This is a genomic window from Desulfofundulus sp. JL263-se, from assembly GCF_056316025.1.
Map to the genome: position 1 here is coordinate 344,408 of NZ_CM149993.1, position 57,671 is coordinate 402,078.

Genomic DNA, 57,671 nt, shown 5'->3' on the forward strand with positions numbered 1-57,671 from the left:
TAAGGAAATTGTCAAGCTGCTTAACAAATATGAAGAAAAGCAGGATGCGTAAAGGTATCCTGACGGTAACGGGGGAGAAATCCGGGAAATCAGGGCCCCGGGCCTGGGCGCTTACGGTCAGGTAAAAATGAATTCCAGTGAAATGGAAAAATTGTTCGAAGCCATGGGTATGGAAAATGCCGGTATAATGGCGGTGCAGGGGGAAAAGATAAACCAGGACCTCCTGCAAAAGGCCTATGAAGTGGGCAAAAAGATGGTGGGGTAAAGCAAAGCAGGGGTTATGCCGTTGGACGGGCTGGGGAATGTTGCTTAAAATCCGTTAGCCTCTCTGGGAAGAAGTTTGGGGAAATTTTTTCACGGAAGTATCTTTAATTAAGTAGGACTTAACTTGGAAAATTTCCCCCAAACCGGAACTTCTCCCGGGAGGCTTTTTTGCTGCAAAAGTTTCCTGTTTAATTTTTGTCCCCAAGAAGGTTTTTTGTTTTTTCCAGGAACTAAAAGGCGAGGGGCCTTTTCCGCCCTGCCAGGAGGAATCAACCCCGTTTAAACGTTAAAAGGTCCTAAATATACCAGTAAAATCTAATGAGGTTCTCCAAAAAATAATCGCAGGTGGTTTTTAGTTAATTTTACGGGTTGTTAGAGAAGGGAGTTCATTTCATGTTAAAGCAGCACAAACAAAGACTTTTCTTTACAGGTCTTCTTTTATGCTTGGCATTAGCAGTGATTTATAACCTGTTTATTGAAGAAAAAAAGTCCGTACCGGCATTAAATGACATGCAGGGGAAAACAATAGTTATTGACCCCGGTCACGGCGGTAGTGATGCAGGCTGCACGGATAAAGATAAAATTTGGGAAAAGGATATCACCTTGTCGGTGGCCCTTCAGCTGGCCCAATTGCTGGAGGCGGAGGGTGCTGTTATCAAACTTACCAGAAGCGGGGATTACCGGCCCGGGTGGAAATGGCTTTCCTTAATGGCAAAAAATAACCTGGACGACCTGGATGAAAGAGTTGCTGTTGCCTTAAAAAACGATGCAGACATATTCGTAAGCCTGCATGTTAACTCCTCCCCCAAAAGAAGCAGGGCCGGGGCGGTGGTATTTTTCAATAGGGATAATGATTCGGCACAGTGCCTGGCACAGAGCATCCAGCGGGAATTAAGGCGTATTCCCGATATGGTTAAGAGGACAAGCCACGCCAGGGACTATTACATATTAAACCGCTTAAAAATACCTGCTGTGGTAGTGGAGTTGGGCTATATTTCCAATGAAAAGGACCGGCAGCACCTGATTGACCCCGTGTATCAAAAAAAATTGGCCCGTTCGATCTGTACAGGTATAATTAGTTATTGCTGCAGTTCTCGTAAAATGGATTTATCTGCTGATGCGGAGATACCTGCCCGCAACAGTTCGGTGCAATTCAATAATTCTAAATTACCCGACTTATACTTTATACCCAAAATTAAAACAAGACTCTTTATGGCTTCTGAAGAAATGGCTTTGCTTGATATGGCGAATAATTCGGTGGAAAACTTGGGCCGGTCGGCACTGGAACAGCTGATGGATGGTCCCCGGCAGGCCAAAGAGCTTATCCCGTGCATACCGGACGGTATTAATCTTCGAAATTTTAAAATATCGGGTTCCTTGGCCGTGGTTGACCTCGAGGTTATAAATAATAACTTGTGTATTGGTAGTGAGGAAGAATGGATTGCACTCAGTTCCATTGCCTGTACCCTTTTTGAATTACCTCCAATACAGCAGGTGCAAATAACGGTCAATGGGAAGCATAGAAAAACCCTGGCCGGACACATGGATATAAGTAAGCCGAAATCCCGTAATGAATTGCCATTAATTAAAGTTGAAGGAGGGATAATGGAAGGTAAAAAAGCCAAGGTGGCTATCGTCATTGACGATTTCGGCCAGAGCAATCCCGAAGGAATAAAGGAAATGCTCTCCATTGACAGGCCCCTTACCTTTGCAGTAATGCCCAACCTGGAAAATTCCCGTCGGCAGGCTGTGCAGGCAGCAAAGCGGGGATACGAGGTCATCGTGCACTTACCCATGCAGCCGGTCACGGGTAAATCCAGCTGGCTGGGGCCCGGAGCCATAACTTCTGATATGAGTGCTGAAGAAATACGCAGACAGGTGCGCCGAAACTTCGCCCAGGTGCCGTACGCCACCGGATTCAATAATCACATGGGTTCGCTGATCACTTCCCGGGAAGAGTTTATTCGCCCGGTGTTGGAAGTGGCCAGGGAAAAGGGATTTTACGTGCTGGACAGTAAAACCTCCGGTAAATCAAAAATTATTCCCCTGGCTCAGAGCATGGGCATAGCTTATACCCAAAGAGATGTGTTTTTGGATGATATAAAAAGTACAGATCATATTAAAAAGCAGTTGGATCTTTTGACGAATAAGGCTCTGGCCGACGGTAGTGCCGTAGGGATCGGCCATGTAGGTATGGGTGGAGAAAAAATGGCCCGGGCCCTTAAGGAAATGATGCCCGTAATGGAAGCTAAAGGAGTGGAATTTGTATACCTTTCTGAGCTGGTGCATTGACGGCCGTAGCAAATAGCTGGAGGGTAATTATGAAAAATATATTCATTATAATTTTTGCACTCTTTATTGTTCTGGAACAACCTGATGCAATGGCCGTGCCGGGCCCGTCAATAGGCCCATCAATAAAAGAAAAGCCTCTCTTGTCCAAAACCATTGCCATTGATCCTGGGCACGGGGGTTATGATCCCGGGGCAGTTTGGGGAGATATCTATGAAAAGGATATTAATTTGAAAATATCAAAAAGGTTAAAGAAACTTTTCGAAAAATCCGGTGCAAAAGTAATATTGACCCGTGGTGGTGATTATAATTACGCGCTTGTCGGAATGCGCGGGCGCGAGGCCAAGCTCTATGATCTGAATAAAAGGATTGAACTTATTGAATCTCACAAAGCCGACATAGTAATAACCATTCATGTCAATAGCTTGCAAAACAGGTCGTATGAGGGAGCTGAAGCCTTTTACCACCCCAAATCCCCGAAGGGTAAGGCACTGGCTTTGGCTATTCAACGAGAACTTAGAACCATACCGGGGATGCGGAAGAGGATTGCCAAAATTAGTAACTGCTATATGCTGAGTAAAACAAAGGCCCCTGCGGTACTGGTGGAAGTTGGTTTTTTAAGCAATCCCCATGAAAGAGAACTTCTGCAAGACCCTGAATATTTGGATACGCTGGCCCAAAAGATTACTGCAGGGGTAATAAAGTATTATATATCTCCGGATAATAATGTGAGCCGGGGGTTTTTAAAGGAAACAGCTGCATGTATTGATTTCATGCTGAGGATAACAAAACACGTATTTTACACAGAACGTTCTAATTTGGGGGAAATTTTCCCATGAAAACATTATCCTTTAATAAGTAGAACTTGGGTAGGGAAAATTCCCCCAAAAAGCACCGGCATTTGTTTAGAAGCAGCTCCCGCCGATAAATTCCCGGATAATGGAGTTGGCGGGGATGTCGTGGGTGTCTATGGGGAGGAAGTAGCTCAGGAATTTTCTCAGGCGCCGGGCCTCCGAGTGTTCGGGGCAGTCCCGGCTTATTTCAGCCAGCAGCGGCTCGGCAAATTTTTTGAGTGCCGCCAGCTCGTATACCAGGGCTGAATTAAACATTATGTCGGCCTCTTCCTGGAAGGGGAAGATGTACTTTTCTTCTCCCCTGCGCACCGACGGCCAGCGGGCAATGGTTTCCCGGGCCGAGTAGCCCCGGAAATTATTGTCCCTCACAATGCGCCGCAGGATGCGCAGGTCGGTGGTGGGTATCCGGTTATGCTTATCCAGGTTGAGCTGGGTGAGGGCGCTGACGTAAATCTTGAACTTGCGCCCTTTGGGCACGGAACGGGTAAGCACGTCATTGAGCCCGTGTATCCCTTCCACGATAATAAGGTCGGAGGGGGAGAGTTTTAGGGTATGGCCGCGGTATTCCCGCCTGCCGGTGGTAAAATTATAGGTGGGCAGCTCTACTTCTTCCCCCTGTATTAGCCTTATAAGGTGTTCGTTGAACAGGGCATGGTCCACTGCATCCAAACACTCAAAATCATAATTGCCGTTTTCGTCCAGGGGAGTTTTTTCCCGGTCAACGAAATAATCATCCAGGGAAATGGCCACCGGGCGGATGCCGTTTACCCGGAGCTGAATGGAAAGTCTTTGGGCAAAGGTGGTTTTCCCTGAAGATGAGGGTCCGGCAATTAGTACAATGCGGATGCGGTCAATATTTTCGGCAATCAGGTCAGCTATCTGGCTTATTTTTTTTTCGTGAAAGGCCTCGGCCACCCTGATGAGGTCACCGGCGTTACCCCTGGCAATCTGGTCATTTAAAGATACCACGTCCCGTACTCCCAGTATCTGGCCCCACTTTTTGGCTTCGAAATAAATATTGGCAAGCTTGCCCTGTTCCACGTACTCCGGTATGACGGTGGGGTTTTCCTTTCTGGGCAGCTCCAGAATAAATCCCGGCAGGTAGTACCGGAGGCGGAAGGTTTTCAAGTAGCCCGTGGAGGGGACCATGGTGCCGTAGAAATAGTCATGGAACCAGCCGCAGGTGTAGATGTCCATGGTGGCCGACTGCCGGTATTTCAAGAGGCCTGTTTTATCCGTTTCACCTATTTCCTCGAACAATTGCTTTACTTCCTCTTTTTTGAGGCGCCGCCGGATAATGGGCTCGTCAGCCTCTACTATTTCGTGCATTCTTTTTTCAATGTCCTGAATGTCGCTGTCTTTCAGAGGCCGCTGGTAATCTATTTCGCCGTAAATACCGTTGCCCAGGGTATGTTGTACGGTTACCGAGCTGCCGGGCAGTATTTCCCTGGTGGCCCTTACCAGGACCATAACCAGGCTGCGCTGGTATACCCGCATTCCGTCATCGGTACTTAAATCCACGAATTCCAGGCTGCAGTCCTGTTCCAGGGGGGTTCGCAAATCTTTTACCGCGTTGTTAATTTTTGCGGCTACTACCGGCCACTTAACTTCAATTTCCCCGGTCAGCTCGATTGCCTTCGTCCCCCGGGGAACCTCTTTTAAAAGGCCGGCGGGTAATATGGTTACCTTTACTGTATTGTTGTTAGTCAATGGCTACACCCCCAAAAGTTTCATAAAGACATAAATATACGTTATATTTCTAAAAAGGGCGGGGGTGTTCCTTCCGGGGTAGAAAGTGTTAAAATTACCGGGGGAAATAATTATATTTTGGACGGGATTAACAGGATTTGACAGGATAAATATTAAATTCTTTTTAATTATTAATAAATATGGCTAACCGTCTCACGAAAATGATTTTCGATGATTTTACAATTGTTAAATGTTTAATCCTGTATTATCTCATTAATCCTGTCTGATATTTTATTTGTTGCAAGAAATGGCAATCATTAGGTTAGGGAGTGATAGCATGGAACTAAAAGACGTAATTGCCGCTCGGAGGAGCATTCGTAAGTTCAAGCCTGACCCGGTACCCGAAGAATACATAAATGAACTGCTGGAAGCGGCCAGGCTGGCCCCTTCCGGATCAAATCTCCAGCCATGGCGCTTTGTGGTGGTTACCAGCGAGGAGATGCGGAAGAAGGTGGAAGAAGCCACGCTGAGATTCGTGGGGCAGGCCCCCCTGATCATGGTATGCTGCGTGGACTCCACAGCTATGAAACAGAGGAGGCGCCGGGTGGCCGAGCTCAGCGAGGCGGGAGCCTTCGCCGGCACCGACCTGGAGAACATGTCCCCCGAGGAATATAAAAAATTCAAGAGGTCAATGGATACCGAGGCTGCCGTGCAGGCCTACCTGAGCTTAAACGTGGCCATTGCCGTCGAGCACCTGGTTTTACGGGCCACCGACTTGGGGCTGGGAAGCTGCTGGATAATGATGTTCGACCGTGAAAAGGTAAAGGAAGTTTTGGAGCTTCCCGGTGAGATAATTCCGCTGGTGCTGGTGCCCGTCGGCTACCCGGACCAAAACCCGGGCCCGCGGCCCCGCCTGTCCCTGGAGGAAATTGTGGTTAAGAGGGTTTGATTGAAATAAAGTTGCGCGCGAAAAAATGCCACCGGTTACCGGTGGCATTTTTCTTCAAATGCACAAAAATAAAACACCTTCCGGGGCGTTTTAATTAAAAAATCGCTTAATACGTTGGTATTAATTACAACTTTCATTTTTGGGGGAAATTTTCCAAGTTAAGTGTGGCTTGGCAAAGATAATTTTTCCGTGGAAAAATTCCCCCAAAACCTTACATCAGTTCCTGTCAAGGGTGGTTACCTGAACGAGGTTCCAAAATTAAACCGGCAGCCCTTTGGGCATCTATCACGCCCGCTCCCTGAATGTTGGGTTCCAGGTGGAGTGTTCTTGCCGTTTCCATCAGCATGGCTTTAATTTGATCCGGTGTTAAGGAACCGTCAAGCTGTAATATCTGAGCCACTACTCCGGAACATACCGGGGTGGCCATGGATGTTCCGGAAAGGGAAGTGTACCAGTTATCAACCCTTGACTGCCTGTTCTTTTTGTCCAGCAGTGAGCCGGGGGAGCGCAGGGATATTATATCGGCCCCGGGCGCCAGGATATCAGGTTTGGTCAAATTATCAACGGTGGGGCCCCGGCTGGAAAAACCGGCCACCTGGTCGTCTTCCGGGCTTATTGTGTTTATATCATCCAGTGCCCCCACCGTTATTACCAGCGGGTCTATGCCCGGCGAGTTAATGGTTTGGGGCTGCGGCCCGTCATTGCCTGCTGCCGCGCAAACCACAATTCCCGCCTGCCAGGCTTTTTCCACAGCCTGGCATACAGGGTCGTTGTTATAGGATTCTGTGGCCGCGCTGCCCAGGGACATATTAAGGACCCTGATGCCTAAATCGTCTTTGTTATTTATGCACCACTGTATTCCCTCAATTACCGTTGAAAGGGATCCTATGCCTATTTTGTCCAGGACTTTTACCCCCACTAACTCGGCTTCGGAGGCGGGACCCCGGTAGCGAAAATTGGACTGGCTGCCGTTGGACGCAATATCCCCGGCTACATGGGTGCCGTGCCCGTTATCATCGTAAGGGCCTGTTCTCTGGTTGATGAAGTCTTTGAAATGTAATATTCTGCCCGACAGGTCCGGGTGATCATAAATACCCGTATCCAGTACCGCCACTACAATTCCCCTGCCGGTGATATCACTCTCCCAGAGCGGGGCCGCCTGTACTGCGGGAGAAGCTACATCCAGCACGGCCCTGACTTCACGGTCATACCAGATTTTTTTTACATGGGTGTTTTGAGCCAGCAGTTTTAAATTTTTTGCATTTACCTTTGTGGAGAAGGAGTTAATCAGCGGCAGTTCCCTTTGTACCCGGCATCCCGCCAGGGACGCAATTTCTCTTACTGAAAGGCCGCTGTACGGGGTTTCATGTATTTGGACGATAACAGGTATCCTGCGCAAGCGCTGCTTTATGAATTTAAAGGGTTTTTGTGCAAAGCAGGGGACATACTTGAGCGGGCGGTACCATTCCAGAGCGGCCTTTATCAGTAGCGGGCAAAGTTTGCTCCCGGAGGAGCGGATCCAGCTGACTTCTTGAAGTAGCATTAAGACCCTCCTATTGGGGTTTTAAATTTACCCCTCTAAAATTTAATTAAGTGGATTTAGTACATGGTATTCCACTTTAAGCCAGTTGTGTGACTGTATAATTAAAAGATCAAAATGCCCACCTGCGGGGTGGGCATTATCTAACAAGAGCGGTAAGAAATTACTTAGACAGAACACGGTTTTTGACATTGTATGGATCCCGTTACATTTATTTCTGCGGATGTCGGAACAGGTGCAGCTCCCAGGAATACTTGCGTGTCGGTGTTGAGGAAGTTTACTTCCCGTAATGTATTGGTAACTGCTACCGGCTGCTGAATGGCTGTAGATACCACCGTAAATTTAATGTTCTTTTGGGCACTGCCGCCCAATGGTACGGTCAAAGAGGGACATTGTACATTTATTATGCTGTCTGTAATATTTGTGTTTAAAGGTACGGGCGAACCGTCGGGGAATGTTGCCGTGCAGCCGTCAAAGTCCTGGAACTGCATGATAACACCCGGGGGGATGTTGATTTGATCAACGATGCCTACTCTGGTTTCCGGAGAGGCGCCTACATTGGTGATTGTTATTCTAAACGTTCCTTTATTGATATCTGTGACAGTACAACATTTACAGGTACTTAATTGTACAGCGTCCACGTTTAGGACGCACGTACTTGAGGCTTCAGATTCGGGAGCTATCGCAGAGGTATTACTGGTAATTAGATAAGTATTGGGGGCGGCAATTGAAGTAATCGGTATCTGGTAAGTTATATGCACGGTACTGCCGGGAGTGATTGGCCCGATATTGCCCGAGATTAAAATTATACCCGGGGTTGAGGTATCCACTGTAAGAGTTGGCGGGTCAACTGTAATGGAACCTATGGTTAAATTGGTGCCGTCGTAGATTATCCTTTCACTGTAAGTTACATTTTCGAGCGTAGCATTGCCAATGTTGGTAACATCGATACTATATTGCAAAGTTACCTGATTATCGCTAATTGTTTCAGTACAATCTTTAAACAGTGCTAGTTTTCCGACAGCCGGGCAGGCAGGGACTATATAACACTCCGGCTCGCACTCAAATGTGAGAACCTCAGAACCTGCTTTTACTTTGATCGGCTGTGCTGCCACCGGGAAGTTGCCCCTAATTTCTACGCGGTATATAACACTGGTTCCTGCATCAAACCTGTCGTTTGTTTCCACCTTTAAAAATTGAAATCCTTCGGGTGCCGTACCGAAATTGGGATCGGTTTTGGCAAGTGTAAAAGGAACAGGGATAAAGCTGCCGCAGCCATCTATTTGCTCTTCTACAATCATAATATCTGGTTGAATAGTTTCACATACGAGAATGGCGATGCTGCTAATTGCCCTGGTATCTTTTGCGCAGTCTGTTAAAAACTTATATGTCCAGTAGGATTTACTGGTAAGTTCGCAGAAGCACGGGTTGGGAACCACATTTCCATTTGGTAAAACCTGGCACGCCGGCTGGATAACGGTAATCCCGTTTAGAGGAGGGCAGCAGCAGAGGTTTTCGTGCGGCACGCAGGAGCACGGCTGCGAACATAAGCCTACCAGTTGTTCTTTTTCTTCTTTTTGTTCTGCCATTCTTATCTCCCCTTTTTTTTTTGGGGGAAATTTTCCAAGATAAGTCCTCCTTGTTAAAGATAATGTTTCGTGGAAAAGTTCCCCCAAATTTTTTCAGATTTACATTTAAATGCTCTTTTGGAAAATGTTATGATATTTTGGTGGAAAATGTTACACCTATTTTGGGGTAAAATTAAGGGATAGAGCACGTCAGGCTAACACCCGCCTGTTTGGGGGAATTTTCCCAAGATTACAGTGAAAAAATTCCCCCAAATTTTGTAACGGATTAGATGCTGCGGGAATACCATAAGATGTGTTAAAACATGAACGTTTGGTAAATTATGCTATGCGAGAACGGGAGTGAATAATTTTTGTCTCCCCTGGGTTTTGCCATAGTTGGCTGCGGTGATGTTTCGAAAAAGCATGTGCAGGCCATTAGTCAAGTTCCCGGCTGTGAACTGGTTGCTGCCTGTGACAAGGATGAAGAAGCCCTGGAACGGTTTCTAAAGAAAAATCCGGTAAAGGGTTATTTGGAATATTGCCGGTTATTATCCAATCCTGAGGTGGATGTGGTTGATATTTGCACTCCCAGCGCGCTGCATTGTTCCCAGGTTGTAATGGCGGCTTTGGCTGAAAAGCACGTACTGGTGGAAAAACCGGCTGCTTTGAGTTTAAGGGAGATTGACCTGGAGATTGCGGCAGCCGGGGCAACCGGTGTAACCCTGGGGGTGGTTCACCAGAATAGATTTAACAAACCGGTTGAAAAACTTTACCGTGCAGTTAAGGAAGGACACTTTGGGAGGCTGACCCATGCCAGCGCAACCATACGGCGTAACAGAAGTGCCGATTATTACAATAAAAAGCCCTGGCGCAAGTCAAGGAATGCGGGGGGCGGGGTACTGGCCAACCAGGCCATTCATAATATAGATCTGCTTCAATGGATTATGGGCCCGGCAGAAGAAGTGTTTGCTTATACCGGAACCTATTTTAACTCCATGGACGGGGAAGAAATAGGTACGGCGGTTATCAGGTTTGCCAGCGGGGCTTTGGGGATGGTTGAGGCAGCCAGCACTGTTTTCCCTAAAAATCTGGGAGACACCCTGAGTGTTTTTGGGGAAAAAGGGACGGTTGTTTTGGGTGGTTCAAATGTAAATGAAGTGGTTAAGTGGGAATTTAAGGATAATTCGGAAATAAGTGCTTTGCCCCCTAACGGTAGCGGAACTCATATGGATGTAATAACTGATGTGGTTGAAGCTATAAATAAAGGGAAAAAACCCAGGGTAAGCGGGGAAGAGGCAAGGAAAAGCTTGGAATTGTTGCTGGCCATATATAAATCGTCTGATACGGGAAGGCCCGTTAAACTGCCCTTAAGGAGTTAATATAATCCCCCGGATGTTATCCGGGGGAATTGTTATTGACCTGGAATTTCCCCAAAATTTCCTTCAGGGCATCTACAACGTAATCAATTTCCTCATCGGACAAATTGTTGTGAAAGGGCAGGGCCAGGGTGGTGGCTGCCACTGCCTCCGCAACCGGGAAGTCCCCGGGCTTATACCCGAATTCCCTGCGGTAAAAGGGCTGCAGGTGTATGGGCTTAAAATAGTCGCGGCAGCTTATTCCCCTATCGGTAAGTTCCTTCATTACAAAACCCCGGTCAATTCCCGGGTCCAGCCGGATAACGTAGACAAACCAGCTCATCTGAATGTTGGGGGCCACATAAGGTAGGGTAATACCGTCAATTTTCTGCAGTTTTTCCGTGTATCTTTGGGCCACTTTTTCCCGCTTGCCCAGTATTTCCGGCAGCCTGGCCAGCTGGGCGCAGCCCAGGGCTGCGCTCATTTCGTCCATCCGGTAGTTATAGCCCAGGCGGCAGTGCTCGTGCCAGCCGGCTCCTTCGCCCCGGCCCTGGTTGCGCATGCTGCGGCAAAGACCGGCTATATCTTTACGGTTGGTAAGGATAACCCCGCCCTCGCCGGTGGTAATTTGTTTATTGGGATAGAAGGCGAACACCGCCGCATCACTTTGGCTGCCCACCGGTATGCCGTTATACCTCGCGCCCAGGGCCTCGCAGGCGTCCTCGATAACGGACAGGCCGTATTGTGACGCAATTGACAGTATGGTACCCATATCCGCCGGGTGCCCGAAAACATGTACCGGCAGAATGCACCGGGTTTTAGAATTAATTTTTTGTTCTATCAGCCGGCAGTCAATATTTAATGTCCGGGGTTCGATGTCCACAAAAACCGGGCGTACCCCTTCGAAAAGCAGGCAGTTGGCCGAAGCCACAAAGCTGAAGGGTGTGGTAATTACTTCATCACCCGGGCCTAGTTTCAGGCTCCGTACCACCAGGTGAAGACCTGAAGTGCCGCTGTTCACGGCCACGGCATATTTTACCCCGGTATATTCCGCCATTTTCCTTTCAAAATCTACCACGGCGGGCCCCATGCTGAGCCGGTGACTTTTAAGCACGGCCAGCACCGCTTCCCTTTCCCGCTCACCTATGTCCGGCAGTGACAGGGGTATTTCCCTTTTCATTATTACCTACCTCCGGCAAGAAGCACGCTGCGGGCCTGCTGCCCCGTATTAAATAACATATCCACCACCGACAGGCCGGGTACAAAATCCCCCCACTGCTGTGTATAGGGGGAATCAACATATTTAACCGTTTCTACTTTGATGCCTGCCTGAACGAATTTTTGTTCATCCATGTAACGCTTTGTTCCTTCTCCCTGCCCGGTAAGATAAACCGTACCGCCCAGGGATTTGACCAGGGTAATAATATAGTCCCCGGTCTCTTCCTTATCAAGGGCCAGTTCAGAGGCCCTGATAAATTTGGTTTTTGCTCCCAGGATGGCGGCCAGGTAGGTTATTAATCTGATATTGAAATCGGCAATATAAGGACCTGCATTCCTATAAATGTCTTCTATGCCCGCAAATATACCGGCAAAGAAAGGTGCCTTACCGTAGGAAGTCACCAAGGTGCCCAGGTGTTTTTTAATCCAGCTGCTTCCGGCTATTTGCACGTCTTTAATGGGAAGCAGCTTTCCTTTTCCCGTTACTGGAACAGTCAGCCACCTTACACCTGCGGGGGTTTTAATCCTTACCCTGCTGCAGTAGCTTTTTCCCCTGGGGAACTGTACTGTATCAAAAAAAATAAATATATCCGACCGGAGCAGCTTATAAAAATATCCCGCCCAGGGCATAAAGTTGGGCTGGTGTATGGCCACCTTCATTTCCATCAGGCCTTTCTTTTTATAACGTCATAATATGCCGGCTGCGGAGGGTAAGTGATTGATTATTAACATTTTGCCCCCCAGGGTGTATCCCGGGGGGCTACTCTTGGTGGGAATGCATACCGGGTGCACTGGTAACCAATTTCCCCTTGCCTGAATAATATATTGAAGCTCTAATAATTTATGGCAGAAATGGGGTTTAGAGGAGAATTGAAGCATTTTTGTAAGCGTATTCTTTTAGGGCTTTTAGATTTCTGTTTGCTTAATTGCTCGATTTTATCGGCTTTAATTTTACTTTCCGGGACAAATATTCCCGCTGCTTTTTGGGATATGTATACCAGGTATACAGCCTTTTACAGCGGTATTTCCATTGCCTGTTTTTATTTGTTCGGTCTTTATAAGCAAGCCAAGTTCCACTTGTTAAAAGATAATGTTTCCGTGGGCATACCGGAATTAAAAGTTATTTTAAAAGCCGTCACTATATCCGCACTGTTATGTGGGGTTTTGTTCTACCGGGTACTTTCGTGGAACGGTGTAGTTTTAACCTGGATACTGGCGGTAATGATGATAGCCGGCTCCAGGTTTTTCTTAAGAGTTATTCGTGAGAGGAATGATATAGGCGGCAGCAAGCGGGTATTGCTGGTGGGGGCCGGCGGGGCGGGGGCCCTGGTGGCCCGCGCCCTCCAGGAAAATAAGAGCAACCTTTGCCCGGTGGGTTTTATTGACGATGATAAGCAGAAGTTGGGAATGAAATTGTGCGGGCTTACCGTACTGGGAACCCGAAAGGATATCCCGGAAGTGGTACACCGGAAGAAGGTAAAGGAAATCATCATCACCATGCCCTCAGCGCCGGCTTCGGTAATAAAAGAAATAGTTGATATCAGCAAACAAACTCCCGCCCGCCTTAAAATTATTCCCAGCGTGCTGGATTACATCGGCGCTTCCAGGGGCAGGGAGCGCCTGCGGGATATCGATGTGGAGGACCTTTTGGGCAGGGAGCCGGTCCGGGTAAACTTGAAGCAAATAGCAGGATACCTGGAAAATAAGGTGGTGCTGGTTACCGGGGCGGGCGGTTCCATTGGCTCCGAACTGTGCAGGCAAATTGCCGGCTTTAATCCTAAATTACTTATTTTGCTCGGTCGTGGCGAAAACAGCATTTTTGAAATAAAGCAGCACCTGGAATATGATTTTCCCCCGGTGAAAACCGAGGCGAGGATTGTTGATGTTAAGGACAGGTACAAAATTGAGAAAGTATTTGCACTTTACCGGCCGCAAGTGGTTTTTCATGCTGCCGCCCACAAGCACGTTTCTTTTATGGAAAATGAACCTGATGAGGCTTTTAAAAATAACGTATTGGGGACCCTTAATGTGGCCCTGGCGGCCTGTAAATGTAATTCAGAAATATTTATTTTAATTTCCACCGACAAGGCTGTAAATCCCACCAGTGTCATGGGGGCCACCAAAAAGGTGGCCGAACAAATAATCCAGAGTTTGAACCAAAAATATTCCACCAGGCTGGCGGCGGTTCGCTTCGGAAACGTCCTGGGAAGCAGGGGAAGTGTTGTTCCCCTCTTCAAAAAACAGATAGCCAGGGGCGGGCCGGTAACAGTGACTCACCCTGCTATGGTCAGGTATTTTATGACTGTACAGGAAGCGGTGCAGCTGGTCATTCAGGCCGGGGCCCTGGCCCGGGGTGGCGAGGTATTTTTTCTGGATATGGGCAAACCGGTTAAGATTGTTGACCTGGCCCGGGAGTTGATAGCCCTTTCCGGGTATATACCGGAACAAGAAATACCAATAAAGTTTACCGGTATTCGTCCCGGGGAAAAGTTAGTTGAAGAACTTTGGGCTGCAGGCGGGGAGGAAGTCAGGGAAACCGCGCACCCGCGCATATATGAGGTCACCAGCAAACAAGAGGTTTTTGATATTGACAAGTTGATTAATGCCAGGGAAACTTTATGCGGGGAAATAGATGAGCGGGAAGCCAGGGGTTTGCTTTGGACTATGGTATGGGGCCGTGATGCACGTCCCCGGGAAAGGGGAGGGGAATTAAATGAACGGCATTGCCGGGAAGCAAAGAAATAAAACTTTGGAGGCCTTGAAAGAAAAAATAAAAAATAAAAAGGCCGGGGTAGGAATTATCGGGTTGGGTTACGTTGGATTACCCCTGGCTCTGGCAAAGTGCAAGGCCGGCTTCAAAGTTTTGGGCATTGACATAAATGCAGATAAAGTAAAGATGCTTAACGGGGGCAGGTCTTACTTAAGGGATATAAGCGATGAGCAATTGGGTCCCGTGATTGACAGCGGCAAATTTAAGGCTACCACAAGTTTCGAAGAATTGGTAACGGTAGATGTTATTGTTGTATGTGTTCCCACACCCCTTACCGCAGTGCGGGAACCGGATTTGAGTTATATTGATTCAGCGTTAAGCGAAATAGCGGTCCGCTTGCAAAGGGAACAATTGGTGATCTTGGAAAGTACTACCTATCCGGGTACGACGGAAGAAATTGTCCTTCCGGCGCTGCAAAAATCGGGCCTGAAGGTTGGAAAAGATTTTTTCCTGGCCTATTCACCTGAAAGGGTTGATCCGGGCAATAAAATATATAACACCGGAAATACCCCGAAAATTGTCGGCGGAGTGACCAGGGATTGTTGCGAGCTCGCGCGCCTGTTTTACGAGCAGACCGTTTGTAAAGTTGTGCCCGTATCATCTCCGGCAGTAGCGGAAATGACCAAGTTGTTCGAAAATACTTACCGGGCCGTAAATATAGGATTTGTAAACGAGTTAATGTTACTTTGTGACAAAATGAATATAGATATTTGGGAAGTTATTGATGCAGCCGGCACGAAACCCTTCGGGATCGAAATATTTTACCCCGGACCGGGTTTCGGCGGGCACTGTATACCCGTTGACCCCTTTTACCTGGCCTACAGGGCCAGGAAATACGGTTTTCATATAAATTTTGTTGAATTGGCCGGCCAAATGAATATTCAGGCATCAAATTATGTGATTAACAAGATTCAAAAGGTATTAAATATTTACAAAAAGTGCCTCAACGGCTCAAGGATTTTAATTATCGGTGTGGCTTATAAAAAAGACGTTGAGGATATAAGGGAGTCACCGGCATTGAGGGTAATTTCAGGATTATTGGAGGAAAAGGCAAACGTCAGCTATTATGATCCCTATGTGCCTGAAATAAATTTAACCTATCCAAAGAAACTTTTACGTAGTATTACGTTAAGTGCCGGTGAAATAACAAAGGCCGATTGTGTGGTCATTCTGACTGACCATTCTGCAGTGGATTATGAATTTATAGTGGCAAACGCCCGGGTGGTGGTGGATACCAGAAATGCCACAAAGGACGTGAAATTTGGCAGGGAAAAAATTTTTAAGATTTGAAAACTTGTTCTTAGCAGGCAAGTTTAAAAAAAAAGCCTGCCGGGAAAGGTGGTTAAAACCTTTCTACGGCAGGCTTTTATTGTAAACGCCGGGATTTGCCTGGCGAAAATTTTAACTTTGTAGTTAAATTTAGTATATAATTATTTTTGAAAGTATTTTTATCTGGTGGGGTTATTGTGAAAGATTTAAAGAGACAATTTGACCATGAGAGATTAACTAATATTTTCAAACAATATCCTGAAGTTATTGCTGTTTATTTGTTTGGTTCCTATCTAAATACAAAGGTAACACAACCTGAAGACGTTGACTTGGCGGTGCTTTTAAAGAAAATACCCGCAAGTATTGTTCAATATTTTATCAACCTTTATCCCAAACTGTCTGAGGTATTTGCACCGTTGGAAGTTGACTTGTTATTTTTGCATTCTCTAAAAGTACCAATATGCTTTGAAGTAATCAGTAACGGGAAAGTTATTTACAGTGCGGACGATTATTTGCGTACTGAGTTTGAAGATAACGTAACAAAGAAATACCTCGATTTTAAATACCATCTGGAAGCCGCCCGGCGGGAATTTTACGAAGAATTAATGGAGGGAAACCTGTTTGTTTAATCACCAATTGATAGCTGAAAGGCTGGACATAATTCGTGCTTCCGTCATTAGACTAAGAAAACTAGCGCAAATGTCCCTGGAAGAATTTCAAAACAGTGAAGACGCCCAGGATATTGCTGAAAACAGGTTGCGTAAAGCTTTGGAATCTTTGTTTGACATAGGGCGACATATAGTGGTCAAATCGGGTGCAGGCATTCCCCAGGACTATCGATCTGTTATTGTTATGTTAAAGGAACAACAAATCTTGCCGGCGGATTTTTCCGATCAAATTATCGGTATGGCGGGGTATCGGAATCGTTTGATACACGATTATAATAAAGTAACTGTACGGGAACTCTATGAAATTTTGCACACGAGATTAGGGGATTTAGAGTTATTTTGTCAATATATTGGCAAATACCTGGCAAACAAATGTTAAGCTAACAAATCTTTGAAAAAGAAGCGGCCGGGTAGAATCCGGCCGCTTCTTTAGAAATAAAAGTATTCAGGGCTGTCAGAACAATATACCGGGCGGTATTTCGCCTCGTGTATCACAGCGGAAACCACCGGGGTGTTTTTTTTGCCACTTCCAGGCTGTGTAGATGATAGTTTTCAAATCGCTGTACTTGGGCCGCCAGCCCAGTTCCCGCCTGGCTTTTTCCGCTGAGGCCACCAGAACGGCCGGGTCCCCGGGCCGCCGCTCTCCCTCTACCACCGGAATGGGCTTGCCCACCACCTCTTCAGCTGTCTTAATAACCTCCCGAACCGAGAAGCCGCTGCCGTTGCCCAGGTTATATACGGCGGAATCACTGCCGCCGGCCAGCTTTTCCAGGGCCAGCACGTGGGCATCGGCCAGATCGGTTACATGGATATAGTCACGGATACAGGTACCGTCAGGGGTGGGATAATCAGTGCCGAAAATTTTAATTTCCGGCACCAGCCCCAAAGCAGCTTTTAAAACCAGGGGAATCAAATGGGTTTCCGGACTGTGGTCTTCACCAATATCACCCGCGGGATCCGCCCCGGCGGCATTGAAGTAGCGCAGGGAAATGTATTTCAAGCCGTAAGCCTGCCCAAACCAGCGCAGCATTTCCTCCACCGCCAGCTTGGTGGACCCGTAGGGATTGGTGGGAATAGTTGGGTGTTCTTCCGGGATGGGCACTTTCACCGGCTCGCCGTAAACAGCGGCGGTGGAAGAGAAAATAAAATACTTCACCCCGGTATTTGACATTACTTCCAGCAAGTTCAGGGTGCCGGCAACATTGTTGCGGTAATAAATATCAGGCCGGGCCATGGACTCTCCCACCAGGCTGTGGGCGGCAAAGTGCATTACCGCATCTATTTTGTTTTCGCGGAATACCCTTTCCAGGGCCGGCTTATCGGTAATGTCGGCCTGTGTAAAGGGAGTTTTTCCAATTGCCGGCAGGTGCCCCTTGATAAGGTTGTCCAGTACTATTACCTCGTAGCCGGCCTTTGTTAACTGCCTGACAGTATGGCTGCCTATATACCCGGCCCCGCCGCAAACCAGGATTTTCAATTAAAAACCCTCCAATTTTGGGGGAAATTTTCCAAAATAAGTCCTTCTTTTTTAAAATAAAAATTGTTCTGCTGCTGCCAATACTTCTTCCACGCTTATGGTTTCCATGCACCCCCCGCCTTTGCACCCGTATTCAAAACCCAGGCTGAGGCAGGGGTGACAGGGTACCTTTGGTATTAACGCAACAGCCTTATTACTCAATGGCCCCCAGCGCCCGGGTGAAGTGGGGCCGTGCAGGGCAACAATGTTTGCGCCCACTGCCGCACCGAGGTGCATGGTTCCTGTATTAACGGAAACCAAAACACGACTTTCTTTAATTAACTCAGCCACTTCCATCAGGGTAAGCTTTCCCGCCAGGGACGTACACATTTTTGTTTTTAGGCCGCCGTTAATTTGCTCTTCCAGTGCGGCTGCTCTTGCCGCATCTTTTTTTCCGCCGGTTATAATTACATTATAATTTCTTTTTATAAGTTCTCTCCCCAACTTTACCCAGTTACTGGCCGGCCATTCTTTTAAAGTGTTTTTTGCACCCCCGGGGTAGGGATGAAAAACAACGGCATTTTCAAAAAGTATGCCGCCGGCTGCGCTATCAACATTTATTTCGGGCAGTAAACCCGCCGGTTGTATACATATGGCCCGTAAAATCTTCCTGTAATTTTCGATTTCATGCCCTTTATCTTCATGCTCAACAAAAAGATCGTAAACATAATGCCTGTGCATACCCTTGCGCTTAAAGCCCACTTTAAATTTCGCCCGGGCAAAATAAGAAATGATGCTGTTAATCCTTGCCCAGGGGGCAAAGTCAAGCAGAAAATCAAAAGGTCCCAGGGAGATTACTTTTATTAATGAGTTAATTAATTTTAATATATCAAATATATAAATTTTGTCAAAACAATTAAGATAACCGGCTATTTCGTAATTGTTCTTGGAGCATAATAGCGTTAAATGACTGCCGGGCCAGGCGCGCTTTATCTCCCTTGCCGCGGCGGAAAGAACTATGGTATCACCTATGCCGGCAGTTTTCAAAAGCAAAAAACTCTTTTGATGTTTTTCCAGCAGTTCTTTGTCAAATTTTCGTTTCTTTTTTAATATACCCAAAGTAAATACCAGTGGAATACCCGCATACTTGTCCGCAAATTTTAAAAAACTATTTGCACGTTCCTGCACTGTTAATCACCGTTAATTTGCAATATGTTTTTTACAAAGGCCAAAAGATTCCCGCCGCTGAAAAGATAGCCCTTTATTCCCGCCCCCGCTGCCGCCTGGAGGTCACTTTCCTTATCACCAATTAAAAAACTTTTCCTTTTGTCAGCGAGCCATTCCCTGCTCGCCTTGAGTAAAAGGCCCGGTGCAGGCTTACGGCACGTGCATATCTTTTTATATATGCCGGTTCCTTCCCGGGGGTGGTGCGGGCAGTAGTAAAAGGCATCGATTCTTGCCCCGCGGCAGGAAAGTTCCGCATTTATCCAGCGGTGCAAATCATTTACCTGCTTTTCGGTATAATATCCCCGGGCAACGCCGCTCTGGTTGGTTACCACAAAAACGAGATAGCCCGAATCATTGAGAAATTTTATCGCTTCTTTTGCTCCGGGCATCCAAACAAAGTCTTCGGCGCGGTGCACGTAGCCGGAGTCCACGTTAAGCACGCCGTCGCGGTCGAGAAAGACAGCAGGCCTTAAAGTCATCAATGTTTTGAGCCACCTTTATCTGCCGTTTTATGTTTTTCAATTACTCTTTTGATAAGTTCGCTGGTAGAGTACCCTTTTTCACAGGGGATGATTTTCACCACACCGGCATATTCTCTCCCCACAACGTCATTTTCCCTGTAATCGCCGCCCTTTACCAGAATGTGGGGCTTTATGGCGCGGATAAGTTCCAGTGGTGTATCTTCGTTAAACAATACTACCAGGTCTACGAATTCCAGCGCCGCCAGGAGCTTCGCCCGGTCTCTTTCAGGCACTATCGGGCGGGGCGGGCCCTTTATCCTGCGCACGGAGGCGTCGGTGTTCAGGCCCACGATAAGGCGGTCACCGAGCCGGCGCGCTTTTTCCAGGCAGACAACGTGGCCGGCGTGCAGGATGTCAAAGCACCCGTTTGTGAAAACCAGTTTTTGCCCTTGCTTCCGCCACTTCTCAGCCATTTTTACGGCATCTTCCGTGCTGCAAAGTTTTCTTTCCGGCCCGCTGCCGTTCATTATTTGGTGAACTGCTGTCCAAAGCTCGTTCCTGCTTACAGCATAAGTGCCCACTTTGCCGACCACAAGCCCGGCAGCGGCGTTGGCTAATTGCGCTGCATCCACGGGGCCCAGCCCGCCGGCCAGGGCAGCGGCCAGCACCGCCGTAACAGTGTCCCCGGCGCCGGTTACATCAAATACTTCCCTGGCCCGGGCGGGAATATGTACAGTGTGTATAGAATTAATTAAACTCATGCCCTTTTCCGAGCGGGTAACCAAAAGGTTATCCACGCCGAACTTTTGCCTTGCTTCGCGCCCGTACTTTTCCACTGCGGCATCTTCATTGGCTACCCCGGCAGACAGCGCTTCGCTTAATTCCTGCAAATTGGGAGTAATGAATGTAGCCCCGGAATATTTATCCCACTCCAGCCCTTTGGGGTCAATCACCACCGGGATATCCCTTTGCCTGCACTCTGAAACTACAAAGGAACAAAGGCCGGGTATACAAACGCCCTTGGCATAATCGGATATTATTACCCCCTCGGCGCCGCTGTTCAGCTGATCCAGTGTCCACAATTTCAAATATTTCAAAGTATGATTATTTACCGGGCCTGCTTTTTCAAAGTCCAGGCGCAGCATTTGCTGGTGGGCCCCGATTATTCTTAACTTGGTAATGGTGGGCCGGCTGTCCGTTACCACACCGCTGTAATCGATACCCTTTGCCGCCAGGAGCCGGCACAACCTTTTTCCGTTTTCATCGCTGCCGCATATACCTCCCAGGGCTGCAGCATAACCCAGGCAGGCCAGGTTATGGGCCACGTTGGCGGCACCGCCCAAAGAATCTTTTAGCGCCTGCACCCTTACCACGGGCACGGGGGCCTCCGGTGATATGCGCCTTACTTCGCCGAAATAGTACCTGTCCAGCATTACGTCGCCAAGTACGAGAATCTTTTTATTAATAGAATCTGCGCGCAATAGTGCCAGTACTTTTTCAGGCTCCTTAAACAACATCCGCCACCTCTTTTGGGGGAATTTTTCCACGGAAAAATTATTCTTTTAATAAATAGAACTTAGCTTGGAAAATTTCCCCCAAATTTTGGGGGAATTTTCCCACGGAAAAATTATCTTTGTTAAGCCACGCTTAGCTTGGAAAATTTCCCCCAAATTCAATTAACTGGCATAAAATGTGTCCGATTAATATATGCGCCTCCTGGATGCGGGCCGTGTCATCGGAGGGTACTTTTATGCAAAGGTGACATACTTCATTGAGCCTGCCCCCGGTCCTGCCGGTTAAGCCCACCGTAACGGCGCCTTTTTTCCGGGCCCATTCCACTGCCTTGACAACGTTGGGGCTGTTCCCGGAGGTGGATATACCCACCACCACGTCATCTTTACTTACCAGCGCCTGTACCTGGCGGAAAAAAATTTCCTCAAAGCCGTAGTCATTCCCCACTGCCGTGAGTATGGACGTATCGGTGGTCAAAGCTACCGCCGGCAGCCCGCGCCGCTCCTTTTTAAACCTTCCCACCAGCTCCGCGGCCAGGTGCTGGCTGTCGGCCGCGCTGCCGCCGTTGCCCATAAAAAAAATTTTTCTTCCTTTACTTAAAGCTTCTTTGCATATTTCCCCCAAATGTTCAATTTCAGGGACCAAGTTTTCCTTTACCCTTTGAATAACCAGTAAATGCTCGGTAATGCATTTTAGCGCCACCATTGTTGGCCCTCCAGTCTGAAAAAAGACAACCTTTGAAGGATGTCTTTCACTGCCTGTATTTTTTAAGGCAAAAATTTTAAAATCTCGTCGTAAACCCGGTCAACGCTGAAATTAAGCATGCACAAGTTGTTTTTACAAGTTAAGCGGCCGCAGCCGCCGGGAGGAGAACAATGTACTTTATTTCTGAGTAATTTAATTTGGTCCGGCTTAATTTGCAGCGGGCCCCACTGGCTTATTTCCGTGGCACCGCTCCATAACACAATTCCCCTTGTTCCAACCAGGCCGGCCACGTGGGCGAAAGCCGACTCCAGGCCCAAAAATAACGTGGCATTCTTGACAATTTCTATTGCATCCAATAAATTGGCTTTTCCGGCTGTTACCTTTACCCGGGGTAAGCTTTCAAAGCCAGCGGGGCCCGTTTCATCAAAATCTTTTTCCGTGCCCATTACTACCACCGGAATTTCTTTGGATATTTTTTTAACAAGCTCATGGAAGTACTTTACAGGCCACTTTCTTGCCGGCGCTCCCGTGCCGACGTGCACTGCCAGGTAGGGTGGCTCATACATAAAGTCATTCTTTTTTGCAGGGATTAAATCAGGCTCCCATTCATCCATAATATCTTTATTTAAGCCGCAAAATTTTAAAAATGCAGCACCGGTTTCTGTTATATGTTTTCCAAAGGGATATGGAAGGCGATAATCTAACAAAAACCCTCCTCCGCCGGCGTCAAAGCCAACGAAACAGGTCAACTTTGAAAAAAACTTGAAGAAGAATATATTACGGAAGTCCCCCCTGAGGTCGAAGCCCAAATCGCTGTCTATCTTGCATAATGATTTAATAAACTTTATATAATTTGTTTTTCCCGTCCTATCAAAAAATGGCGCGTCTGCAACATAAACTTCATCTATAAATGAACATGATTTTGCAATTAAAGAATTAACTGAATTAACAGCCACGTTTATTTTCCAGCCCGTATGTTTCGAAAGAACGTGAAGAAACGGCAGCGTTAGGATAAAGTCGCCTATATGCGCCAGTTGTATTACGCAAACCGAATGTATCTTTTTAAAATTAATTTCAGCTTCTTTCGCAAATATAAAACCTATATTATCCACCAATCTTATAATTCTTTCTTTATTTTTTTGCCTGCTGCTGAACCGGTATTTTCTCATCTTAAAACACCTAATTTATCCATTTTCCAGCCTGGGTCCGGTTCGTTTTAGTTAAACGAGTAACAAGGCTCCAATAAAGAATAAGTATGCCGGGAAAAGGCGAGTGCTTGTGAAATAATCAATTCGCATAAACTCTAACAAGCCAATAAACCATACTGAATATAAGGCCGTGGCAAATTTATTTTGAGAGGCCAAGCGATAAAGTATACCAGAGAAAAAACCGAAGAACAGGGCTACAATAAATGCTCCGGGCAATCCAAAATCAATTATCCAATTTCCGATTGCAGTCGCTGTATTAAATTCTGGATTCATTCCATACTGGAATAAAACCTGTGGAGCATGAATTGGGTCAAAACCCGTTAAATTTGTATACATATCTCGTAGACCCGGAAAGCGCCAGATGCACTGAAAGGTATAATACAATGGAGTAGCAAAAGCGAAATTGTCAGCAAAGAAAAAAGCATTGTTTATACTTGTCATATAATACCCTAGAAATCTAATTACCCCCACTTTAATTAAGTCCCCTATGGAAGCCCATTCCTTATACAAGAAAGATCGGCGTAATTCATTAAGAACGAAAAAGCTGGTTACTAAAACAGTAAAAATCAAGATATAGCTGAGCGCTCTGGTCCATTTAATTCTCTTTGAGCTAAGAATAAGAAAAGTTAAAGGAATTACCAGTTCTAAAAGAGCCAGTCTTTCAGAGAACAGAAAAACGCGTAAGGTAGCCAAAAATAAAATAATTCCGATGAGTATACGATCGGCTCGTGCCGGCCGGCTGCAGCAAATCGCGAGGGGAATAGCTGTTACCGCTACCTGAGTCAGGGTAGTAATTCCTGGAACGGTTTCTAAAATAACCCTTTTTACATACCACGGGTTAACAAGATAAATAGAAAGAAGGTTTGCTATCCCTCCTGCCCGTTGTATCCCTAATCCAAACCATATCAAATGAGCGATTATAGAAACTGTCATTCCAATACGAATATACCATCTTGGAACAAAAACCGTACCGGCTATCTGCTGTGATTTTGCCCTGGGCAATAGATGGGAACCTATCCACCCCCCTATACAGAAAAGGAGCAAAATACTACAAAAATAGGTTGTTTGCCAGGGATCGGACAGCATCTTTGGTTCGCTGTACCAGGTTTTAAACAAGGCCGGTGGTATAATCAAATAGATTAAGAAAATAGGAAAATAAATCCAGATCACAAGGGTATAAGGAGATGTCAATAAATAAAATATATTTCCAGGTTGCGGCAATAATTTTCTCATTTATAGCTCCCCCACCTGGTGGGATGCCCCCTCGATTCCGGACAAATAGTCTCAGGCTAAATAGCCGGAAACTCGCCCTTTCAAAGTTTCCCAATAATATCTGGCTCTATTGATATTCCCCTTGGCCAAGGCCAGTAATACGCCTCCCAGGGGGCGGAGCCAATAATAAGTAATAAACCAAGGGGGATAATTATGCTTTCGTAATACCCGTCCCATTCCCTGCCCATATCTCCGGGCACGCTCTAAAGCCTTGGCGTTATACTGTTGAATAGGTTGAGGGTGATAAATTAAAAATTCCGGCTTGTAATAAAAACGAAAGCCGGCTTGAAGAGCGCGTAAAATAAAATCATCGCCTTCATGCGCCCCCCAGGGGGTACCTGCCCCGGGACCAAGCTTTTCATCGAATCCTCCAATGCGTTCAGCAACCGTTTTACGCACAAATATGGAAAATTCAACACTTCTCGTCAACTCATTAAACCTGTTAATCTGCCCTTCATGTTTATCCCAACGCCCCAGTGAAGGACGTCCATCAGCATCGATTGAACGTCCTGTGACACCATCCCACTCCGGATGTTTGCTAAAAAAATCCGCTACTCGCTCTAATAAGTTTGCCGGATACCAGCAGTCATCGTCTGGAAAGGTTACAATATCTCCACTTGCATGTTGCAGACCTGTATTGCGTGCACGAGATACTCCTTTTTTGTTAATACGGAGGTGGAAAACCGGAAAATGCTCGCGATGGGCTTGTAAAATGGTTACCAAGCGGTCATCCGGGTTTTGATCTACCACAATAAGCTCAAAATTGCGATATGTTTGAGCGTTAAGGTTTTTAAGAAATTGCTTGGGTTCTTCTGTTCGGCCTATAGTTGCCAGCACTAACGAGAATTGCATATATTCCACCTTCCGTCTTAACTCTGAGCAATTATTGCGCGGGTGCAATATAAATTACCTACATCTATCCCCATTTGATCCAGGTTTTCTTTTACGTCAGAGTCCACTTCCACAAGGCATCGATTCTTTTCATCGATGAGCGTAACTTTAAATCCCAACTGTTTCAGTAACTTAACCAGGTCATTGGGATCGCCCTTACTATCACGAAAGGTATGCGAGTTGAGTTCACAAAAAATTACTATATTCGGGTTTGCTCGGCGAATCGTTTCTTGCATGCCTTTTAATGCCAAAATTTCCGCTCCTTCTATGTCTATCTTAATTACATCCACGGCAATTGTGGGTTCGAGATAATCATCCAGGGCGATTATTTCCACAGTGGTTTCTTGGCAGTTTTTCAAGCGATGCTCAGAGCTGAATAAACTGCTTTCGGCAGCATCCCTGGCCAAAAAAAAACTGGATGTTTGTCCGGATTGTGCAGAAACTGCTTTGGGTACGACAGTGACACGGTCAAGAAAACCATTTGTTTTTATGTTGCGAATTAAGTACGGGTAGTTACGAGGATCAGGTTCAAATGCTTGAACTTTTCCGTAAGATCCCACCTGTCGCGCCGCTATAAGAGTATAAATTCCTATATGTGCCCCAATGTCTAAAACGATCATTCCAGGCCTGATCGATTTCTTGAATAACTCCATTGTAAAAGGCTCATATTCGCCGTTGCATAATGGAGAGATAGGGTACAGATGATGTTTCAGCGAATAATTTATCCTTAAGCCATCGAATTCTATCCAGGATTCGTCAGGAAAGACAGGCAGGCAAAAGTGCTTCAAAATCCATTTCCCCAATCTATTTACCGGGTGTAATCCTAGTTTCCTTATCACGTGTCCGGCACGAAATACAAAATACATCCAATTCATTGCTTGAACCTCCAAATCAATCTATACCTATAACCTCAAGGTATTGGTTAACTATCCGTTCAAGCCGAAAAGCTTCTGCTCTCGCCTTCAACTTTTCACGTTCCGGCTCAGAAGAGAGTGTGTGAATGATTGCCTGCGCAAGGGCTTCCGCATCCCCTACGGGCACAAGTTTGCCGAGCCGCCCGTCTTCTAAAATTTCTCTTGGGCCACTGGGGCAGTCTGTTGAAACCACAGGTGTACCCAGGGCCATTGCCTCAATCATGGCATTGGGCAGGGCCTGCCATCTGGACGAAAGGGCAAAAACCGCGGCGAGTTTCATATAAGCATATGGATTGTCTACAAAACCAGGTAGTTCTGCTTCGCCCTCCAGGCCCAGCTCTTGTATTAGAGCCTCCAACTTGGGGTGTTCATCTCCTTCACCCAGGATCATCAGCCGCGCTGGGAGTTTTTGCCGAACCAGGGCAAAGGCCCGTATCAGGGTAGGGAAGTCCTGCGCCTTATTAAGCCGTCCCGCTACCCCTAATACAACGGGGGGACTTCCGGGATTAAACCAGGGGTGCTCCACCGGGACCCTTGCTTTCTCAAAGAGCTCCCGGGTAATTACAGGATCATGTATCACTTTAATCTTTTCAGGAGGAAATCTTATAAGCTCACTGAGGTCTTTAGCATTCCCCTGTGAGACTGCTATTAAAACGTTCGCCAAAGGGAAAAAGCGGCGAACCAGGTAGGGCATCAACCGTTCCCTCAAATAAGGGGAATTAGCAATGGCTAACCCCACATTAGTATGTATACTTAAGACTATGCGGGTTGATACCCGTGAAAGTATTTTAGCCCAAACCGGTATAACATTTAATTGGTTTAAGGCAGCAATTAATACTCTTGGTTTTTCTTGCCGCAAGTAGCTTATCAGCGGCAAAAGACTTTTTACTGCTCTGGAGACTTTAAGATCCACGAGTCGAACCCCGGGCGGGACCTGAGCGGGTGAAGTTCCCATGTTATTAATACAAACCAGGTCCACATTGAGGCCCCGCTTTGCAAATTCTTCAGCCAGTCTTATTCTCCCACGCTCAGTTCCTCCACCGCTGAGTGACTTAATCAAAATAGTTATATCCTTCTTATATATCATTTTTTTGTAGTTTCCATCCTTTCTTCATTTTGGTGCTCTTATTGCGGCGCCCGCCATTAACCCCTTCCGTATGGAATCTGCTATACCCTGAGACTTCCAGCCGGAAGCCCATGTGGCATAGCGGCCGACTTGATATATATCATGTAACTCTAAAGCTTTTAACGCCTTTTCTACCCACTTTGAGTAAGGCCAGGACCAGGTGTAGGCAATGTCAATCCAAGTCGGATCAACCGCTTCGGCCTCTTTAATCCATTCCCATTCTTGGAGTTCTTTAATAACCTTGTGACAAAGATCTCGGACGTTATCGTTACTTGGTTGTTGCCCTCCCGGATATGCTTTTTCTACATATATACTTACTCGCTTTTTATCCGTCCGGGAAGAAGCCGGCAAAAATGAAGTATCAACGTTGCTGTAAAAACCAACTCTATGAAAACCAGCTTTTGACTGTGGGATATATACCCAGTGCTCTTCTGGAGTCCGGTGTCCCTTGATAGCTCCAATGTTTATAACAAGTACCGAAACATAGGGATCAGCCTCCACACCCACATCTATACCTGTTATTTCTATCATTCGATTAAGGGGTAACGTAGACAGTATAGACTGATAAGGTAACATTTTTCCGTCTTCAAAATAGAGCACTTTCTCTTTGGGGTCGATGTTTATGACCCGTTTCCCGTAGCGGACATCACATCGTGAACTTATTTGCAGGGCCAGGTTATTGAGCCCTTGCTCCGGATAGACAAAGTTGACGTTATATCCCGCAGCAGGGACTTCGCTAAAAGCTCCCCGGATGGCCAGTTTTATATCTATAGGGGATTTGCCATCGTCTTGAGCGGTAATCTTGTTCCACAGGCCTGCAGTATAAAGTTTGTGAAAAGGGTCAAAAAAAAGTTCATATAAAGTAGGGCCGAAATTCTTTTGCAGCCAGTCCGCCATCGTAATTACAGGTTGGCTGGCTTCTGCCCCCCTAACTATTTCCTGCAGGACTTGAGCAGCAAGTTTTGGACCAAGATACCTTAAGTTATACTGAATTGGATAAGGAACCAAAAGATCTTGATTTGGCAGGTAGACAGCTGATTTCCGTAAATAAAACTTTATCGGAGTGAAAGAACGAATACAGCGAAGCACTAAAGCATCCCCGCTATGAATCCAATGTCCCCCGCCGATTTCGAAACGATAGACCTCATTATCGTCCGGCGTGGTGTATAAACGCGTACTGGACCCGGGATGTATGTAATAAGAAGAACAGATCCCGCCGGGCAATTCGGTTGCTTCAAAGATTGGCAGACCTGATGCTATGCCTGCAGCGAGACCTGTCATGCCTGCTCCCAGAATATAATCTCTGCTTTTCACTTCCGTCTCCCCTTATTTGCTCTAGCAACTACGTGCATTTCCTTTACTGAAGTAACCGTAGTGAAGTAGAAGTGGCCATGTTAGAGCAGTTATAGCAGTGCGCTTATGAACGGGCATTTTTTGCTCCCATTCTAAATCGGAGCGCACCTGTATTTCTCCTCTTTTAAAGCGTATAGGGTTACCTGAGGCTGTATGGTTAATACCTAAGTTAACTCTCTGATTATCAATAAAAAAATTGAGGTTTGGTGATTCCAGTTTTAAGTGTTTAAAAAGCTTCAGTATCATTTCTCGTGGGTGACTGGTCAGGTCTTCGTAGCGAACGATCGTATAATGTGAGACAATAATACCTAAAATTTGAATAAAGCTATTAGATAAGTTCCAATCTACGGCACTTTTGAAAATACCGGATTTCTTCATATAAGCTTCCTTCCAATAAACTGCAGGCTCCCGTTTTTTTCGCATCTGAGAATAGGCCACGGCACGGCTGTCACGAATTAGGTGTACTACGTGCAAATCAATATCTTGAATTTCCTTTAAAATAAAACCATGAGGTGGCGCTTTGGAGGAATCTATAAGAACTTTGCTGCCTGAGATTTTTTGGACTGCTGTATAAAGATGTTTAAAAATCTCCGCATATTCACTAAGCATCGACTGAAATTTCGATGACCGCAGTACTGGAAAAACCAATTGAGGAATATATCGTTTGCGAGCTACAGAATGCTGTAATTTTAAAAATTCTTCTGGATCTACCCTGCTGAATCCGCCAAACGCCTCTTCAATTACTGCGTTCCAAAATTTACAAGACCTGAAGGGCTTACCGCATCCACAGAGCCTGTTCATCATAAATCCTTGCTGCCATATAAGGGTTAACTCCCCTAATGAAATGAAACCATCCACCTCGCCTAGAATACGATCTAACAAAGTACTTCCGCTGCGGGCGGCTCCTCCTATGAAGATAATTTTTAGCTTTTCATGGCTCATATCAAACTCCTCGCTGACCAATATTCAAAGCAGTAGAATTGATACCCACTTTTTTACGGACCCATATCGCTAGCAAGGTATTCCAAATTATTAAACTAATGGTACTTGCCAGTGCAGCTCCTTCAACGCCCCAACGGGGTATCAGAACAGCATTAAGTATCATGTTGACCACTGCGGCGACTCCAGTACCTCTGGCTGTATCCCTTTCATATCCGGTCATATTTAGTATCAGTACAACTGATCCCATACCGGCATTTACCAGCTGTCCTAAACTCAGAATGGCAAGAGCCACGCTTCCGCCGGTAAATTCCTTGCCAAAAAGTAAAAGAATCCAGCGCCCGAAAATTATCAGCCCAACCGCAACAGGTAAAGAGCCAAGAAAAGCTAATCTGGCACTTTTCGTAACCACTCGCTGCAGGCGCTTCATCTCCCTCCGGGCATAAAGACCGGCGACAATAGGCGCCAAAGGCGTGTTGACGGCCATTAAAACGAATGTAACCAAAGCTGCTCCTCTTCTTGCGATATCGTAAATGCCAGCGGCCTCCGGCCCCAGCATGCTTCCCATCATAACCACGGATATTTGCTCGTTAATAATTCCCATCATACCAACAAAAAGCAAAGGGAGGGCATTCCAAAGCCAGATACGAGTATGGTAATTGGGAGAAGCTTTTTTTATGGATTTAGAAATATGCTTTTTTAGCAGTACCGTTCCGATAAGGCAGGCAATTCCGGCCGCAAAAGCCTGTATTCCAACAGCCGCGGAGGCAGTAAGGCCATCGAAAGTAAAATATACGATTCCTGCTAAAACAAGGAACAAGGTGGGAAGAATCAGAAATTGAGGGAGTTGAGCTTGAACCACATAACCAAATCCCTGTATGCCTCCCTGTCTGAGACGTATCAGTGCAAGAAAAGGTAAAATAATTAAGGCGGTCCGGAGAGCCATACCCACCTGCGGTTCTAAGTAACCTTTAAAACCCCAGGTAATAAGCGCTCCCAGTAACGTCAGCCCCACGGAAACAAGGAGAACTAATCGGTTTGACCAGCGCAGGAGGCCGTGTAAGCATCCCCAATTCGATTGAGCGCGATAGCGTGCAACTTCGCGAGTAAGGAGGACGTCAAGGCCCATTACTGCCGGAATGCTTAGTATATAAACCCAGGAAATGGCGTAGGCATAAACACCGTATCCTTTTGCCCCTAAAAGGTGAGCGAGAACAAGGCTTGTAGCGAAAACAAGTCCGGTTGATACCACTTTGAGGATAAGTGTTCCGGCTGCTCCTTTTATAAATTGAACTCGTAATACCACGGGTATTTCCCTCTATAATTTGTTCCATTGATTCAGATAACTCATTATCTCGTTAACGGCCTGTTCAACATCAATTTTATGGGTTTCCACCACAATTTCCGGTTCCAGGGGCTCTTCGTAAGGTGCGGTTATACCGGTAAAGTTACTGACTTTACTGCTTCGGGCCTTGCGATAAAGGCCCTTGGGGTCCCTGCGCTCGCATTCATGCAGGGGGCATTTTACGTATACTTCAATAAATTCCCCGGGCTTAAACAGCCGCCTGGCCATCTTTCTATCTGTTCTGTATGGTGAAATAAGTGCCGCTATCACCACGATGCCGGCATCTACAAAGAGTTTAGCCACCTCGGCAATCCGCCGGGTGTTTTCCCGGCGGTCTTTTTCGGAAAAACCAAGGTCCTTGCACAGTCCCCGGCGGACATTGTCACCGTCAAGTAAGTATGTGCGGATGCCCCTTTCGTAAAGTTTGCATTCCAGGGCGTTGGAGAGGGTGGATTTGCCGGAGGCCGGTAAGCCCGTGAACCAAAGGACAAAACTTTTATGCTTATTCAATTTCTGTCTATGCTCTTTGGTAATTGCAAACGGCTGCCGCACCAAATTATTTGCCGCTTTTTCCAATCAAGACATCTCCTTTGGATAACTTAATACGCCCCCTTGCGCGCCAGAACCACACCAACGGTACGTATAAGCAGGGTAATGTCCAGCCACAGGGACCAGTTGCGAACGTACCACGTGTCAATTTGTACCCTTGTTTTATAATCCACATCGTTTCTTCCGTTAACTTGCCATAAGCCAGTGATTCCCGGTAAAACTTGATAGTAATAACCGATCTTGGAACCGTACCTGGCAATTTCATCTTTTACTATCGGCCTGGGCCCCACCAGGCTCATGTCACCCTTGAGGACGTTAAATATCTGGGGCAGTTCGTCCAGGCTTGTTTGGCGTAAAAACTTTCCCACCCGGGTAATGCGCGGGTCATTTTTTAATTTAAAATCCCTTTGCCATTCCTCCCGGGCCCTTGGATCCTTTTCCAGCAGTTCCTCCAGGACTTCCCGGGCATTGCTGACCATGGTACGAAATTTCAAACACTTAAATTTCCTGCCGTTTTTGCCTATTCGCCGGTGAGCGAATATTACCGGGCCCCTGGAATCAATTTTTATGAGTACTGCTATTACGAACATTAACGGCAACAGGCAAATAAATATTAACAACCCTGCCGTTAAATCAAAGATTTTTTTTACAATTACGTTGAATTTATTATTCAGATTATTTTTGACGCCCAAAAGCAGAGTGCGTTCATTAAACAGGTACTGCGCATTTATGCCTTCCATGGCCATACCGAAGAGATCGGGTATTATCAAAAGGCTATTTACTTTACGCTGCAGCCTGTTAACCAGTTGAACCAGCTTTTGTCCCTGCAGTCCGGGGGCTGCTATGATAACGTCATGAACGCCGGTTCTTTCTATTATTGTTTCAGCTTCATTAAAGCCTCCCAGAACCGGCAGTTTTTGTCCCGAAGGCAGTTTGGGAGGGTGTAATTGTTTTTCTTTATCATCGTCGAGAAAACCCACCGGCATATATCCCATGGTGGGCTCGCGGGAAAGGGCGTTAATGATGAGTTTTCCCGTTTCTCCCGCACCCACAATGATAACCGGCCTTATCCAGATGCGTAATTTTACCAATATTAGCTTGCCTGCATAGTGTAATGCAGGTAGTACAAACAAGCTGGCGGCCCACGCCAGAATAACCAGGCTTTGTGAAGTTGCATCACCTGAATTGGCCAAAAACAATATAAATATGGAAACTGAGAACGTCAGGGTGGATGTTTTTACTATCTCACCGGCCTCTTGCCAAAAGGGAAGGCGTTTCGTATACGACTTTTCGAAGGCAAAAAAAATACACCCTAACAGGGGTATCCACCATAGTGAATCCAGCACATGGAATAAAGTTATTTGCAGCCTGGTTTGGATTAAAACAGGTAATATTAAAACCCTTACTGTATAAGCAATTAAAATGCACAAAGAAAAAGCGCAAAAGTCGCTTATAACCAGCAAAGGGGTAGCCAACAACTGCCGCTTCATATTATCACCGGCTCAATATAGTGGGCGTTAATGGTAGTAATAACCCTTTGATTTAGGTCTCATCGCCTTATTGAGGACTACGCCCAAGATTTTAGCCTTTACGTTATTCAGGATCTCCTTGGTTTTTACCGCCTGTTCAATGGGGGTTTTGCCGCTTTCAATCACCAGTAATACGCCGTCCGTAACGGCGGCAATAAGAGCCGCATCAGCCGTGAGTAATGCCGAAGGGGTATCGATAATGACGAAGTCAGTGTATTCTTTCATTTGCAGCAGTAGGGTTTTCATTTTGTTTGAGCCCAGTAGTTCCGCCGGGTTGGGCGGGATACAGCCGGTCGGTAAAATTTGCATCCCTTTTACTTCTACATCTGAAACAGCCGCCGGTAATTCTACATTTCCTAAAATAACATTAGTCAGCCCCGGTTCCGGGTTAATATCAAACAATTGATGCAATGAGGGATTGCGCAGGTCACCGTCCACAAGCAAGACCTTTTCGCCGTTTTGGGCTATTGTTATGGCCAGGTTGGCAGCGGTTAAGGATTTACCCTCCGAAGGTGCCGGGCTGGTGATTACCACTGTTTTTAGAGGGTTATCCGGTTTAAAAAATTTTAAGTTGGCGGACAATATTCGGTAAGCCTCGGCCTCTAAGGAGTGCGGCCTGTATAAAGGAACAAGTTTTTTATGCATAAAAAAACCCCCGCTTATTTTTTTAAAGTGGGGATTATACCCAGTGTGGGCAAATCAAGGTAATTTATAACGTCTTCGCTGGAGTACAGTTTTCGATTTAATGAATCAAGCAGGGTAATGATTCCCAGGGCCAGCATTAAGCCTAAAATTACGGATACAAAAATATAAATTTTCAGGTTGGGCTTACATGGCGACCGGGGAATCCTGGCAATATCCAGTACTTTTATGAAGTTAGAGGGCATTATCCTTGTAATTTCATCAATGGTGACATTGGCAAGGTGATTGGCCATGCCGGCGGCCCTTCTCGGGCTGGTATCGGTTACACTCAGCTCGATGAGCTGAGTGTTTTTTATTGGATTAGCGGTAATTTTTCTTTTAACGGTTCCCGCATCCATTTTTAAATTAAAAGTTTGAATAAGATCTTCAAGTATTTTGGGGCTTAACGGTATTTGGCTGTAGGTATTAATCAGCTGGTTGGCAATTAAGATATCCTGATATTCTACGATCTGCTTATCAGAATAGTCTCTTCCAACCATTAATATTGTCGTTGCTTTGTATTCGGGAGTAACAAAGTATTTAGCGTATACAAGTGCCGTTGCCATGCAGAGTATTGGTACTAAAATAAGTATCCACGTATATTTTTTGAGGATTCTCAGGTAAGCTCTTAAATCAATTTCCTTTTCCATTTCCCTTTCTATTTCCCTTTCCATTAATTATCCTTTCCCTTCGCCTGTTTTTTTAAATTCCAATTGTCTTTGTATCTCCTTGAATTCTTGCCAGGTAACTTTATATACGGCGCTTTCGTCGTCCCAGAATGTTTGTATGGGGGTGATTTTATTTTGGGAAAAAAAGTGCCTTAGTTGCTTGCGCTGTTGCCCGGATAATCTCAACAATATTTTTTTTTCGCTGTTTTGGCCCCCGTATATTATGGCTTTGAGGTGTTTCGCCCTTTCTTTAAAAAGTTCTCTCTGCGCCCCTCCCGCTGCAGCCAGCTGAAACCGGTTTTCCTTTGTTTGTTCCTGGCCGGTTCCGTAACGTTGATACATAAGGGAGATAAAGCCGGGATCGTTTTTTATTTTATCTTTCAATTCCTGGGCGGGTGACAGCCCCGTGTTTTGGGCATGCTCCGCCCCGGGCTCGATTTTGTATGTATATCCCAGGTCTTTGGCTTTTTTTCTGATTCGGGACAGCTGTAATGCTACATTTCTGGCCTCAATCCCCAGTTTCCCGGCTATTTCCTTGTTGCTGAGATTTTTACGGGCTAACTCGTAGATGGCCCTTTGCTGTTCACTTAGTTCTGACGCGGGTATTTCAGGAAGCTTTTGTCTTTTACGGCCAGCCAGTGGCAATCACTCCTGTTTTGGGGGAATTTTCCTACGAAAACGTTATCTTTTAATAAGTAGAACTTGGCTTGGGAAAATTCCTCCAAAATTTGGGGGAATTTTCCTACGAAAACATTATTTTAAGGAATACTTCAGAAATCACTATATGAATTTGATTGACATAGTGTTACAAATGAGGCAGTTTACGTCACGCTGTAATAATAACCGGAATAAAATAAAAAGAGCTTGAAAAGCAGGGAGATGGAAATTTTGTCCATGTGTGCTTATATTCATCCCACAGTAAAAATGGCCCCGGATTGTAAAATCGGCCATTTTTGTGTTTTAGAAAGAAATGTGACCCTGGGAGCCGGTGTGGTTGTGGGAAACGGGGTAGTAATTAAGGAGGGTACCACCATAGAGGAAGGGGTTGTTATCGGTGATAACAGCGTGATAGGCAAGCAGCCGACCCCGGGGCCCAACAGTACCGTAAAATATGAAAGTGACTTTCCCCCGGTATTCATTGGCAGGGGAACGGTAATAGGGGTCCTTGCCGTGATCTATGCCGGAAGCCGTATAGGGGAAAATTGTCTGGTCGGCGACCTGGCATCGGTCCGGGAGAATTGCCGGGTGGGTCATTCCAACATCATTGGCAGGGGGGCTGCCCTGGAAAATAAAGTGAAAATCGGTTCCCGGGTCAAGATACAGAGCGGGGCGTATATAACTGCCGGTACGGTAATAGAAGACGATGTATTTATCGCCCCCATGGTTACCACTGCCAATGACAACTTTATGGGCAGAAGGAGGGGTAATTCGGATTTAAAGAAAGGCCCTCACATCAAACGGGGGGCCAGGGTTGGCGCGGGCGCCGTCCTTCTGCCGGGAATTGTTTTGGCCGGGGAAACCTTTGTGGCGGCCGGGAGTGTGGTAACAAAAAACACTAATCCCGCCCGGGTTGTCATGGGGGTGCCGGCGCGGGAAATTCGCAGGGTGCCCGGTGCGGAAATTTTAATTCCGGGGGATATTTTATGATTCCGTTAATGGATCTTGCCGGAGAGTATAACTTGATAAAGGATGAAATTAATAAGGCGATTGAGGAAGTTCTGGCCGGAGGGAATTATGTATTAGGTACCAGTGTGGCCTTATTTGAAGAAGAAATGGCGGCCTACTGTAACGTTTCCTGCGGAGTGGGTGTTGCCAGCGGCACCGATGCCCTGGTCCTTTCCCTGCTGGCCTGCGGCGTCGGCAGGGGAGACGAGGTGATAACTACGCCCTTTACCTTTTTCGCCACTGCTGAAGCCATAGCCCGGGTGGGGGCCACGCCGGTGTTTGTGGACATTGACCCCAAAACTTTCAACCTGGATGTAAAATTGCTTGAACAAAGGGTTACCGCCCGGACCGCTGCCGTTATTCCGGTTCACCTTTTCGGCCAGATGGCAGATATGGGGCCCGTGCTGGCAGTGGCCCGGAGATACGGGCTGGCCGTAATTGAAGATGCCTGCCAGGCCGTGGGGGCAAGGCAAAGGGGGAAGCCTGCCGGTTCCTTTGGGCATGCAGGCTGTTTCAGTTTTTTCCCCACCAAAAATCTGGGTGGCTATGGAGACGGGGGAATGGTGGTTACCAGTGACAGGCAGCTGGCGGATAAAATAAAAAAGCTCAGGGTGCACGGCAGCGAAAAAAAATATTACCATTCCCAAATTGGCTTTAACAGCCGCCTGGACGAACTGCAGGCCGCCGTTTTGCGTGTCAAACTGAGGCACCTGGAGGCCTGGAATAAGAAAAGGGCTGAAAATGCCGGAATTTATAACCGCAGATTTAAAACAGATAAAATTATTTGCCCCTATGTCCGGCCTTATAACAGCCATACATATCATCTCTATACCATCAGAACCGCTTATCGCTGGCAGGTATGTAAAGGGCTGGATACCAGGGGAATAAGTTACGGTATTTATTACCCGCTGCCCTTGCACCTGCAAGAGGCCCTTGCATATTTGGGCTACGGCGAGGGAGGCTTTCCCGAAGCGGAAAAGGCGTCCCGTGAGGTTTTATCGTTGCCGGTTCACCCGTGTCTTTCACCCGAACAGGTAGAACAGGTTGCTGATGCCGTTTTGGAGTCACTGGAGAAGGAAACGGGGGGCGGGGGCAGTGATTAACCGCGTACTTGTCCTGGCGCCCCATACAGATGACGGGGAGTTCGGGTGCGGCGGCACAATTGCAAAATTTATAGCTGAAAAAAAGGAAGTATTTTATGTAGCTTTTTCCACTGCCCAGAAATCCGTTCCCCGGGGGTTCAGGCCGGATATTTTAAAAGAGGAAGTAATGCAGGCCACTTCAGTCCTCGGAATTTCACCGGCCAACCTGCTAATATATGATTTTCCGGTGCGGGAATTCCCCGCCTGCAGGCAGGAAATCCTGGAAACCATGATTTACCTGAAAAGGAATTTAGGGCCGGATACGGTTTTTTTGCCTTCCTGCCATGATTTGCACCAGGATCACCGGACGGTGGCCATGGAGGGGATAAGGGCCTTTAAACATGCCAATATTCTGGGATACGAGGAGCCGTGGAACAATTTACAGTTTCGTCCCGGGTGTTTCGCAGCCCTGTCGGAGCGGGATTTGCGCAAAAAATTGGAAGCTGTTGCCTGTTACAAGTCACAGAGCCACCGTACCTACGCGGGCGAAGCTTTTATCCGGGGATGGGCCAAAATGAGGGGGACCCAGGCCAACACCCCCTACGCCGAGGGTTTTGAAGTAATTCGCTTCTTTATAAAGTAGCTCTCCATGCCGCCTGCGGCGGAACGGTGGAGGAAGAAAACACAATAGGGGCGGGTTTATACCCGCCCCCTCGATAGTAACCATTTCCTAATAAGTTTGCGGTTTTAACTATTTTTCAGAAAATCTTTGCTTTTTAACAAGCCTGTTTAATTCCCGGCGCATTTCCGAAATAATCTTTCGCCAGTTAAATTGGCTTTCTATTCTTTTCATTCCCTGCAATCCCAGCCGCCTGGCATAGTCTTCATTGGTAAGAAGGCGAATAATGGCAGATGCAATTTCTTCTACATCCACGGGATTCACTAATAGTCCCGTTTCTCCGTGAACAATGGCATCGACTGCCCCCCCTGATTTTCCCCCGATTACCGGCTTGCCGAAGGAATTAGCTTCTAAAAATACAATGCCGAAGCCTTCCACATTACCGTCGTCAAGTTCCCGGTTGGGCATGACAAATACATCAGCAACACTGTAATAGAAGCGCTTATCTTCCTCCGAAACGTAGCCGGTAAATAAGACGTTATCTCCAAGCTTCAAATCACCTGCCATTTTTTCCAAAACGGGACGGTACGGGCCGTCTCCGGCAATGATATAAAGAATGCCGGAAATTTTGTTTTTTACAATTTGCAAAGCTTCTATGGTTTTATCGATACCTTTTCTTTCCACGAGCCTTCCTACTGTAAGGAGAATCTTTTTATTGGTTAAATCAATATTGTGCATTGTTCTGGGAAGTATCTTTCCGGCTGGAGATTCTGCCGTGCAGTTGATTTGCATTCCCGGGTGGAGAATTTGTGTCTTGTCATAGGAAACGCCGAGCCCCGTTACCAGCCTTCGGGTGAAAGAGCTGACGCAAAAAACCCTGTCGGCCCATTTTAACGATACTGTTTGTCTTAAAGCAGCTTTCAGCCGCTTGAAACTTCTTTTCGGCTGGGTATTATTTACTTCCAGGCCGTGGGTAAAGATGCAATAGGGAATATTTAGTAATCTTGAAACCAGCCAGCATATATGGGACTCGCTTCCCACAGCATTGCAGATCAAAACGTCTGCGGGTTGCTTTTTGGCTGCGGCCATAATGTTTTTAAAACTATTGTAATAACGCAGAATTTTATTGAACTTTGCAGCGTCGTAATCGTATCGCGTAACATTGTAAGGACAGGTTGAATCAAATTCCCTGTCTTTATTTACCTTTTTGGATAATACGGTTATGTTATCGCCCGCCAGTTGCAAATGCCGGGCTATTTGGTGCGTATATTCAGCTATTCCGCCGGTCATGGGTTTAAAATCCAGTGCAACAATCAGGATGTTCAGGGGATTTTGTTTCACATTTCTTCCCTTCTTTGTTCAGCAGTCGCTCTTGTTTTGGGGGAAATTTCCCCAAATCTGTGGAAATACCTTGCTGTCATCTATATGAATTACGCCGGCGTAGTGTTACAGTACCAGGTGGTGATCCTGATGCCGTAAATAAAAAACCGGCAGGATGCTTTTTAAAAGCACCCTGCCGGCCTTACCGGCAGTTAAGCCCTTTTTACCGAAACGTTGTCGAAGGCGTGAACGCCGCTGCCTCCGTTAATCATCAGGAACAGTTTGGTGACTGCGGTGCCTGCCGGGACGGTAATGGTTTTTGCGGGAATGCTTTCCCAGCCGGTGCCCCGGTGTTTATACATAATCAGCACGTAATCCAGCAGTTTGCCGGAACTGTCGTAGAAGCCGACGGATATGCGGGCCGGGGTGGAGGCGCTGCCCTTTTTGGTATCGGCGGTAACGGTATACTTTTCACCCGGGGTGAGTTTGAGCTCCTGGAAAACATTCCAGTTGTAGCCGTTGGTGATATACTTGTTGCCGCCCGCCGATTCAATGGTGCCGCCGGGGCCCCAGCCCAGCTTGTCCCGGCTGAAGTCGCCGTTTAGCACCATTTCACCCGGCGCAGGTGAAGGGGTGTTGTTTGCCGGCGGGCTGCCGGAATCTCCGGGGTCCGCCCCGTTAGCGCTGCGCACCGAAACGTTGTCAAAGGCGTGAACGCCGCTGCCTCCGTTAATCATCAGGAACAGTTTGGTGACTGCGGTGCCTGCCGGGACGGTAATGGTTTTTGCGGGAATGCTTTCCCAGCCGGTGCCCCGGTGTTTATACATAATCAGCACGTAATCCAGCAGTTTGCCGGAACTGTCGTAGAAGCCGACGGATATGCGGGCCGGGGTGGAGGCGCTGCCCTTTTTGGTATCGGCGGTAACGGTATACTTTTCACCCGGGGTGAGTTTGAGCTCCTGGAAAACATTCCAGTTGTAGCCGTTGGTGATATACTTGTTGCCGCCCGCCGATTCAATGGTGCCGCCGGGGCCCCAGCCCAGCTTGTCCCGGCTGAAGTCGCCGTTTAGCACCATTTCACCCGGCGCGGGTGAAGGGGTATCGCTTGCCGTGTCGTTACCGGTGTCACCAGCCGGCGAATTGTCAGCCGGTGCGGTTTCATTCCCCTTGTCAGGGAATACAGGGTTACCAATTACTCCCTGCTTTTCAGCTGCGGCTTTGATATATAAGGCCAGCTCAAGGGTGGCTGAGCTGCCGTTGTGATTTATTTTTTGGGCTACATCCATAAGGGACGGGGCATACTTGTGATATTGCAGGTATAGGGATATTTTCTGGGTTTGGCTTCCGGCATCGCCTTTCCCGTTAACATATTTGGCTATGGAGCCGTCCGGCTTTATGAGATTTTTTTCGATGGTATTGCCGGTGCGCTGCATGTCCTGTTCGGTGAAAACTATACCTGCCTGGTAGGCTTCATACATGAAGGCGGCTTCAATGGCCCCGTGGCTGATGTCTTCCACGGACTTATAGCCCTTATATTCGGGGGTGTTTACGCTGACGTTGTCGCCGGCCGTCCAGCCCGTATAGGACTGCCCGAAGGTATAGTTCCACACATAGCTGTCGTTTGCTTCCCTGTAAATCAAATTATCTTTGATGGTTTTGGCCATCTTTTGCACTCTATTTAAATATTTGGTTTCTCCGGTAGTCAGGTAAATAGCTAATTGGGTTCTGGCTATTGCAGCAAACTGGTTAAAAGGAAGATTAGTCCCGTCGCACCATATAGGGGCGCCCTTGCGGAAGATATACCAGCCCTTGTCGCCGGATTCCACCCATTCATCGTCGTGCACGGCCACGGCATCCTTGGCGGCCTGCAGGTATTCAGCGGCCTTTGTCTCGTAGGATTCAAGGCGGCGGCTCTTAACAATCCTGGCGAACTCGGCCAGGGGGTAACTTATCATTCCCGTGTGAACGGCCGCAATATACGGCTTTTTGTCGAGGCTGTAGCGCAAGGACCTCCAGGCGGGCAGGCTGAGCCCGCGGTAATCTTTCACTCCCCTTACACTGTCCCTGGAGGCAAGGACGCCGTCGGCGTGGTCGATAAACTTGTCCAGGTAATAGGTATCCGAAGTGGCCTCAAACATGCGCAGGTAGGATTCAAGAACCCTGCTTTCATGCCAGGCCAGGGTGGCATTTTCGTTGTTGGCGTTTTTGTACCAGTTCCCGCCGCTGCCGGCTGCATCGTGCCTGTCAAAGACCTGGCGCAGTTCCTGCAGATCCGTCCCCTGTATGGTGGTAGCTGGTGCCGCTACGGGAAATAAAAGGCTAACTGTGAGCAAAACTACTAATAAAAGGCTTGTCCACTTCAGGTTTTTAAACACAGAATTCCTCCCTTTTACTGTGATGTAATTTTTTTTGTGCTTCTACAAATTTCGACAAAATTCCCATAATCCCTCTATAAGAAAAATAAAAAAAACAGGCAGCTATGCCTGTTTTTGGAATTTGCCGGCCTGCCGGCGCAAAGCACCTGGGGACAGCTTGCCCGCAACTTACAGCCGGTAAACAGGGAAATACAGTTCGCTTCTTTTATTTAACTCCCAGTCAATTAATAAAGACCGGTAGGCCTCCTGGTTTATTACTATTTTGGCAACTACAAAGTTTTTGACGCCGCTGGGGGAAAAAGAATGTTTAAATTTAAATATGCCGTCGCGGTAACTTTGGCCGCCGCCTAAAATGAATTTTTGAATTCCCTTTTGCTTTGCCCAAAGTATGATTTGGTGTTTTAGAAGGTTGTTGGGGCGCAGGGAGAAATAACTTTCATATGTTCCCAGGAGAAAAGAGTGAATATAGCAGGAGTTGAAGAGCAGGAGCTCGCTGGAGATGATTTCACTGCCTGCGATGGCGTGGGCGTAAACATAATGTCCCTTAAGGTGTTTGTGAATTCGGTCGAAGAAGTCCTGCTCGAAATAATAGTATTTACTGCTCTTATTTCTTTTCATGGTATGGTAGTAAATGTTCAAGAATTCATCGAAGTGTTCCGGCGTATCTTCAATAACGACTTTAACGTTACTGCGCAGAGCCTTTTTTATGCTCCAGCGGTTACTGCGCTTGTACCCCTTCCAGATTTCCCCTTCTTCCAGTTCCAGGTCTACGTAGACAATTTCCCCGGCACTGAACAAGTGATTTTTGGCAGGATAATAAATGTGGTTCTCCTCCAGGGGATGGAACCGGATGAATGCCGATACAACATTGTTTTCCCGGCAGTACCGGTGGAAGACTTCCCAAAAGTAACTTAAAAGTTCCTTGTCCCGGGTACTTGTCAGGGGGCCCCCCAGCCCGTAAGGTGAAATAATATCAAAAAGCTCGTCGGAAAGAGCGCTTTTGATATGCGGTAAATCATTTATCCTTCGCAGCAGGAAAGGAAATAGCGCTGTTTTTCCGTTTTTTTCAACCACCAGCAAGTGCGGGGCACCCTCTCCCCTTTGGGAGAACAGCCAGGAATACTGGGGCAAATAATGAATATCCCAGCGGGGCAGGGAACAAACAATTTCTTGCCAGCGGGAAGCATCTTTTAAAGTTAGCAGCTCAAACATTTTAGCCTCCTGGATAACGGGTTAGTATTCCGGCTGCTTTCAGCATATCTTCCCTGAAATATCTCTGGTCGCAAGGTATGGTCAGTATTTTGGAGGACAGCTTGAAGGAATCAGTAAAAACAGGTGGTATGCACCGGGGCAGCTCCCAGTGGACGGGAGGGTAGATGTTATGCGCGATCAAGTATTTTTTCAGGTGATCGCGGGAGCGGCTTACTATCACGGGAAAGCCCAGGGGACATACCCCTCCTGGCAAGGAATCATATAGCGGGGAAAAATGGGGTGAATTTCTGGTATGTTCAAGGAGGGTATTAAAATTGGCCCTTCGCTTTATGATTATTCTTTCCCAGTTTATTTTGTGCAGCAGGTTCAAAGAGAGGCTGCTCATTAACCTGGGGCGGGCTTGTGAGTCGTAATATTTTTCTGCCTCCAGGAACATTTGCAGAAACCGTTTTTTTATTTGTAAATGTTTTCTTATATACAAATCCTTTAAAATCATGGCGGCTAGGCGCAGCGCGGAAAAGCTGTCGTACCCGCCGGGCAGGTTTTCCGGCGGGGGTAATTTCTTGCGGGAAATTAAAAGGCCCCCGTCGGGAATGGGAATGAACTTGCGGAAACTTGAAACGCTGAAGCTTCCCCAATAACCGGGGAACTTATTTTTATACCTTGTCAATTGGGATTGGGTGATGTCTTCAATTACGCACATCTCCCGGGCGATAAGCTCCTGCAGGTAATTTATAACTTCCAAAGGCTGGAGAAAACCGAAATAATGGATGAAAAAAACGCCGCGAATGTTACCTTTAATTCTGGCGTGCAAATCGTCCAGGTCTATATCCAGGTTTTCTTTAACCCGGTAAAATTTAAAGTTCAAGCCTAATTCCTTGAAAGGGGGCAGTATGGTTTCGCAGAGATAAGAGGGCAGGAGAAAAGTTCCTCCGGGACGATAACGGGTGATTAACTGCAGGCAGTAGCGGATGGCGCTCCGCCCGCCGTTGAAAAAGATGTAATGTCCGGGCTTTAAATCATAGTAATTTTTGAAATCTACCTGGTCAGGGCTGTAAAAAATTTGCGGTGACAGGTGAAATTCACCGCCTATCTCCCACTTTGTCATTATCTACCCAATTTTAAAATAATCTTCTTCCAGCACCGCCACCATTACAACGTCGTGATATTTACCGCTGCGGAAAACCTTCTTCCTGGCAATGCCTTCCTGCTGCCAGCCCAGGTTACTGGTAAATTTCTTTGATGCTTCATTGTAGGCCAGAATTTCGCCGCTGAGGCGGTGCATTTGGAGTTCTTTGAAGGCGTAGTCCATTAAAGTCTTCATGGCGTCTGTGCCGTAGCCCTTTCCCCGGTAATTCTTTTCACCCAGCAATATGCCCACGGAGGCTTCCCTGTCTTTCCAATTAATGTTCCAGAGGCCTATTATGCCGATAAAATTACCCTTTTCGTCGTCAATGGCAAACCTTTTGGTCTGGGGATCTTTCACGCTTTTTTTATACCATTCAATTTGTTCGTAACGGGAAATGGGGAATGACCAGCCTAAAAGGAAATTGGCGGTTTCCGGGTCGTTGTGCCACTTTGCCAGGCGGGGCATATCCCGCATTTCCAGGGCCCGCAGTGTTACTTTTTTACCATAGATGTTCATTTCTCTACCGGCTCCTTTGTTTTAAAAAATAATAGTTAGACAGGATTAACAGGATAGAACGGGATGATAAAAATATTTTTAAAAAATAATTAGACGGGATTAACAGGATGAAACAGGATATAGAAAATATTAAGCTGCAGAAAACCTGAATGGCTAATTAAAATATCTTAATCCTGTAAATCCTGTCTATTAATTTATATTTTTTAGACAGGATTAACAGGATAAACAGGATATAAAAATATTAAATTAGATAAAAAATCTTGATAGCTAACGGAATATTAAAACATTTTAATTGTCTATTAATTTGTATTTTTTAGACGGGATTAACGGGATGAGACAGGGTATAGAAAATATTAAGCTGCAGAAAACCTGGATGGCTAATTAAAATATTTTAATCCTATAAATCCTGTAAATCCTGTCTAATTAATTTTTATGTTTCTGCTCATCCTGTACGTCCGGGCGGGCGAATTCGTCTTCCAGGGGGTTGATGGTGCTTTCTCTCCTGCTTAAAAGGACGATTATGGTTTTCCAGGCTATATACAGGTCTAATTTGAGGGAGAAATTTTCTACATACCATATGTCCATTTCAATCCTTTCCCGCCAGCTTAAGCTGTTTCTTCCGTTGACCTGGGCCCATCCGGTCATGCCGGGCTTCATATCAAGCCTTTTTCTCTGCCGCCGGTTGTAGCGCTTAACCTGGTAGAGCAAGGTGGGCCGGGGCCCGATAAGACTCATCTCCCCCTTTAAAACATTAATTAACTGGGGAAGTTCATCCAGGCTTTTAGACCTGAGAAATCTTCCTACCCTGGTAATGCGGGGGTCCGATTCATCGGCCACCATATACTCGTCAAACCTGTCAGCATCTCTGGTCATGGTTCTGAATTTATATATCTTGAACGGTCTTCCGTACCGGCCGGCCCGGGTTTGCACGAAAACGGGGGGCCACCCGGTTTCCAGCACTACGGCGGCGGCAATAAGGATTAAAAAGGGCCAGAGCAGAATCAGTAACAAAAGGCTTACGATAATATCTATACTTCTTTTAATGAATAACCCCGGGCTAATGAAGTTAACCGGGCTCAAAATTTGTCCTCCGGAAAGTAATTTTTGCCGAAGGGACTGCAGGTCTTTCTTTTTAATAATTAACAGGTCTTTAGCTTGCAAGTTAAAAGTCTTGATATAATAGTCCACCATAATCAGTGCTGCCGCCGAATAGGATATTGATGAAGCCAGGGCCGCCCCTTTGATGCCGTAGTGGGGGATCAGCAGCAAGTTCAGGCTTAAATTACAAATAAAAGCTATAAAGGCTATTACCGTAACCACTGCTTGCCTGCCCCTGGCGGTAAGGTCCGGGGAAAGGACCTTGTGCAGGCTGAAGGATACTATTCCCGGCAGCAAATAAATCAAAGGCTCGCGGGACGGCAGGTATGCTTCGGAAAACATAATTTTAATGAGGGCTTCCCCGGTTAAGCATACAAATACCGCTCCCGTAAGTATAAGTAAAAGATTGTGCCGACAGGCAGAGGCTATCAGGTATTTGGAATCCCCTTTTGCTGAAGATGAAATGGGAAATATAACCACTCCGATGGAATTGGGCAGGTACCACAGGAATTCGGCCAGGGTAACGGCCACCGCGTAATATCCTATGTCGGCGGGGGGACAAAAATAACTGACCAAAAGTATATCCAGCCGGTAATTCAAAAATTGTATTACCGCGGTAAGGTTTATAACCCAGCCGAATTTAACCAGGTTGAGGATGAGCTGCATATCAATGGGAGTACCTTTTTTAAACAGTGTTTTAATGCCCCACCCGGTAATCAAGGCGCCGGCAGCACTGCCGGTTATATAGGCCCACACCCTCCCCGGCAGCCCCGAATTCAGGCCAAGTAAAAATAAAATAACGAATATAAAATTGGCCGCGGAAGTTAACGAGTAATACAGATTATACCTGGGTATAAGATTTTGAGCCTGCAGTAATGATATGAGATACGCCGCTGTTAATTGAAAGGGAATGGCGAAAACTATCAATCTAAGTAGATTTACATCAATACCGGCGGGCAGGAGGTGAATTAAACAGCCGGAAGAGCATGTTAGCAGCAAAGCCAGAAACAAGCCCAGGCCTGCACCCAAAGCCAGTACGTTCGAGGCCAGCTCTTCCAGCTTATATTTACCTTTGCCGTAAAAATAAACCGTGGAAGAATTTATGCCCAGGTTGGCCAGGTTGGCGGCCAGCCCGGGGATTAGCTGCAGCAGGTTATATTTCCCCAGGTCTGCGGGCCCCAGGACGCGGGCGGTAATTATGCCGCTCAAAAGGCGAAGAATAATCCTCAATACCCTGCCGAACAGGGTGAGGGCTATATTTCTGGCCAGAACCATCAGGGGCTCGCCACGCTTTTAGATATTTTTGCGTAAAGCTGCAGCAGCTTTTGGGATTCATTTTGCCAGTTGAAAGTATTTTTGGCCGCCTTTATGGCGTTTAGCGACATTTTTTCGTATCCTTCCCGGTCGGACATTATATCTTCAATAGCAGAGGCAATGGCGCTGGGGTCGCGGGAGTTGCAGGCCCTGCCGCAGCCTGCGTTTTCCACCAATTCCCCGTACGGCTCGCTGGTGATCAAAGGTATTCCGGCGGCCATACATTCAAACAGCTTGTTGGGCAGAGTTAATTTATGGCTCAGCACTTCGGGATTTACCAGGCAGGTTCCCAGGTCCGCCGAGGCAACGTAATCCAGGACTTGCTCCACGGGCACGGAGCCCAAAAAGAATACCCTTGCCCGGAGCCCTAATTTAACGGCCATTTTTTCCAGAGTTCTCCGGTGGCCGGAGTCAGTGCCTAAAATTGCCACCTTGTACCGCGGGGGAAGATGCCTGCAGGCTGCTATTAATTGTTCCAGGCCCCTGTTGGGGGCAATAATGCCTTGGTACAGGATAATAGTGTCTTCCCGGGCCAGCCCCAGTTTTTCCCTGATTAGATTCCGGCGGGGTATTTTTTTATAAGCCGGGCAATTCATTATTACCCGGGGCTCCTCAATGTTGTACCGCCTCGCTAATTCTTTGGCGATTCCGGGGCTTGCTGTAATAATCCCGTCGCACTTTTTTATAATGTATTCTTCTATCTTTTCCCACGCCCGTTTTTCCCATGCGGGGCGCCGCTGCATGGCGTTTCGTTCCAGGGCCAGTTCGTGGGAATCATATATGAGTTTCGCCCCCGTTTTTTTGGCCGCCCGGTAGGCAGGGGGCAGGGCATTCAGATCGTGGGCATGAATAATGCGGGGCTTTAATGCCGCGGCGCGGCGATAGGCCTTAATGATAAATTCCACATATTTAACCAGTTGAAATATGGATTTTTTAGGTAAGCCCCTTAAGCCCACCTTAATGCGCTCCACCCGGTAGCCGTTTATGGTTTCCTCACGGGGAGTGTTTTCGTCCTTTAAAGCCAAAACAGTAACGGAATATCCCCCCTGGGCCAGGGCTGAGGCTGCCCTGTCAACCCGGGCGTCATTGGTGAAGTTATTGATGACAATCATCACCACGTTCATGGTGTTCTCCTTCGCTGCTGATTTTTCACGGGCTTTTACCCGCTGCCAGCAGGCCCCCGGTTAGAATAAAAAACGGTCCGGCCACTTTGGGAATGATAAAGAATTCCCCTGTTAAATTGGCCGCCAGCAGTACAACCAGCGCTCCCTGCAGGCCCAGGGCCAGGTTTTTAAATTCTGGCTGCTCCCGGCTTATTTTTCTAAGTGACCTGAAAAGTATAATGAACATAAGACCGGCCAGCAGCAGCCCGGCTGCCCCGTAGAGGGTGCCTATATATACATAAAAATTATCTATAAGCACGCTTTCAAGGTATGGGTAAGGATTCGGGCCCAATCCCAGCACCGGTGATTCGATGGCTTTGTTAAATGCACTTTCCCAGTTCTCAAACCTTGTGTACAGGTTGCCCGGATCTAAAAGCATGTGTACCCAGCCTTCCGGCAGTATAACTGTTAGACAGGCGAAGGTAATGAAAGTGATAAGTATCCCCGTTATAATTTTAGGGATTATTTCACTGCGTTTTCCAATGACAGAAACAAATAGATAGGCCAGGGCCAGGACGATAAGGGCGGTGCGGGAGCGGGTAAGGAAAATTGCAGTCAAGAGCACCAGGACCCAGGGAATATATAATATTTTCTTGTTCATTCCCCGGAAGCTGCTGCCGATTCCGGTGACTAACATGGCGGAAAGGTAAACTCCCAGGTGATTGGGGCTCCCGTGAAAAGACAGTATCCTGCCCGGATATAGATGGCCTGACGGGAGGTATCCCAGGGTATACAGTTGGCCATAACCTGGAATAAAAAATTGCATTATTCCGAACAGGGCAGCGATAAAGGCTGTTATGTAGCCGGCAGTCAGGATTCGCTCCAGGCCGGCCCGCCTGTATACCAGTACCGCCGGGAGAAAGGTTAAGACGGCAAAGTAAAGATACCTGGTGGCGTTAAATAAATCGCCCGGTGAGTGCCGGTCCCAAAATACATTGGCGTTAATCCAGCTGAGCAAGGCTACCGGTATGAACCCCAGCCAGCACAGGATGATATTTTTGTGTTCCCCTGTAAGGCGCCGTTTTTCCCTGCTGAACGGCAGCATCAGCAAAGTAATAAGAATCAACAGGGGGCCGTCCAGGTACATGGAAGGCCAATTTTCGCCCAATATTTTGGAGTGGGGGGCAAATACTACTGCCGGTATGGCCAGGCAGGCCAGTGTTGTTCTTAACTTATCCACGCCCCATCAACTCCTGATAAAGGTCAATTAATTTTTTTTCTTCACTTTGCCAGTTATATCGCTCTTTAAAGGCGCTGAAGCCCCGTTCACCCATGGACTTGCCTGTTTCCGGGTTTAACAGCAGGTATTCGATGGCTTCTGCGATTTCCCTTACATCCAGGGGGTCCGCTGCTATACCGCAGCCGTGCTCCCACACCAGCTGCTTCCAGGCAGGGAAATTGGACACCACCATGGGTATCCCCGCGGACATATAGTCGTAAATCTTGGTGGGCATGGAAATTACGTAGTTTTTTTCCGGGTGCAGTAGCGCCAGGCCGAGGGCAGCTTTTTTATAGTATTTAAAAACGACAGGAAGCGGGAGCCTTCCTGTTAAGGTAACTTTTCCCGTGAGCCCGTTTTTCCGCACCTCTCTTTGGATTATTTCCTTAAATTTCTCAGTAACGGGGCCTACCAAATAATAATGAAAATCACAGCCGCGCCCGGCCAGTATTCCCAGGGCTTCGATGGTGGTAAAAGTCCCCCGGGCTTTTCCCATTGCCCCGGCGTAAATAATGACGGGTGCTCCTGAATCAACGTCAATTGGGTTCTCCGGCCGGGTTTTTAATTTTTCCGGGCCCAGGGCATAATTAACAACGAAGATCTTGTGGCATTTTATGTCTTTAAATCTGCGGCCGTAGGAAAACTCGGCAAAAATTAAGGCATCCACGTGCCCGGCAAGGATTATTTCAGCGCGGTCAATTACTTTGGCCAAAAGAGGCCTCAACCTTTGGGGGATCCACTCTTTGTAGGAAATTGATGCGGGAAGGTCTTCGTGAATATCGTAAATAACTTTTTTCCCGGTTAGGAATTTTACAAGGACCATAAAGGGTAAAAGTTCCGGGTCGTGAAAGTGGATTACCCGGGCCGGAGAGCGCAGGGCTGTAAATAACAATCTGAAACAATTCAATAAGCGAAGGGTCCTGAGGCGGTATTGGGGCAGTGGTTTTATCTCGATATCCTCAGAGAAAAAGGGCCTGTCGAAATCAACGGCGTGTAATTCCACGGAATACCTGGAGGCTATAGATAAAGCTTCCTTATAAAATATTCTGCAGTCATCCAAATGGTGTACCGAGCTCACTATCAATACTTCAGGCTTTTTACTTGCTTTCCGCTGCGTCCGCCCCGTAACGGAAAGCAATACCCTTTCCAATTGGGCCGCCTGTTTTTCCCGGTTGCAGTGTTCATAAACGTAAGCCCGGCCGTTGTTTTCCCACCGGGAAAATAAGTGCCGGTGCTCGTACATGTATTTTATTCCTTCGGCCGTGGCGCGAGGATCTTCAGGCTTTACAGATATCCCTGCCCTGCTTTCCTCCACCACCCTTTGCATTTCCCCTTCCACGGAACACAATATGGGCCGCCCCGAGGCAAGGTAATCAAAAAGCTTATTAGGTCGGGCCCTTTGAAATACATAATTGTTTTGGGTGGTCAGGATTAAAATGTCCGCCATGTTGAGGTAGTTGGGCACTTCGCTTTTTGCCACGGGATCAAGAAAGCGAACGTTGTTTAACCCGAGGTTGACAGATTTTTGTATCAGGCGTTGTTTTTCCTGGCCGTCACCCAAAAACACGACATTAATATCCGGATTTTCCTTAAGAAAAGAGGCGGCCTCCACTACCGTGTCCAGGGCATAACAATAGGCGTGGGAGCCGGCGTACAGGGCCACAAATTTATTTTCAAGCCCTAATTTTTGGCGCATTTCCTCCCTGGGAACGGTTACTTTGAAATCCCTGGGGTTAACACCGTTGGGAATTAAAACGATCTTTTCGGCAGAAAACCCCCGCTCCCGTAAAGTAGCCTGGATCCCTTCGGCCACAACTATGATTTTCTGGCTCTTATGGTACAGGAAAACTTCCAGGCGCGACAATATCCCAATTATCAGTTTGTTTATGTCGGCCTCCACGGCTACAAGGCTTTCAGGCCATAAATCCCGGACTTCCAGGACGAATTTGGAGCCCTTCACCCTGGCCAGTACCCAGCCGGACAGGCAGGCAAACAGGTGGGGGGAGGAGGCCACTATTACGTCCGGGCGCCCGGGAGTGACCAGCCCTCTGAACAGTACCAGAAGTGTAAAAATCAACATATTTAAGGCCCTGAATATATCGTTTCTTTTGTAGGGAGGGGCCCAGATCCATTTCAAATAAAGGTTTTCCGGCAAAGAATTCCTTATTTGCCCGCGCTTTTCTTTACTGACAAATATGTATTTCTGGTGAAGAAAGCTGCACAGCCAGAGGGTTACCCTGTGGTTTTGGGAAACCAAATACCTGGCAAATTCGTAGTGCCTGGTTCCCCCTGAAAAGTGCGGGGTTATGGCATAGTGATTTATTATCCATATGTTCAGTTGGCTGCCGTTGGTTTTCAATGGGGATCCCTCAAATTTTGGGAGAATTTTCCTACGAAAACATTATCTTTTAATAAATAGAACTTAGCTTGAGAAATTTCCCCCAAATCAAGCCGTTTGCCATAATTTATTCAAATGGGCCTTATTTTGTTACCTGGCAGGGGTTAGTTAGGGGCCGGTGCTGCCTGCTGCGCTCAGGTGCTTTTTTTTGTCAATTTTGCCGCGTGCTGAATAGTTTATTAGAAAATTTGGGGGAATTTTCCCACTTTGCCAAGCTGCGCTTGGCATGGGGACTCAAATCGGGGGGGATAGTATGTCTGAGCGAGAGTTTTTGCCCAGGTTGTTAGTAATCAGTCTTTTTTCCTGCATCTTGCTTCCGTCTGTGCAGTTTGTCTCCGGAATGCCGTCGGTGAGGTTGGAAGAGGCGCTGATTTTCGGTTTTTTTGGCCTTTATGCTCTTGTTAGAGGGAGGGAAATTAAAAAATTCTTTTCACCTTTGACGTTTTTAGATTATTGTTTTGCCCTGCTGGCTCTATCCGTTGCTTTGTCGACCCTTTACGGGCGGCTGTTTTTAAACCAGCCCGTCATACTGAGAGATTTTTTTGAATTCATCAAGATTCTCAAATACTACTTGTTTTACCGCTTAACGTTATTTTGCGGGTCGGAGAGATATTTTGGGCTGGCGGACCTGGGCAGGTTTTTAATGTCATTCTCGACTGTTGCCGCGGTTATTTCCATAATGCAGTTTTTTAACTTGCTGTACATTAACAGCTGGCTGACGCCCCTTTATGTTGGAAATTACGATATTGATAAAGTATTTTTGCACAGGGCCGTGGGCGCTTTCGGTAATCCAAACATTTCCGGTTATTTTTTTGCTATGATTCTTGTTCTTGTTCTTGCCCAGGCTTTTATTTACGGCAGGGAGTATGTTAAAAAACCGTCCTTTTTAGCCCAGGTGTTTGTAATTGCAGCGGCTTTTTTGCTGGCTCAATCTCGGACTTCTCTGGTGGCTTTAGTTGTGGGCGTATTGGTGGTAGTGATAATGCAGGAACTCGGGAAGGAATCGGTGGATTACAGGAGATTGCTGGTTCATTTGGGATACGTGGCGGGGGGAGTGCTTTGTATTTTGGCAATTATTTTCATACTCCCCTTTGACTACCTTCAGGACATTAAAAATACCGTATATGCCCACAGCATGGTGGCCAGGTACGACGTATGGTCGGAAGCCTTGCATACCGCTCTGAAATCGCCCCTTTTGGGCTGGGGCCCCGCCAAGGCCAACATGCTCATGGGGATAGATAATGAATACCTGCTGCATTTCCGCAGGTACGGCCTGGTGGGACTTTCCTTGTTGTTGTGGCTGTATTTTGGCTTGCTGCGGGTTGCTTTTACTTTGTCTCAAAGGTACTGCTGTGCCGAAAATAAACTTATATCCCTTTTTTTAGCGGGTACCGTTTTTATTGTCCTGGTGGTGGGCCTGACCAACAGTGCATTCAACAACCTCAGGTATATGCCCGTTTTTTGGATAATAGCGGGCTCAGCAGTTGCAATATGGAAATTTAGGGGAAATTTTCCAGGTTAAGTCCTGCTTGTTAAAGACAATGTTTCCGTAGAAAAATTCCCCCAAAACTGCACACAAGTTTTTTCCCCGGAATATTATGAATGAGAATTTCGATAACTAATTGAACGGAGGGGATAAGGTTTTATGCGGGTTAAAAGGTTATTTATTATCGGTGTGGCATTGCTGTTTGTCCTCAGTATAGTTGCTGCCTGCGACTCCAGCCTCGAGCAGGCCAGGGAGCCGGCCAAGGCGGGCTCTGAGAAAGTAGATAAGGCGCCGGCCGGCGGAGATGCTGTTAAAACTCTACCTGCTGACGGCTATGTAACCATCACTTACGGGGACGGAAACCTTTCGGTCTATAAAAGGGCTTTCCCGCTCCATTCCCGGTATGGATTTCCGGGTGTAAATTATGTAATTACCTCGAAAGCCGGCACTGAAGGAAAAATGACGGTATCCCAGCTGAAGGAAATGGAGGCCGCGGGCTGGGAAACCGGCTCTCACAGCGTGAGTCACAGGGATTTTACCACCCTGGATAAGGAACAAATTAAGGAAGAAGTAACTGCGTCGGCCCGGTGGCTTGAAGAGCAGGGGCTGATGCATGACAGCTTCTCTTACCCCTTCGGTGTTGCCCGCTTTGATAAATTTGTCAAGGATACCTACAGTTCAGCGGTACTGGCTTCGGGCCACAGCGACATCAATTTTGCCCCGGTTAACCCCTATGAATTAAAGAGGGTGCTGATTAGCAAGAATACGGTGGATGAAGTTATCGGCCTCCTTGACAGGGTGAAGGCAGAACACGGGTGGCTCATTGTATATACGCACAGTGTCTATGCAGATGCCGGTGAACCTGACGACTACAGCATAAACGTGTCCGGCCTAGAGAGATTTTTCAAAGAAATTCAAAGCCGTAATCTGAAAGTGATTACTGTCAGCGAAGGGGTAAAGCTGATGACAGCTATACCGTAATGTTATTTCTTGTTATATTAGCACAAGAGGACCGCAGAGAAACCTGCGGTCCTACCTATTTGGCCGGTGCTCCCTGGCAAGCGAATTGCGTAGCGCCGGTTTTGGGGGGATTTTTCCTCAAAAAGGTTCTCTATAAATAAGTAAATCTTGGCTTGAAAAATTTCCCCAAAATAACGGGGCTTAGCGAAGCTGAGGCAACCGGCCCGGCGCGACGAATCGCGCACAATAACAGTAGCCTAATGAGATATCAGTTGGACATCGGGGCTATAATTAGCATTAAAAATACCGGGCTGTCATGCGCAATATGCAGGAGCGCCAGGGCCGGTCCGAAGCAAGCTTTAGCCCCGTCGGCGCGGAGCACCTGAGCGCAGCGGGGAGCACCGGCCAATAAGGCTAGCTTTGTATTTAATGGGGGAAACGTCTCATGAACTTAAAAGGTAAGAAAGTACTTGTCACCGGGGGGGCCGGGTTTTTGGGCTCCCATATTTGCCGGCGGCTGGTGGAGTGCGGGGCGGAAGTAGTACTATTGGATTGTGCCGTGGAAAGCAATATTTCTCGAATCCGGGATTTTTATAAAGAAGTCAGGGTTCTGGAAGGGGACATACTGGACAGCGGCCTGGTGGAAAGGGCGGCATCCGGTGCCGGTGCCGTGGTGCATACCGCATTTCCCGCCGCTGCCTGCGGCAGGTCTCCGGAAAGGCAGTTTGTTGCCGCGGGGACCGCGGGGACGTTTAACGCCTTGAGAGCTGCCTGGCGGCAGGGGGCCGTCTTTATTTATGCTTCTTCCATTTCGGTTTACGGGTATCAGCGGTATTTGCCCATAGATGAAGAGCACCCGGTGGCTCCCTTTTTATTATACGGGGCAACGAAGCTGGCCGGGGAGCATTACTGCCGGGTAATGGGGCAGGAGTTCGGGGCTAAAACGGTAATATTGCGCCTTTCTGATTTATACGGCCCGGGAAACGGCAGGGCCGGCGCCCCCAATATTTTCGTAGAAAATGCCCTCAAGGGCGACCCTTTGGTTGTCCGGGGCGGCGGGACGCAGGTGCGCACTTATACCTTCATATCCGATGCCGTGCAGGCCTTTCTTCTGGCTATTGACAATAGTGACGCGTGGGGGCAGGTATTTAATATTGCAGGGGGCGAATGTATATCCATCAGGGAACTAGCGGAGAGGGTAGTACGCATGTTCCCCGGCAGCGGGGGAATAGTTGACTGGCCCGCTGAGCCCGACCGGCGTTGTTATTTTATAAGTTCGGAAAAGGCAAAAAAAATCCTGGGGTATGAGCCCCGGGTTTCCATGGACGAAGGCTTGCGCATTACTGCCCATTGGCTGAAAGAAAATATGAAGAAATAAAAGAAATTCCGGGGGTAAAGGGCAGGTTATCGAGCTGAATATAGATAATTTGGCCGGCGGGGGAGACGGTATCGGCCGGTGGCAGGGCCGGGCGGTGTTCGTCCCCGGGGCCCTTCCCGGGGAGCGGGTCAGGACCCGGGACCTGGGGCGCATGGAAGCCCTGGGCTACCGGGTAAAGGAGGTTCAGCCGGTGGACATGTTTCCCTGGACGGGACACGTGGAGGCGGTGGCTTGCCAGGAATTCAGGATGGCCCGGCCGTGCCGGGGCAATTTGCTTCCGGAATCAATTCTATAAATAGTTTAACCAGATGCGGGTCAAACTGGCTGCCGGCGCACCTTTTTAGTTCTTCTATAGCTTCCTGCGGCTTAATTGTCTTTTTATGCGGCCGGCCCCGGGTCATAACATCATAGGCATCGGCAATTGCTATTATCCGCGAGTTAAGCGGTATTTCTTCTCCTTTTAATCCCCTGGGGTAGCCGCTGCCGTCCCACCACTCGTGGTGGGCCAGAATGGCTTCAGCTATATGGGTTAACTCCGGAGAAGATTGGGCAATGCGATAGCCTATTTCAGGGTGTCTTTGTATTGTTTTCCATTCTTCCGGCGTTAATTTGCCCGGCTTGGCAAGGATACTGTTTGGGATGGCAACTTTCCCGATATCGTGCAGTACCGCCAAAAGGCTCAGGTCATCCAACTGGTTATCCGGCAAATTAAGCTTTTGCCCCAAACGCAAAGCCATTTCCTGCACGCGAAGGGCATGTTCCTCCGTTTCATGGGTTTTCTCCTGCAGTATCTTCTTCAAGGAAGATATGATGGAACTGCGAACGCTCTTGCTTTCGAATAATTTTTGCCGGTACATTCTGTCCTCGGCTTCTTTAAGTATTTCCTGTATATCCTGGTCAGGCTTTTCTTTAGTGGCCGTGCCGAGGGCAATGCTGGGGCGTATGGGGCTTTGTTCAGTTTCGCTGCAGGCCTTTTTTATGCGCTGGCATACCTCCGCAGCGGCCTTATTACCGGTCCGGGGTAGCAGGACAGCAAATTCATCCCCTCCCCAGCGGGCAATTATATCTTCTTTGCGGCAGGAATTTCTCAATACACAGGCTATCTTTTTTAACAGCACGTCTCCTTGCTGGTGGCCGAATGTATCATTAACCAGCTTTAATCCGTTGACATCTCCTATAATAATACTCAAAGGCAGCTGCCTTTCGGTGTCCAGGCGTTTCAGTTCTTCTTCAAAATAAGCCCGGTTATAGATTCTGGTTACTTTATCGTGGAAACTTAAATATCTAATCTGTTCCTCCGCCTGTTTGCGCTCAGTAATATCCAGGGCGCTGCATATTACATATTCCACATTTCCTTTTATATCAAAGGTGGGGGTTTTAAAAATAGCTAACAGGCGTTTTTGCCCCTTGGAATTATACATCCACTGTTCCGTATAGATCTGCTGTTTTTTGGTAAAAGCTTTTTTATTTTCGTTAATCCAGGCTCTTGCTTCTTCGTCCGTGCGGGCAATTTCAAACAGGCTTTTATTGACCAGTTCCTCTTTTTTCTTTCCCAGGAACTGCGCGTGCGCTTTATTTGCCGCACCGTACGTTTCCTCGTCCTTTAAATACCAGATTTGAATTGGAATACTGTCCAGAAGCAGCTGTTGTTCCCTGACTTTTCTTTTTTCCAGCTCCCGCTGCTCCCACTCCAAATGCTTAACCCTTAATATTTCTTCAACACGGCGGGCAAAAATGGTATACAGTCTTCTGTCCCGGAGAGAAAGGGGAGAAAGCTGTTCCAGATACAGTAAGCCCAATTTTCCACTGCCCAGGGGATATAAAAAAGAGTTTGCAGCCTTTTTTTCAATGGCTTTCCAAATATCGCTTTCCTTTTGGAAACCAAAATATCCCATACATTTTCGAGCATTTTGGGGGCCGGTAATAAGGGCCAGGCGGCAGGTTCCAAATAACCGGGTGGACTTTTCAATTAATTGTGAAATTAAATCCTCCTCTTTCTCCGGGAAGGAAAAAGAGGCGATATCATATAAAATAAACAGGTCGGTACTTAATGGATAAGCTTTGTCCAATTGTTACCACCCCGCTGCCGCAGCAATAATCTTAATTAATATTTTAACAATATAATATTTTTCCCTTTTAAGAATCGACAAAAAAAATTGCAGATTTTATCTGCCTTTCCGGTAGACAATGAATCGCGGGAGAGGGCGGCAGGCGGCAGTAAAGGTATATGCTGTTATTTCAGCCGGCGGTTCGGGGGAGCGGTTCTGTAAAAAGGCGCGCGGGTTACGGCTCGCAGGTGAAGGCCTTTCTGCGTCTGGGGCCGTAACGGTAAATGAAGAAATGGCGGTCGAAAGTAAATACCCGCTCGATGCGCAGGCGTTCCATCACGGCGAAGGTGGTGCAGTCGGTAAAGCTGAAGGTTTGGTCCGGGAAAGCGTTGATTAAGTTGCCTATAATTTGCACAACAT

51 protein-coding genes (1 of these 51 cut by a window edge) are annotated in these 57,671 nt (G+C 47.1%); 18 read left to right on the plus strand and 33 right to left on the minus strand.

The genetic code is table 11. From position 1 onward, the window contains the following. The 4 genes from ACX4JR_RS01750 to ACX4JR_RS01765 all read left to right on the plus strand — a co-directional run. On the plus strand, positions 1–52 hold the 3' end of the coding sequence (locus tag ACX4JR_RS01750) for an ArsR/SmtB family transcription factor (RefSeq protein WP_476059340.1). 242 nt of this gene lie to the left of the window's left edge; only the last 52 of its 294 coding nucleotides appear in the window; its start codon lies off the left edge, out of view; the stop codon is at positions 50–52. A gap of 75 nt (positions 53–127) precedes the next feature. Further along, positions 128–265 (plus strand): hypothetical protein, encoded by a 138-nt coding sequence (locus ACX4JR_RS01755; RefSeq protein ID WP_476059341.1) that lies wholly within the window; start codon positions 128–130, stop codon positions 263–265. Between the two features lie 392 nt (positions 266–657). Beyond that, entirely contained in the window at positions 658–2,556 is a 1,899-nt protein-coding gene (locus tag ACX4JR_RS01760) for a divergent polysaccharide deacetylase family protein (RefSeq protein WP_476059342.1), read from the plus strand. A 29-nt stretch (positions 2,557–2,585) separates the two neighbouring features. Continuing rightward, the gene (locus tag ACX4JR_RS01765) at positions 2,586–3,392 is read left to right on the plus strand and encodes an N-acetylmuramoyl-L-alanine amidase family protein (RefSeq protein ID WP_476059343.1); all 807 of its coding nucleotides are present in this window, start codon (positions 2,586–2,588) and stop codon (positions 3,390–3,392) included. A gap of 66 nt (positions 3,393–3,458) precedes the next feature. On the opposite strand, the gene ACX4JR_RS01770 is transcribed toward ACX4JR_RS01765, so the two are convergent. Continuing rightward, positions 3,459–5,117, minus strand: coding sequence for a uridine kinase family protein (locus ACX4JR_RS01770; RefSeq protein WP_476059344.1), 1,659 nt, complete (start codon positions 5,115–5,117; stop codon positions 3,459–3,461). A 316-nt stretch (positions 5,118–5,433) separates the two neighbouring features. Between ACX4JR_RS01770 and ACX4JR_RS01775 the strand changes: the two genes are divergently transcribed. After that, on the plus strand, positions 5,434–6,045 hold the full coding sequence (locus ACX4JR_RS01775) for a nitroreductase family protein (protein ID WP_476059345.1): 612 nt from the start codon (positions 5,434–5,436) through the stop codon (positions 6,043–6,045). Between the two features lie 226 nt (positions 6,046–6,271). Here ACX4JR_RS01775 and ACX4JR_RS01780 read toward each other — a convergent pair whose 3' ends face one another. Together ACX4JR_RS01780 and ACX4JR_RS01785 are read right to left on the minus strand one after the other, a co-directional pair. After that, positions 6,272–7,588: a S8 family peptidase gene (locus tag ACX4JR_RS01780; RefSeq protein WP_476059346.1), complete on the minus strand. Its 1,317-nt coding sequence runs from the start codon at positions 7,586–7,588 to the stop codon at positions 6,272–6,274. 164 nt (positions 7,589–7,752) lie between these two features. Beyond that, positions 7,753–9,174, minus strand: coding sequence for a hypothetical protein (locus ACX4JR_RS01785; protein WP_476059347.1), 1,422 nt, complete (start codon positions 9,172–9,174; stop codon positions 7,753–7,755). Positions 9,175–9,524: 350 nt separating this feature from the next. On the opposite strand from ACX4JR_RS01785, the gene ACX4JR_RS01790 reads away from it, so the two are divergent. Continuing rightward, complete coding sequence (locus ACX4JR_RS01790; RefSeq protein WP_476059348.1) at positions 9,525–10,532, plus strand: Gfo/Idh/MocA family protein; 1,008 nt, start codon at positions 9,525–9,527, stop codon at positions 10,530–10,532. Between the two features lie 16 nt (positions 10,533–10,548). Here the strand turns inward: ACX4JR_RS01790 and ACX4JR_RS01795 are convergent, their stop codons facing one another. Continuing rightward, positions 10,549–11,688: a DegT/DnrJ/EryC1/StrS family aminotransferase gene (locus tag ACX4JR_RS01795; protein WP_476059349.1), complete on the minus strand. Its 1,140-nt coding sequence runs from the start codon at positions 11,686–11,688 to the stop codon at positions 10,549–10,551. Positions 11,689–11,690: 2 nt separating this feature from the next. After that, positions 11,691–12,392, minus strand: coding sequence for a WbqC family protein (locus ACX4JR_RS01800; RefSeq protein ID WP_476059350.1), 702 nt, complete (start codon positions 12,390–12,392; stop codon positions 11,691–11,693). 186 nt (positions 12,393–12,578) lie between these two features. Between ACX4JR_RS01800 and ACX4JR_RS01805 the strand changes: the two genes are divergently transcribed. From ACX4JR_RS01805 to hepT, 4 genes are all read left to right on the plus strand, one after another. After that, the gene (locus tag ACX4JR_RS01805) at positions 12,579–14,471 is read left to right on the plus strand and encodes a polysaccharide biosynthesis protein (RefSeq protein WP_476059351.1); all 1,893 of its coding nucleotides are present in this window, start codon (positions 12,579–12,581) and stop codon (positions 14,469–14,471) included. Beyond that, a complete protein-coding gene (locus ACX4JR_RS01810) occupies positions 14,440–15,786 on the plus strand; it encodes a nucleotide sugar dehydrogenase (RefSeq protein WP_476059352.1) in 1,347 nt (448 codons plus the stop codon). The genes ACX4JR_RS01805 and ACX4JR_RS01810 overlap by 32 nt, the downstream gene beginning before the upstream one ends. Before the next feature lie 176 nt (positions 15,787–15,962). Further along, on the plus strand, positions 15,963–16,394 hold the full coding sequence (gene mntA, locus ACX4JR_RS01815; RefSeq protein WP_476059353.1) for a type VII toxin-antitoxin system MntA family adenylyltransferase antitoxin: 432 nt from the start codon (positions 15,963–15,965) through the stop codon (positions 16,392–16,394). Continuing rightward, positions 16,387–16,812, plus strand: a complete 426-nt coding sequence (gene hepT, locus ACX4JR_RS01820) for a type VII toxin-antitoxin system HepT family RNase toxin (RefSeq protein WP_476059354.1) — start codon at positions 16,387–16,389, stop codon at positions 16,810–16,812. Before mntA ends, hepT begins: the two co-directional genes overlap by 8 nt. Before the next feature lie 75 nt (positions 16,813–16,887). Here the strand turns inward: hepT and galE are convergent, their stop codons facing one another. From galE to ACX4JR_RS01910, 18 genes are all read right to left on the minus strand, one after another. Continuing rightward, positions 16,888–17,910, minus strand: a complete 1,023-nt coding sequence (galE, locus tag ACX4JR_RS01825) for a UDP-glucose 4-epimerase GalE (protein WP_476059355.1) — start codon at positions 17,908–17,910, stop codon at positions 16,888–16,890. A 51-nt stretch (positions 17,911–17,961) separates the two neighbouring features. After that, complete coding sequence (locus ACX4JR_RS01830) at positions 17,962–19,077, minus strand: glycosyltransferase family 9 protein (protein WP_476059356.1); 1,116 nt, start codon at positions 19,075–19,077, stop codon at positions 17,962–17,964. Positions 19,078–19,079: 2 nt separating this feature from the next. Next, positions 19,080–19,595: a D-glycero-beta-D-manno-heptose 1,7-bisphosphate 7-phosphatase gene (gmhB, locus tag ACX4JR_RS01835; protein ID WP_476060450.1), complete on the minus strand. Its 516-nt coding sequence runs from the start codon at positions 19,593–19,595 to the stop codon at positions 19,080–19,082. Then, a complete protein-coding gene (gene hldE / locus ACX4JR_RS01840) occupies positions 19,595–21,094 on the minus strand; it encodes a bifunctional D-glycero-beta-D-manno-heptose-7-phosphate kinase/D-glycero-beta-D-manno-heptose 1-phosphate adenylyltransferase HldE (RefSeq protein ID WP_476059357.1) in 1,500 nt (499 codons plus the stop codon). The genes gmhB and hldE overlap by 1 nt, the downstream gene beginning before the upstream one ends. 130 nt (positions 21,095–21,224) lie before the next feature. Beyond that, a complete protein-coding gene (locus ACX4JR_RS01845; RefSeq protein WP_476059358.1) occupies positions 21,225–21,794 on the minus strand; it encodes a D-sedoheptulose-7-phosphate isomerase in 570 nt (189 codons plus the stop codon). 62 nt (positions 21,795–21,856) lie between these two features. Beyond that, positions 21,857–22,963 carry a glycosyltransferase family 9 protein gene (locus tag ACX4JR_RS01850; protein WP_476059359.1) on the minus strand — a complete coding sequence of 369 codons (1,107 nt, stop codon included), beginning with the start codon at positions 22,961–22,963 and terminating at the stop codon, positions 21,857–21,859. 51 nt (positions 22,964–23,014) lie between these two features. After that, positions 23,015–24,235, minus strand: a complete 1,221-nt coding sequence (locus ACX4JR_RS01855) for an O-antigen polymerase (RefSeq protein WP_476059360.1) — start codon at positions 24,233–24,235, stop codon at positions 23,015–23,017. Positions 24,236–24,286: 51 nt separating this feature from the next. Then, positions 24,287–25,126, minus strand: coding sequence for a glycosyltransferase family 2 protein (locus ACX4JR_RS01860; RefSeq protein ID WP_476059361.1), 840 nt, complete (start codon positions 25,124–25,126; stop codon positions 24,287–24,289). A gap of 17 nt (positions 25,127–25,143) precedes the next feature. Next, entirely contained in the window at positions 25,144–26,040 is an 897-nt protein-coding gene (locus tag ACX4JR_RS01865) for an FkbM family methyltransferase (protein ID WP_476059362.1), read from the minus strand. Between the two features lie 16 nt (positions 26,041–26,056). Then, positions 26,057–27,166 (minus strand): glycosyltransferase, encoded by a 1,110-nt coding sequence (locus ACX4JR_RS01870; RefSeq protein WP_476059363.1) that lies wholly within the window; start codon positions 27,164–27,166, stop codon positions 26,057–26,059. A gap of 24 nt (positions 27,167–27,190) precedes the next feature. Continuing rightward, on the minus strand, positions 27,191–28,519 hold the full coding sequence (locus ACX4JR_RS01875; protein ID WP_476059364.1) for a hypothetical protein: 1,329 nt from the start codon (positions 28,517–28,519) through the stop codon (positions 27,191–27,193). A gap of 21 nt (positions 28,520–28,540) precedes the next feature. Continuing rightward, positions 28,541–29,500, minus strand: coding sequence for a sulfotransferase (locus tag ACX4JR_RS01880; RefSeq protein ID WP_476059365.1), 960 nt, complete (start codon positions 29,498–29,500; stop codon positions 28,541–28,543). A gap of 1 nt (position 29,501) precedes the next feature. Continuing rightward, on the minus strand, positions 29,502–30,803 hold the full coding sequence (locus tag ACX4JR_RS01885; protein WP_476059366.1) for a flippase: 1,302 nt from the start codon (positions 30,801–30,803) through the stop codon (positions 29,502–29,504). 12 nt (positions 30,804–30,815) lie between these two features. Next, a complete protein-coding gene (cysC, locus tag ACX4JR_RS01890) occupies positions 30,816–31,418 on the minus strand; it encodes an adenylyl-sulfate kinase (protein ID WP_476059367.1) in 603 nt (200 codons plus the stop codon). Positions 31,419–31,441: 23 nt separating this feature from the next. Continuing rightward, positions 31,442–32,881 (minus strand): undecaprenyl-phosphate galactose phosphotransferase WbaP, encoded by a 1,440-nt coding sequence (gene wbaP, locus ACX4JR_RS01895; RefSeq protein WP_476059368.1) that lies wholly within the window; start codon positions 32,879–32,881, stop codon positions 31,442–31,444. A 27-nt stretch (positions 32,882–32,908) separates the two neighbouring features. Continuing rightward, complete coding sequence (locus ACX4JR_RS01900; protein ID WP_476059369.1) at positions 32,909–33,565, minus strand: CpsD/CapB family tyrosine-protein kinase; 657 nt, start codon at positions 33,563–33,565, stop codon at positions 32,909–32,911. A gap of 14 nt (positions 33,566–33,579) precedes the next feature. Then, entirely contained in the window at positions 33,580–34,275 is a 696-nt protein-coding gene (locus tag ACX4JR_RS01905) for a YveK family protein (RefSeq protein ID WP_476059370.1), read from the minus strand. Positions 34,276–34,278: 3 nt separating this feature from the next. Further along, positions 34,279–34,914, minus strand: a complete 636-nt coding sequence (locus ACX4JR_RS01910; protein ID WP_476059371.1) for a sigma factor-like helix-turn-helix DNA-binding protein — start codon at positions 34,912–34,914, stop codon at positions 34,279–34,281. Positions 34,915–35,133: 219 nt separating this feature from the next. Between ACX4JR_RS01910 and ACX4JR_RS01915 the strand changes: the two genes are divergently transcribed. Genes ACX4JR_RS01915 through ACX4JR_RS01925 form a run of 3 tightly spaced genes read left to right on the plus strand, consistent with a single transcriptional unit; the run spans position 35,134 to position 37,659 of the window. Beyond that, entirely contained in the window at positions 35,134–35,916 is a 783-nt protein-coding gene (locus tag ACX4JR_RS01915; RefSeq protein ID WP_476059372.1) for a DapH/DapD/GlmU-related protein, read from the plus strand. After that, positions 35,913–37,037: a DegT/DnrJ/EryC1/StrS family aminotransferase gene (locus tag ACX4JR_RS01920; RefSeq protein ID WP_476059373.1), complete on the plus strand. Its 1,125-nt coding sequence runs from the start codon at positions 35,913–35,915 to the stop codon at positions 37,035–37,037. The genes ACX4JR_RS01915 and ACX4JR_RS01920 overlap by 4 nt, the downstream gene beginning before the upstream one ends. Further along, entirely contained in the window at positions 37,030–37,659 is a 630-nt protein-coding gene (locus tag ACX4JR_RS01925) for a PIG-L deacetylase family protein (protein ID WP_476059374.1), read from the plus strand. The genes ACX4JR_RS01920 and ACX4JR_RS01925 overlap by 8 nt, the downstream gene beginning before the upstream one ends. 108 nt (positions 37,660–37,767) lie before the next feature. On the opposite strand, the gene ACX4JR_RS01930 is transcribed toward ACX4JR_RS01925, so the two are convergent. The 9 genes from ACX4JR_RS01930 to ACX4JR_RS01970 form a co-directional block, all read right to left on the minus strand. Further along, positions 37,768–38,976: a glycosyltransferase family 4 protein gene (locus tag ACX4JR_RS01930; protein ID WP_476059375.1), complete on the minus strand. Its 1,209-nt coding sequence runs from the start codon at positions 38,974–38,976 to the stop codon at positions 37,768–37,770. A gap of 191 nt (positions 38,977–39,167) precedes the next feature. After that, entirely contained in the window at positions 39,168–41,330 is a 2,163-nt protein-coding gene (locus ACX4JR_RS01935; RefSeq protein ID WP_476059376.1) for a hypothetical protein, read from the minus strand. A gap of 168 nt (positions 41,331–41,498) precedes the next feature. Further along, the gene (locus ACX4JR_RS01940) at positions 41,499–42,542 is read right to left on the minus strand and encodes a lipid II:glycine glycyltransferase FemX (protein WP_476059377.1); all 1,044 of its coding nucleotides are present in this window, start codon (positions 42,540–42,542) and stop codon (positions 41,499–41,501) included. 1 nt (position 42,543) lies between these two features. After that, positions 42,544–43,650, minus strand: coding sequence for a DegT/DnrJ/EryC1/StrS family aminotransferase (locus ACX4JR_RS01945; RefSeq protein WP_476059378.1), 1,107 nt, complete (start codon positions 43,648–43,650; stop codon positions 42,544–42,546). A gap of 3 nt (positions 43,651–43,653) precedes the next feature. Beyond that, positions 43,654–44,187 (minus strand): GNAT family N-acetyltransferase, encoded by a 534-nt coding sequence (locus ACX4JR_RS01950; protein WP_476059379.1) that lies wholly within the window; start codon positions 44,185–44,187, stop codon positions 43,654–43,656. A gap of 423 nt (positions 44,188–44,610) precedes the next feature. Continuing rightward, the gene (locus ACX4JR_RS01955) at positions 44,611–46,560 is read right to left on the minus strand and encodes a sugar transferase (RefSeq protein WP_476059380.1); all 1,950 of its coding nucleotides are present in this window, start codon (positions 46,558–46,560) and stop codon (positions 44,611–44,613) included. Continuing rightward, positions 46,560–47,723, minus strand: coding sequence for a glycosyltransferase family 4 protein (locus ACX4JR_RS01960; protein ID WP_476059381.1), 1,164 nt, complete (start codon positions 47,721–47,723; stop codon positions 46,560–46,562). Before ACX4JR_RS01960 ends, ACX4JR_RS01955 begins: the two co-directional genes overlap by 1 nt. Positions 47,724–47,748: 25 nt before the next feature. Continuing rightward, positions 47,749–48,942, minus strand: a complete 1,194-nt coding sequence (locus ACX4JR_RS01965; RefSeq protein ID WP_476059382.1) for an O-antigen ligase family protein — start codon at positions 48,940–48,942, stop codon at positions 47,749–47,751. Continuing rightward, positions 48,935–51,340, minus strand: coding sequence for a glycosyltransferase family 4 protein (locus ACX4JR_RS01970; protein WP_476059383.1), 2,406 nt, complete (start codon positions 51,338–51,340; stop codon positions 48,935–48,937). The genes ACX4JR_RS01965 and ACX4JR_RS01970 overlap by 8 nt, the downstream gene beginning before the upstream one ends. A gap of 292 nt (positions 51,341–51,632) precedes the next feature. Here ACX4JR_RS01970 and ACX4JR_RS01975 point away from each other — a divergent pair, with 292 nt between their 5' ends. The 4 genes from ACX4JR_RS01975 (at position 51,633) to ACX4JR_RS01990 (ending at position 55,498) form a co-directional block, all read left to right on the plus strand. Beyond that, positions 51,633–52,901 (plus strand): O-antigen ligase family protein, encoded by a 1,269-nt coding sequence (locus ACX4JR_RS01975; RefSeq protein ID WP_476059384.1) that lies wholly within the window; start codon positions 51,633–51,635, stop codon positions 52,899–52,901. Positions 52,902–53,024: 123 nt separating this feature from the next. Further along, positions 53,025–53,846 (plus strand): polysaccharide deacetylase family protein, encoded by an 822-nt coding sequence (locus tag ACX4JR_RS01980; RefSeq protein ID WP_476059385.1) that lies wholly within the window; start codon positions 53,025–53,027, stop codon positions 53,844–53,846. Between the two features lie 424 nt (positions 53,847–54,270). Beyond that, positions 54,271–55,203: an NAD-dependent epimerase/dehydratase family protein gene (locus tag ACX4JR_RS01985; protein WP_476059386.1), complete on the plus strand. Its 933-nt coding sequence runs from the start codon at positions 54,271–54,273 to the stop codon at positions 55,201–55,203. A gap of 28 nt (positions 55,204–55,231) precedes the next feature. Next, a complete protein-coding gene (locus ACX4JR_RS01990; RefSeq protein ID WP_476060451.1) occupies positions 55,232–55,498 on the plus strand; it encodes a TRAM domain-containing protein in 267 nt (88 codons plus the stop codon). On the opposite strand, the gene ACX4JR_RS01995 is transcribed toward ACX4JR_RS01990, so the two are convergent. Next, on the minus strand, positions 55,446–57,272 hold the full coding sequence (locus ACX4JR_RS01995; protein WP_476059387.1) for an HD domain-containing phosphohydrolase: 1,827 nt from the start codon (positions 57,270–57,272) through the stop codon (positions 55,446–55,448). The two genes, ACX4JR_RS01990 and ACX4JR_RS01995, sit on opposite strands and share 53 nt — an antisense overlap. 118 nt (positions 57,273–57,390) lie before the next feature. Here ACX4JR_RS01995 and ACX4JR_RS02000 point away from each other — a divergent pair, with 118 nt between their 5' ends. Next, positions 57,391–57,648 carry a hypothetical protein gene (locus ACX4JR_RS02000; protein WP_476059388.1) on the plus strand — a complete coding sequence of 86 codons (258 nt, stop codon included), beginning with the start codon at positions 57,391–57,393 and terminating at the stop codon, positions 57,646–57,648. Positions 57,649–57,671 lie beyond the last annotated feature (23 nt).

What these genes read in the sequence shown, in the direction of transcription:
- ACX4JR_RS01900 (WP_476059369.1), bottom strand. Translation starts at nt 33,565, where the DNA reads ATGCATAAAAAACTTGTTCCTTTATACAGGCCGCACTCCTTAGAGGCC.
- gmhB (WP_476060450.1), bottom strand. Translation starts at nt 19,595, where the DNA reads ATGACTTTAAGGCCTGCTGTCTTTCTCGACCGCGACGGCGTGCTTAAC.
- ACX4JR_RS01760 (WP_476059342.1), top strand. Translation starts at nt 658, where the DNA reads ATGTTAAAGCAGCACAAACAAAGACTTTTCTTTACAGGTCTTCTTTTA.
- hldE (WP_476059357.1), bottom strand. Translation starts at nt 21,094, where the DNA reads ATGTTGTTTAAGGAGCCTGAAAAAGTACTGGCACTATTGCGCGCAGAT.
- wbaP (WP_476059368.1), bottom strand. Translation starts at nt 32,881, where the DNA reads ATGAAGCGGCAGTTGTTGGCTACCCCTTTGCTGGTTATAAGCGACTTT.
- ACX4JR_RS01870 (WP_476059363.1), bottom strand. Translation starts at nt 27,166, where the DNA reads ATGATATATAAGAAGGATATAACTATTTTGATTAAGTCACTCAGCGGT.
- ACX4JR_RS01950 (WP_476059379.1), bottom strand. Translation starts at nt 44,187, where the DNA reads ATGAACATCTATGGTAAAAAAGTAACACTGCGGGCCCTGGAAATGCGG.
- ACX4JR_RS01785 (WP_476059347.1), bottom strand. Translation starts at nt 9,174, where the DNA reads ATGGCAGAACAAAAAGAAGAAAAAGAACAACTGGTAGGCTTATGTTCG.
- ACX4JR_RS01980 (WP_476059385.1), top strand. Translation starts at nt 53,025, where the DNA reads ATGCGGGTTAAAAGGTTATTTATTATCGGTGTGGCATTGCTGTTTGTC.
- ACX4JR_RS01780 (WP_476059346.1), bottom strand. Translation starts at nt 7,588, where the DNA reads ATGCTACTTCAAGAAGTCAGCTGGATCCGCTCCTCCGGGAGCAAACTT.
- ACX4JR_RS01855 (WP_476059360.1), bottom strand. Translation starts at nt 24,235, where the DNA reads ATGAGAAAATTATTGCCGCAACCTGGAAATATATTTTATTTATTGACA.
- ACX4JR_RS01805 (WP_476059351.1), top strand. Translation starts at nt 12,579, where the DNA reads ATGGGGTTTAGAGGAGAATTGAAGCATTTTTGTAAGCGTATTCTTTTA.
- ACX4JR_RS02000 (WP_476059388.1), top strand. Translation starts at nt 57,391, where the DNA reads ATGAATCGCGGGAGAGGGCGGCAGGCGGCAGTAAAGGTATATGCTGTT.
- ACX4JR_RS01985 (WP_476059386.1), top strand. Translation starts at nt 54,271, where the DNA reads ATGAACTTAAAAGGTAAGAAAGTACTTGTCACCGGGGGGGCCGGGTTT.
- ACX4JR_RS01810 (WP_476059352.1), top strand. Translation starts at nt 14,440, where the DNA reads ATGAACGGCATTGCCGGGAAGCAAAGAAATAAAACTTTGGAGGCCTTG.
- ACX4JR_RS01860 (WP_476059361.1), bottom strand. Translation starts at nt 25,126, where the DNA reads ATGCAATTCTCGTTAGTGCTGGCAACTATAGGCCGAACAGAAGAACCC.
- ACX4JR_RS01920 (WP_476059373.1), top strand. Translation starts at nt 35,913, where the DNA reads ATGATTCCGTTAATGGATCTTGCCGGAGAGTATAACTTGATAAAGGAT.
- ACX4JR_RS01960 (WP_476059381.1), bottom strand. Translation starts at nt 47,723, where the DNA reads ATGAACGTGGTGATGATTGTCATCAATAACTTCACCAATGACGCCCGG.
- ACX4JR_RS01975 (WP_476059384.1), top strand. Translation starts at nt 51,633, where the DNA reads ATGTCTGAGCGAGAGTTTTTGCCCAGGTTGTTAGTAATCAGTCTTTTT.
- ACX4JR_RS01940 (WP_476059377.1), bottom strand. Translation starts at nt 42,542, where the DNA reads ATGTTTGAGCTGCTAACTTTAAAAGATGCTTCCCGCTGGCAAGAAATT.
- ACX4JR_RS01865 (WP_476059362.1), bottom strand. Translation starts at nt 26,040, where the DNA reads ATGAATTGGATGTATTTTGTATTTCGTGCCGGACACGTGATAAGGAAA.
- ACX4JR_RS01945 (WP_476059378.1), bottom strand. Translation starts at nt 43,650, where the DNA reads ATGACAAAGTGGGAGATAGGCGGTGAATTTCACCTGTCACCGCAAATT.
- ACX4JR_RS01775 (WP_476059345.1), top strand. Translation starts at nt 5,434, where the DNA reads ATGGAACTAAAAGACGTAATTGCCGCTCGGAGGAGCATTCGTAAGTTC.
- ACX4JR_RS01905 (WP_476059370.1), bottom strand. Translation starts at nt 34,275, where the DNA reads ATGGAAAGGGAAATAGAAAGGGAAATGGAAAAGGAAATTGATTTAAGA.
- ACX4JR_RS01955 (WP_476059380.1), bottom strand. Translation starts at nt 46,560, where the DNA reads ATGGTTCTGGCCAGAAATATAGCCCTCACCCTGTTCGGCAGGGTATTG.
- ACX4JR_RS01880 (WP_476059365.1), bottom strand. Translation starts at nt 29,500, where the DNA reads ATGAGCCATGAAAAGCTAAAAATTATCTTCATAGGAGGAGCCGCCCGC.
- ACX4JR_RS01800 (WP_476059350.1), bottom strand. Translation starts at nt 12,392, where the DNA reads ATGGAAATGAAGGTGGCCATACACCAGCCCAACTTTATGCCCTGGGCG.
- ACX4JR_RS01795 (WP_476059349.1), bottom strand. Translation starts at nt 11,688, where the DNA reads ATGAAAAGGGAAATACCCCTGTCACTGCCGGACATAGGTGAGCGGGAA.
- ACX4JR_RS01850 (WP_476059359.1), bottom strand. Translation starts at nt 22,963, where the DNA reads ATGAGAAAATACCGGTTCAGCAGCAGGCAAAAAAATAAAGAAAGAATT.
- ACX4JR_RS01755 (WP_476059341.1), top strand. Translation starts at nt 128, where the DNA reads ATGAATTCCAGTGAAATGGAAAAATTGTTCGAAGCCATGGGTATGGAA.
- ACX4JR_RS01765 (WP_476059343.1), top strand. Translation starts at nt 2,586, where the DNA reads ATGAAAAATATATTCATTATAATTTTTGCACTCTTTATTGTTCTGGAA.
- ACX4JR_RS01845 (WP_476059358.1), bottom strand. Translation starts at nt 21,794, where the DNA reads ATGGTGGCGCTAAAATGCATTACCGAGCATTTACTGGTTATTCAAAGG.